Below are 57,671 nucleotides of genomic sequence, written 5' to 3'. Positions count from 1 at the left end.
TCGGTGGTGCTGATCGGCGGCGCGGTGCCGGGCAAGACCGAAGTGTCCTCCCAGTGGATACGCACGCTGATCGAGAACGACGACCGCACCGGTGCCGCTGCGATATCCATTGTGCTGCTCGCTATTTCCTTCGTCGTGCTGTTCGTCCTGCGGCTCGTGGGCGGGCGCGCGGCCAAACGCGAGGAGGTGGGTTGATGACGGCGTCGTCGACGAGGTCTCGCTACCTCATCCGATTCCTCGGGCTCGCGTACATCTTGGTGTTGCTCGTCGTTCCCGTGTCGCTGATCCTGTGGCGGACGTTTCGGCCCGGGATCGGTCAGTTCTTCGACTGGGTGAGCACGCCGGCGGCGGTGTCTGCGCTGAATCTGACGCTGCTGGTGGTGGCCATCGTGGTGCCGCTCAACGTGGTTTTCGGGATTCCGACCGCGCTGGTGCTGGCGCGCAACCGGTTTCGCGGTAAGGGCGTGCTGCAGGCGGTCATCGACCTGCCGTTCGCGGTCTCGCCCGTGATCGTCGGTGTGGCGTTGATCCTGCTGTGGGGGGCGGGCGGCGCCTTCGGGTTCGTCGAAAACAACCTCGGCCTCAAGATCATTTTCGGACTGCCGGGCATCGTACTGGCCAGCATCTTCGTCACGCTGCCGTTCGTGGTTCGCGAGGTGGAGCCGGTGCTGCACGAGTTGGGAACCGACCAGGAGGAGGCGGCGGCTACCCTGGGTTCGAGTTGGTGGCAGACGTTTTGGCGGATCACGCTGCCGTCCATCCGGTGGGGACTGACCTACGGCATCGTGCTGACCGTCGCACGCACGCTTGGCGAATTCGGCGCGGTGATCATCGTGTCGTCCAACCTGCCGGGGAAGTCGCAAACGCTGACGCTGCTGGTCGCGGACCGGTACAACCGCGGGGCCGAATACGGCGCCTACGCGCTGTCGACGTTGTTGATGGGTGTGGCCGTGTTGGTCCTGATCTTCCAGCTGGTGCTCGACGTCCGCCGGGCACGAGCGACCAAGTAAGCCGGACAAGGAGACTCGCAGATGACAGACAACCCGACCGAGCGCCGCGAGCCGGCAATCATCGTGCGGGACGCCTACAAGCGTTATGGCGATTTTGTGGCGTTGGATCATGTGGATTTCGTGGTGCCCAAGGGGTCGTTGACGGCGTTGTTGGGTCCCAGTGGGTCGGGTAAGTCGACCCTGTTGCGGGCCATCGCGGGGCTGGATCACCCGGATCGGGGCAGTGTCACGATCAACGGTCGCGATGTCACCGGGGTCTCGCCGCAGCGGCGCGGCATCGGGTTCGTGTTTCAGCATTACGCGGCGTTTAAGCACCTGACGGTTCGCGACAATGTCGCGTACGGGCTCAAGATCCGCAAGCGGCCCAAGGCGGAGATCAAACAGAAGGTGGACAACCTGTTGGAGGTGGTGGGGCTGAGTGGCTTTCAGACCCGCTATCCCAATCAGCTGTCCGGTGGTCAGCGCCAGCGCATGGCGCTGGCGCGCGCGCTGGCGGTCGATCCGCAGGTGTTGTTGCTCGACGAGCCATTCGGGGCGCTGGATGCCAAGGTGCGCGAGGATTTGCGGGCGTGGTTGCGCCGCCTGCATGACGATGTGCACGTGACCACGGTGTTGGTGACCCACGATCAGCAGGAGGCGCTGGATGTGGCCGATCGGATCGCGGTGCTCAACAAGGGGCGCATCGAGCAGGTCGGTTCGCCCACCGACGTCTATGACTCCCCGGCGAGTTCGTTCGTGATGTCCTTCCTCGGTGCGGTGTCCGAACTCAACGGCGCGCTGGTGCGCCCGCATGACATACGGGTGGGCCGCAAGCCCGACATGGCGGTGGCTACCGCCGATGCCACGGCCGAGTCCATCGGCGTGGTGCGCGCGACCGTCGATCGGGTGGTCGCGCTGGGCTTCGAAGTCCGCGTCGAACTGACCAGCGCGGCCACCGGGGGCCCGTTTACCGCCCAGATCACCCGCGGCGACGCCGAGGCACTCGCGCTACGCGACGGCGACACCGTCTACGTGCGCGCCACCCGAGTGCCACCCCTCCCGAGCGACGTGGTTCCCCGTGGCGGAGCGGGCGACACGGACGAGGACCAGAGCACGCTGACGTCGGCCTGAGTCACGCGGAGCCCGCGTCATCCGTTGTCGCCCATGACCGCACCCTCGCGGCGCGGGTCGGCGCCGCCGGTCCAGATCGATGAGCTGCGGGTGATCGCCGACAGCCCGCTGGACTGGTCGGCCAGGTTGACCTGGTGCCCCAGCGCGCGCAGGCCAGTCACCAGCGGGTCATGGTCGCCGTTGTCGGAGGTGTTGATCTCGGGGTCCTCGCCGCCGACGTTGGTCGGTGGTGAGTTCTGCGCACCGAAATCGACCAGCGAGACGGCCTGCTGCGGGTCCAGGTCCCAATCCAGCATCGCCACAAGCGTTTTCACGACGAACTGGATGATCGTCGAACCGCCGGGCGATCCCGTCACCGCGTTCAGCGCGCCGCGTCCCGCCGGCGAGGAATCGAACACCAGCGTCGGCGCCATCGAGCTTCGCGGCCGTTTGCCGGGCTGCACGCGGTTGGCGACGGGCGATCCGTCGGCCGCACGGGGGTCGGCGGCGAAATCGGTGAGCTGATTGTTCAGCACGAACCCGTCGACCAGGTGGAACGAACCGAACGTCGCCTCTACGGTCGTCGTGAAAGCGGCCGCGTTGCCGTAGGAGTCGATGACGCTGACGTGGCTGGTGCCGTGCTCGGTCCCGGGCGGTGCGACGTCGGTGGGTGTGCCGAAGTCTCCCGGTTTGGCGGTTCCCATGCTGCGCTGCGGTGAAATCAGCGCGGCGCGTCCGGCCAGATAGCCCGGGTCGATCAGCGCAGCGAGGGAACCGCCGGGCATTCCGACGAAATCGGGGTCCGCGACGTACTTGTCGCGGTCGGCGTAGGCCAGCCGCTCGGCTTCGGAGACCAGGTGAACGCCCATCACGCTCGGGCGGCCGCCGTTGAGGTCCACGTTGGTGGGCGGATACTGGCCCATCGGGAAATGCTCCAGGATTCCCAGCGTGGCGGCCACCGTGACGCCGCCGGACGACGGCGCCGGCATGCCGCAGATCTGCCGGCCGCGATACGTCACGCAGAGCGGGTCGCGCCGCTTGGCGACGTAGCCCGCCAGGTCCTCCTCGGTGATCAGGCTCGGCGTGCGGCCGTCCGAGGTGTCGCGCGCCGCCGCGACGATGTCGTGGGCGACGTCGCCGGTGTAGAAGGCGTTGGCGCCCGCGGAGGCGATGGCGGACAGGGTCTTCGAGTACGCGGGGTTGGTCAGCCGCGTCCCCGAAGCCTTGGGGACGCCGTCCGGGTTGAGCAGGTATCCGCGCGCCCGCGGGTCGACGCGCAGTGCTGCCGCCGAGTCGGCGATGGCGGCGGCCATGCGGGGGCTGATCTCGAATCCGTTGTCCGCCAACGCCGTCGCGGGGGCGAAGAGATCGCGCCAGGGCAGGTGCCCGTGGTCGTTGTGCACGAGTTCGAGCAGCCGCGGAATGCCCGGGACCCCGATCGATCGTCCGGAGGCTCGCGCGTCGGGCATGGGCGCGCCGTGGTCGGCATCGCTGACCCAGCGCAGGTAGTTCTCGCTTGCCGCCGCGGGTGCCACCTCGCGGCCGTCGTAGGCCTGAACGGAACCGGCGCGGGCGTCGTAATACAGCGCGAATCCGCCGCCGCCGAGCCCCGACGACTGCGGTTCGACCAACCCCAGCACCGCCTGGGCGGCAACGATGGCGTCGGCGGCCGTGCCGCCGTCGCGCAACACCCGGCATGCCGCCTGGGTCGACAGCGGGTTGGCGGTGGCCACGGCGTAGTGCGCCGTTCGCACGACGGTCATGTCGCGGCGGTAGCCGGTCGCGTTCTCGGGGTTCGTCGTGATGCCTGCCGAAACCGAAGGCGCCGAAGGCTTTTGGGGAACCGGCGTGCCGTTGGGCACGATCTCGCAAGGACCCGCCGTGGTGGGCGCAGCCGCGTGCCTGCCGCCGCCACACCCGGCCAGCCCCACCACCAGCGCAGCCAGCAAAGCCCCAATCGAGCGGGTGTTCAAGCCACGAAGCATACTGGACCAATTCGGCCCTCCACGATGCGCGCCGGGGCGACGCAACTGATAATAACGGAAGGCTTATTATCATTTAGCGATCTAAGTGATGATAACATGGGGTCCATGTCATCAGTTAGTTCGGGCACGGCAGTGGGATACGAAACACTTATCTGGGGTACCCCCGCCGAGGCGGGCTACCAGCGTTCCGACCTGCGCGCCGCCCAGCGCCAGTCCGGTGAGTATCAGGCCGCCATCCCTGCCGAGATTGCCAACCTCAACGTTTGCCTGCCGCCTGAGGTTCTCGCCGACGCCGAGGAGGCCGGTCAGGAGATCGCGCGGTTCGACACAGAACTCGGGGGCGAGATTGCCCCATTCGCCTCCGTGCTGCTCCGGACCGAATCAGCAGCCAGCTCTAAAATCGAGAACTTGACAGCATCCGCGCGCGCGATCGCCGAAGCCGAAACGCTGGGAAATTCCAAGCGCCGCAACGCTTCGATGATCGTCGCCAACACCAAGGCAATGCAAGCGGCCATCGACCTAGCCGATCAGATCAGCGGCGAGGCCATTCTCGCCATGCATTACGCGCTGATGCACGAGAGTGAACCGAGCATCGCCGGCAACTGGCGCACCGAGCAGGTGTGGGTCGGCGGAGGCAACTTCGGCCCGCGCGGCGCCGATTTCATTGCGCCGCACCAGGACCGTGTCCCTGGTGCCATTGATGATCTGATCCGATTTGCCAAGCGCAGTGGTATAGCGATCCTTCCGCAAATCGCAATTGCGCATGCACAATTCGAAACCATCCACCCGTTCCCCGACGGCAACGGGCGGACCGGCAGAGTCTTGGTCCAGTCGCTGTTGCGCAACAAGCGGTTAGTTCGTCAGGTCACGGTCCCGGTGTCGGCGGGCCTGCTGGTGGACACCAATGCGTACTTCCAGGCGTTAACCGCTTATCGCGGAGGCGATCCTGCCCCGATAGTCGAGAAAATGTCGGAGGCATCGATCCTGGCTGTCGTCAATGGTCGACACCTGGTGGATGATCTGCAAACGATCAGAGGGCGGTGGGAATCGAAGATCACCGCCCGCCGGAACTCGGCCGTGCACCGGGTGGCGGACCTGCTCATCAAACGCCCAGTGATCAACGCCCAACTGGTCAGCGCTCAACTGAACATCGCGATCAGCAACGTCTACCGATACTTGGACCCGCTTGCTGAGGCCAAGATAATCGTCGAGTTCACCGACCAGGCCCGTAATCGGGCCTGGCGCGCACCCGAAGTTCTCGGCGCGCTAGACGCCTTCGCGGAGCGCGCCGGCCGTCGAGCGCTGCTCTCGTGACCTTGGCGAGGCAGCGTGCCTCGTCGAGTCAAGTCTTAGGCGGCGATCCGGTCCGCCCGAGCCTTGCGGGCCTGGTCGAAGCGATCCAGCACCGTCTCGGCCACCAGCCGGTGCGTGCCCAACGGTTCCGCCAACTCGATGCCGGCATAGTCGGCGAACCTCCGCACCCGGTCCGGCAGCACCCCCGGCGCCAGGAACCACGGGGCGATGACCACCCGTCGGGCGCCCTGCCGCCGCAACCGGCCGGCGGCCTCGGCCAGCGACGGTTGCGGACGGGTCACGAACGCCGTCGTCGCCCCCGCCCAGCTCGTGCCCGCCAGCAGGCGGGGCGCCACCTGCCGAGTCCGCGCGTTGGCGATCGGGTCGGACGACCCGATCGCCGCCACAAGCACGCCGACCCGCTCGTCGTGCCGGGAGACGCCCAAGTCCGTAACCCGCTGCCGCAGCAGCGAGATCAGCCGTGGATCCTCGCCCAGCACGTCGGCCTGGGCGACGTCGACACGTGAGTCGGCGATCTGGGCCGGGATGTCGATGCGGGCGTGGTAGGCGTCGGCCAGCAGCAACGGGGTGACCACCGCCTCGCCCGGCAGGCCGCCGAGCACGTCGGCCAGGCTGGGGGCGTTCAGCTCGCAAAAGGCCAGCCGCACGTCCAGGCCGGGCCGCAGGCGCGCCACCCGGTGTGCGACGGCCCGCGCGTTGGCGGCCGAGCGTGGATCCTCGCTGCCATGCGCGGTGAGGACCAAGGTCATGGCGCCGCTTCTCCTCATCGCTTCGTCCCCCTCGCCGCTTCGCGGCTGGGGCCGCCCCCACTGCATCGTCGCCGGCGCAGGCCGGTCATGACGCGTGCAACCCGCATTCCGTCTTGGCGTGCCCCTGCCAGCGCCCGCTGCGCGGGTCGGCGCCCTCGGCCGGCTTGGCGGTGCAGGGGGCGCAACCGATCGACGGATAGCCGTCGTAGACAAGGGGATTGACCAGCACGTCATGCTCGTCGATGTAGTTCTGCATGTCGTCGTCGGTCCACGTCGCGAGCGGGTTGATCTTCACCAGCTTGTAACCCTCGTCGAAGCTGATCACCGGCGCGTTGGCCCGGGTCGGTGAGTCGCTGCGGCGCAGCCCGGTCACCCACGCCGAGTAACCGCGCAGGGCCTTACCGAGCGGCGCCACTTTGCGCAGCCGGCAGCACTCGCCCGGGTCGCGCGCGAACAGGTCCTTGCCCAGCAGCCTGTCCTGCTCGGCCACGGTGTGCTCGGGCGTGACGTTGACCACCCGGATGTCGTAGACCGACTCGATGGCGTCCCGGGTTCCGATTGTCTCCACGAAGTGGTAGCCGGTGTCCAGGAACATCACCGGCACGCCCGGGCGCACCTTGGCGGCCAGATCGATCAGCACGGCCTCCTGCATGCTGGACGCCACGACGTAGTTGCACGTCGCCCAGCCGCGCGGCCCGTTGACACCACCGAAGTTCTCGTCGGTCCAGCGCAGCAGCTCGGTGGCGCTGGCGCCCTCGAGTTCGGCGGCGCCCCGCGCCGCCAACTGCCGCAGTTGGGCTTCCGTCGGAATCGTCAGTTCTCCGTTCAACGCAAATCGCCTTCCTCGGCGCGAACGACCCACTGCGCGAATCGCTCACCGTCGCTTCGGTGCTTGATGAAGTTGCGTACCACTCGCTCGATGTAGTCGCCCAGCTCATCGCTGGTGACCTTGTGCTGACGCAGTTTTCGGCCGAAACCGCTGTCCAGGCCGAGGCTGCCGCCCAGATGCACCTGGAAGCCCTCGACCGAGTTGCCGTCACCGTCGTCGACCATCTGACCCTTGAAGCCGATGTCGGCGACTTGAATCCGCGCGCAGGAGTTGGGGCAGCCGTTGATGTTGACCGTGACCGGCACGTCCAGGGCGGCGTTGAGGTCCTCCAGCCGACGCTCTAACTCGGGAACCAAATCCTGTGCGCGGCCGCGGGTTTCGGCGAACGAGAGCTTACAGAATTCGATCCCGGTGCAGGCCATGAGGTTTCGGCGCCAGTGCGACGGGCGTGACCGAAGGCCCAGCGCCTCGACGCCGGCGATGAGCTCGTCGAGCTGGTCGTCGGGGACGTCGAGGATGATCAGCTTCTGGTAGGGGGTGAACCGGATGCGGTCCGAACCGGCCCGCTCGGCCAGGTCGGCGACCGCCGAAAGGATGGTGCCCGACACCCGCCCGGCGATCGGGGCGACCCCGACGGCGTTGAGTCCGTTCTTGAGCCGCTGCACTCCGACGTGATCGATCGGGTGCGGGACCGGCTCGAGGGCCGGGCCGTCGATCAGGGGGCGCTTGAGGTATTCGGTCTCGAGAACCTCCCTGAACTTTTCGATGCCCCAGTCCTTGATCAGGAACTTCAGCCGCGCCTTGGCCCGCAGCCGCCGGTAGCCGTAGTCGCGGAAGATCGAGGTCACCGCGGCCCACACCTCGGGCACCTGGTCCAGCGGAACCCACGCGCCGACCCGCTGGGCCAGCATCGGGTTCGTGGACAGGCCGCCGCCCACCCACAGGTCCAGGCCGGGGCCGTGCTCGGGATGGTTGACGCCGATGAACGCGATGTCGTTGATCTCGTGAGCGACATCCTGCAGGCCGGAGATGGCGGTCTTGTACTTGCGGGGCAGGTCGGCGAAGTCCGGCTTGCCGATGTAGCGGCGCACGATCTCGTCGATCGCCCAGGTCGGGTCGATCACCTCGTCGAGGGACTCGCCGGCCAGCGGCGAGCCCAGGATCACGCGCGGGCAGTCGCCACACGCCTCGGTGGTCTGCAGCCCGACCTCGTCCAGCCGGCGCCAGATCTCGGGGACGTTTTCCACCTCGATCCAGTGCAGCTGCACGTTCTGCCGGTCGGAGATGTCGGCGGTGTCCCGGCCGAATTCGGTCGAAATTTGCCCAATGGTCCGCAGGGCGGCCGCCGAAACCGCGCCCCCGTCGCAGCGCACCCGCATCATGAAGTACTTGGCTTCGAGCAACTCAGCGTTCTCGTCGCCGGTGAACGACCCGTCGTAGCCCTGCTCGCGCTGGGTGTAGAGGCCCCACCAGCGGAAGCGACCCCGCAGGTCGGTTTTCTCGATGCTGTCGAATCCGGCTTTGGCGTAGACGTTTTCGATGCGTTCGCGCACATCGAGCGGGGCGCCGGCCTGTTTCATCTCTTCGTTGGGATTGAGCGGCTCGCGATCTCCGAGCGCCCACTGGCCCTCACTCCGGGCCTTGTTCTGGGCCCTGGCGGGACGGGCTGTGGTCATCGGATCTCCTTCGCGAACATCGCAGGCTTGGACGCGCAGCACACCGCTTTTATTTCGGCTGCGCAGATCCGGCAGCCAGCTGAGTTACAGGTGGGGCGGGTCTACGGCATCAAGGCAGACAGCGACAACAACAGCTGCAAACGCGCTTGAGATCAATGTGCCGCCGAGCCACGAGGGCGATACGCAGGCTGCGGTTGGCGACGGTCACGCCAGCCATTGTGCCATGGCCTGCGTTGGGCTTTGTCATCAGGTCATATTTTTCCTCACGCTGACCCAAAGTACGGAGCGTCCCTGGACGCCCGGGCATACGCAGCCGCGAATCGCCTGGGAATGGTCGCGCCGTGATCGGTCGCCCCGTTACCCCGGGTGACCTGCCTCGATCCATCTCCCTGGCCGCCGCGGGCTGGCGCCGTGGGAAAATTCGGCATGACCCTTCGCGAGGCCACCGTGGAGCTGCCCGCACTGCGGCCCAACCCCGGGCAGCCGTTCGGGTTGTACGTGCACGTCCCGTTCTGCATAACCCGCTGCGGATATTGCGACTTCAACACCTACACCCCGGCCGAGCTGGGCGGCGTCAACCCCGACGCCTGGCTGGAGGCGCTGGGAACGGAGCTGCGGCTGGCGGCCGCGCGGCTGGGCGGACCGCCCGTGAGCACCGTGTTCGTCGGTGGCGGCACGCCTTCGCTGCTGGGTGGCGTGCGCGTCGCCAAGCTGCTGGACATGGTGCGGGACAACTTTGCTCTCGCGCCGGATGCCGAGGTCACCACCGAGGCCAACCCGGAGTCGGCCTGGCCGGACTTTTTCGCGGCGATCCGCGCGGCGGGGTTCACCCGGGTGTCGCTCGGCATGCAATCGGTGTCGCCGCGGGTGCTCGGCGTCCTCGATCGGATCCACACACCGAACCGGTCGGCCGCCGCGGCCCGCGAGGCGCTGGCCGAGGGTTTCGAGCACGTCAGCCTCGACCTGATCTACGGGACGCCGGGGGAGTCCGACGACGACCTGCTGCGCTCCGTCGACACCGCGATCGACACCGGCGTCGACCATGTGTCCGCGTACGCCCTGGTCGTCGAGGAGGGCACCGCGCTGGCGCGGCGGGTGCGGCGCGGGGAGCTGGCGGCTCCCGACGACGACGTGCTGGCGCACCGCTACGAATTGGTCGACGCCCGGCTCTCCGGGGCCGGGCTGTCGTGGTACGAGGTCTCCAACTGGTGCCGACCCGGCGGTGAGTGCCGGCACAATCTCGGTTACTGGGACGGCGGCCAGTGGTGGGGTGCGGGGCCGGGCGCCCATGGTTATGTCGGCGCGACGCGCTGGTGGAATGTCAAGCACCCCAACGCCTATGCCGAGAAGCTGGCCGCCGGCGAACTGCCGGTCTCCGGTTTCGAGCAGTTGGACACCGACGCGTTGCACACCGAGGAGGTGCTGCTGAAAACCCGGCTGCGTCAAGGGCTTCCGCTGGACCGGTTGAGCGCCGCCGAACGCGGACGCGCCGAAACCTCGGTCGCGGACGGGCTGCTGGTATCCGAGGGCGACAGGCTGGTGCTCACCCCGCGCGGCCGGCTGCTGGCCGACGCGGTGGTGCGCACCCTGCTGGGGTAGTACTCAGTCGGCCGTCAATCCGTGGCCTGAGCGACCCTCAACTCGTGTTCGGCTCGATCCATGGCGGCCACCTTCTCGAGATCGATGATGGCCACCTTGTCGATACTCGTGATGTCGAGATTCGTGACGGCCACCTTGTCGACGGTCGCTATGGCGATCCGCGTGCTCGTCTCATGGCTGGACAGGGACCGCATGTGGTCCCATCCCTCGATCACCAGCCTCGGACTCTGGTCTTCGCCGCTGAACTCCTCCAGGTAATAACGGAGGGACTCACTTGTCGTGTGATCGACCAGAGGCACCCGCGAGCTCAAGTGGAGATACACCGCCCGGGTCCCGTCCGGAAGTTGCCCCAGCTCCCGAATCACGTGGAACAGGTTGAAGCACACCAGGGGACCATCCAAGTAGAGGTGGTACGTACCTTCGTCGACTTCCCGTTCGGACACCGGATTGCGGAAGAGGCTGAGGAAACGCACGGCGAAATTCGGCTTGGCGTCTCCCGGCCCGTTGCTCAGGGTGTGCCAGAGGCCGACGTACCAGAGGTTCAAGACCAACTCCAGGGCGACGCCGACGACGATGCCGATGAGCAGGTCCGTCGTCACAGTCACCAGCAATGTGGTGGCGAAGACGACGAGCTGCTCCGTCCCGATCCGCGCGATCTTGACCCAGAGTCCGGGCTTACACAGCTTGTAGCCGATGAACACCAGGATGGCGCCCAGGACGGCCATCGGGACCATGTCGATCACGTAGCGGCCGAACAGCACGAACGTCAGCAGGAAGCAGGCGTTGTAGAAGTTGGCCCACTGCGTCCGGCCGCCGGCGAGGACGTTCGCCGTGCTCTTGACCATGCCGGGGATGATGGTCAAGCCGCCGAGCATGCTCGATGCGCCGTTGGACATGCCCATGGCCAGCAACGTCTTGTCCGGATCGGACCGGCGACGGAAGGGGTCAATGTTGTCCACGGCCGCGATCGTCGCCAGGGACTCGGTCGCGTCGATCAGGAGCAGGGTGATCACCAGGTAGGCCAGAGGCAACCATATTGCGGCATTGGTGAATGCCTCCCCGAACTGGGGGAAGACGATCCCGTGTTCGAGCGAGTCGGGAATGTTGATCAGATAGTGCTTGTCCAACTTCAGGATGAATGCGCTGACCAGCGTGCCGCCCAGGAACACCCAGACCGGGGGCGGCATGATCTTCAGGAGCCGCCAGGGCGCGACCGCGAGCGCGAACATCGCCGCCAAGCAGCCGATCCCCAGGGCGCAGATCTTGGGACTCATCGCGTGGACATGGCTGGGCACTTCGCCCAGGACCGCCCAGAATTCGTGCGCCTCGAATTTCACCCCCATGAAGAGGGGAATCTGCTTGACGATGATCATCAGACCGATCGCCGCCAGCATGCCGTGGATGGCCGCGGCCGGGAAGATGGCACTCAGGCGCGCCACCTTCAACTTGGCAAGGACCATCTGAAACACGCCCGCGATGGCGATGGCGACCAGGACTAACGGGTATCCCACGGCGAGCAACTGAGATGTGGAGCCCCCGTGGCCCAGGCGGGCATGTCCCAGCGAGATCATGCCGGCGAATAGTGCCGGCGCCAGTCCCGCGGCCGGGCCGCTGATGGTCACATACGAGCCGCCCACGAACGGCAGGATGAAACCGGCGATGATCGCCGACATGATCCCGCAGATCGGCGGCGCTCCCGAAGTCATCGCGATTCCCATAGAGAACGGCAGCGAGATCATGGCTACGGTGAAACCCGACCGAAGGTCGTAGCGCCAGTGTTTGAGACCGGCCAGGCCGTTGCGGGGCTTTTCGGCCGCGACGGTTATCGCTTGTACCACGGTGAGCGCCCTCTCAACAACGGTTCGAACATGCGTGGGTCTAATTCATATGGAACTCATGCAGTTTCCTACCCGCGGCATCTCTGGCGGCCTCAGTTAACGCGTCTTTACGAACAATTGACATCACTTTTACGAGCGGTCGACGCGCGGTGTGGTGTCTCGGAAACATCGTGGAAACATCCCGTCAACCGCGGGGTGTCTTACCATCCGGCCGGCCAAGCGTAGTTAAGGTTTTTCGTCGGTTCGCACGATCCCGGGCGGCGCAGGATTGCATCACAGCCCGGGCACCACAGGCGCGGTGATGCGGGCCCGGTCCTGCGCTCAGCCGTCGGCCCTTCCGAGATTTAGAACCAGTGCGCGATCAGGCGGTTGAGCTCGATGTAGAGCGGGATTCCGATGGTCACGTTGTAGGAAAAGGTCAGACCCAGCGATGCCGCTAGCGGCAGGGTCGGACTGGCCTCGGGGATGGCCAGCCGCTGCACGGCCGGAACGGCGATGTACGACGCCGCGCCGCAGAGCACGGCGAACAACACGTAGGTTCCCGGCTTGAAATCGGCGTGGGTGAGCGATGCGTAGGTGTGGGCGACGATAATCCCCAGCGGCGCAAAGATATTTGGTGCCAAGAGGGCGAATGCGATGAAACCGGGGCCCGCCGTTCGAAGGTCTTTCAACTTGCGGGAGGCCGTCATGCCCATCTCGAGCAGGAACAGACACAGCACGCCTTGGAATGCCATTACGAAGAATTTGTCGTCGTCCGCGACGACCTTCTGTCCCTGCAACCCACTGATAAGCCCGATCGCGATGCCACCGAAGAGGAGGACGAGCCCGGGGTTCAGGAACACCTCCTGCAGGAGTTCACGGGAGAACAGGGGCATCCTCTTGGCCTTGCCTATCGCTGGGCTCTGGTCGGGCTCCCAGTTCGGATGCTCCAGCTTTTCCATTGCGAGCTCCAGCTCCTGCTCGACGGCGCGCTCATGCTCCGCCTCGAGGCTCTGGCCGTGCGGCGGCTTTGCCGCCGTTCCGGGCCCGATGCCGACCTTGACCGGTGGGGTGTACCCGGGCTCGTCCGGCATGTTTCCCGCCGCGTCCATGCCCCGGTGGCGCAGCAGCGCCACGAAGTACAGCGCTACCAGGCAGCCGGGAATCTCCATGACGGCCAGCATGACTGGCATGTAGGGGTTGAACGCGATGCCGACGGCGGCGAGGACGGCCACGCAGGTGGCAAACGTTCCGGCCGAATCCGATCCGTAGTAACCGGCGACCGTTGCACGGTCAACCTTTCTCAGGGAGGTCAGCCAGCCCATCAACGCGTAGGCGATCGCGCCGATCAGGAAGTTCAGCACGAAGCCCAGCACCATGAATCCCACGATGACCCCGATGCTCGAGGCGTTGATCTTGGCGAGCTCCTCACCGCCGTGCCAACCGATGGCCAGCAGCAGATACATCGTCAGGCCCTGATAGATGACGTACGGGAACTCGAACCGCACCTTGAGGATCGGGATCAGGAACCCGAAGTAGAAGAACAACAGCAGCGGCTTGAACAGGTTGTGGGTGAAGTTTTGCCAAAACTCCTGCAGCATTTGGTGCCTCTCTTCAGTGATCAGGTGATCAGGGAAAGCACCGTCCGCAAGGGGGTCACCACGAACATCCCGATGATCGTGCAAAAATTTAGCCCCGCCCTTACGGGGCCCGCCACTCAGAAATCGCCGGGCATCCCGCGTTTAACGTCAGCGAAACGCAATCGCGGATTCTGCCAAAAGCCAGTGGTCACAGCGGTGCTGGTAGGGGCAGGTGTGGGCCGCTCGGCGTGAATCCTCTGTGACTTTTCTGGGGATTGACTGTGGGGATGGGCGTGGCGGCGCCGAGCGGCGCCTTTCGGCCTCCGTAGGGGAGGGGTTGCGCCGCGTTAGATAGGTTAGGCTACATTTACTAACCGTGACCGATGTCAGCGTCGAGACGAGTTCCGCCGGCACCACGTCACCGATTCCGTTGCCTCCCGACACCCACCCGGCCGACCTGGCGGCTCGGCTGGCCGCCACGCTGCCCGAGCACTCGGGCGAGGAGTACCTCCTCTATGAGCGCGACGGGCAATGGGTCCTGGCCAGCGGTGTCCGCGCGATGATCGAGCTGGACAGCGACGAGCTGCGGGTGATCCGCGACGGCACCACGCAGCGGCAACAATGGTCCGCGCGGCCGGGACCCGTGCTGGGTGAAGCCATCGACCGGCTGCTGCTGGAAACCGACCAGCTTTTCGGCTGGGTCGCCTTCGAGTTCGGCGTCTACCGCTACGGGCTGCAGCAGCGCCTGGCGCCGCACACTCCGTTGGCCCGGGTTTTTTGGCCCCGTACCCGCATCGTGGTGAACCGGGAGGCGGTTCATCTTGACGGGGCCGACGTCGCCCACGTCGACGCGGTGCGCGAACTGTTGAGCGACGGCGCCGGGAGCCTGCCGAACGCCCGCTCCATCGACCTGAGCGACGATCCGTCGGGCTACCGCACTCGAGTCGCGGCCGCCGTCCGTGAGATCGCCGAGGGCGAGTACCACAAGGTGATCTTGTCGCGCTGCGTCGAAGTGCCTTTCCCGCTTGACTTCCCGTCCACCTACCGGCTGGGCCGTCGGCACAACACGCCGGTGAGGTCCTTCTTGTTGCGGCTCGGCGGCATGCGCGCCGTGGGCTACAGCCCCGAGCTCGTTGCGGCCGTGCACCACGACGGGACGGTGGTGACCGAGCCGCTGGCCGGGACGCGCGCGCTCGGTCGTGGCGCGGCGCATGACCGTCAGGCCCGGGACGAGCTGGAGTCGAACTCCAAAGAGATTGTCGAACATGCCATCTCGGTACGCAGCTCGCTGCAGGAGGTGACCGAGATCGCCGAGCCGGGGACCTCGGTGGTCAGTGATTTCATGACGGTGCGGGAGCGAGGGAGCGTGCAGCACCTCGGCTCGACGGTCAGCGCCCGCCTGCACGCGTCGAGGGACCGGATGGATGCGCTGGAGGCGCTTTTTCCGGCCGTCACGGCGTCGGGCATCCCGAAGGCGGCCGGCGTCGAGGCCATCCTGCGCCTGGACGAAGGGCCGCGCGGCCTCTATTCCGGTGCGGTCATGATGGTTTCGGCGGACGGCGGCCTGGACGCGGCGCTGACGCTGCGCGCGGCCTACGAATGCGACGGCAGGACGTGGTTGCGCGCCGGCGCGGGCATCATCGAAGAGTCCGAGCCCGAGCGCGAGTTCGAGGAGACCTGCGAAAAGCTGTCGACGCTCGCGCCGTACCTGATCGCCCGGCAATAGCGCCCGACCTGCGGCGGTAAGGCGGATCGCCCTTGCCGCGCCGCAGTTGTGCGGCAGCTCTCCCTCCCATGGGACTTTCGGCCCTATTTCGGCTCCTCCCGGCGTGTCATCTTGGTGTAACTGGCTGACACACGTAAATTCAGTGTTACTGATCGAAACACATAACTGGGAGGGCTCCGTGTCCGATGCCTTGACCAACCTGCAGTTACTTCGCGAGCTCGAACCCGTGGTCGAGAAGCTGCTCGACCGCCACCTGTCGCTGTTCAAGGAATGGAACCCGCACGACTACATTCCGTGGTCGGACGGCAAGAACTTCTACGCGCTGGACGGCCAGGACTGGGAGCCGGGACAGAGCCGGCTGTCCGATGTGGCGCAGGTTGCGATGGTGCAAAACCTGTTGACTGAGGACAATCTGCCGTCGTATCACCGCGAGATCGCGATGAACTTCACCATGGACGGCCCCTGGGGCCAATGGGTGAACCGCTGGACCGCCGAGGAGAACAGGCACAGCACGGCGCTGCGCGACTACCTGGTCGTCACGCGCGCGGTCGACCCGGTCGAGCTGGAGAAGCTTCGCCTGGAGCAAATGACCCGAGGCTTCAGTCCCGGCCAGAACCACCAGGGCGACATGTTCGCTGAGAGCCTCTTCGACTCGGTCATGTACGTGTCGTTTCAGGAGTTGGCCACCCGCGTCTCGCACCGCAACACCGGCAAAGCCGCCAACGACACGATCGCGGAACAGTTGATGGCCCAGGTGTCGCACGACGAGAACCTGCACATGATCTTCTACCGGGACGTCAGCGCCGCCGGTCTGGACATCGCGCCCAACCAGGCGATGCGCTCGGTGCACCGGATCCTGCGCAACTTCAAGATGCCCGGGTTCACCGTGCCGGAGTTTCGGCGCAAGGCAGTGATCATCGCGGTCGGTGGCGTCTACGACCCGCGCATCCATCTCGACGAGGTGGTCATGCCGGTGTTGAAGAAATGGCGGATCTTCGAGCGCGAGGATTTCACCGGCGAGGCCGCGCGCATGCGCGACGATCTCGGGGTGCTGATCAAGGAACTCGAGGTGGCCAGCGACAAATTCGACGAATCCAAGCAGCGCTATCTCGAGCGCGAGGCCCGCAAGACCGAGCGGATCACCGCCAACAAGGTCCTCAAAACCGAAGGGACGCTGACGCTCAGCGGCCGCTGACCGCGGCCGGCGAGAGGCGCTTACTGTCCGCCGAGCTGCCGCGCGATCGCCTTCTTGTCGATCTTGCCGATCGGGGTGGTGGGCAGCGCCGCCATCCCGACCAGCATGTCGGGACGCGCGTGGGCGGCCACGCCGCGCGCGTCGAGGTGGGCGTTGAGCTCGGCGAGGGTCAACGGTTGGTGGGCGAAAACGACTGCGGCGCAGATCTTTTCACCCAGATAAGGGTCGGGCAGCGGAACCGCCGCGGCCGAACGGATCGCGGGATGGCCCAGCATGTGCTCTTCGAGGTCGGCCGCCGCGATCGTCTCCCCGGCGCGGCAGATGACGTCCTTGATCCGGCCGGTGACCACCAGGTAGCCGTCGTCCCTGCGGCGGACGAGATCGCCGCTGCGGTAGAAGCCGTCGGGATCGAAGCAGCGCTCGTTGTCGCGTTCGGCGCGGAAGTAGCCGTTGAGGGTGTACGGCCCGCGCACCAGCAGCTCGCCCTCTTCGCCCGGTGCCACCGGTTGGCCGGCCCCGTCGACGATGCGCAGTTCGTCGGCCGCGCACAGCGGCCGGCCCTGGGTGTTCTCGACGATCTCCGGCGGATCGTCCAGGCGGGTGTAGCTCAACAACCCCTCCGCCATGCCGAACACCTGCTGCACGCCCGGGGTCAGCGTGGCGCGCACCAGGCGCGCCTCGGCCGGCTCCAGTCGCGCCCCACCAATCTGCAGGAGCCGCAACGACTTCGGGGTCACCGGCTCCCACTCACAGGCCTGGGCCCACAGCTTGGCGAGCGCCGGCACCAGGGCCGTCACGGTCACGCGGTGGCGCGCGATGGCGGCAAAGGCGGCCTCCGGGCTGGGATCGGTGCCGAACACCGTCGTGGCGCCGACGGACATGGCGCCCAGCAGGCCGGGGCAGGCCAGCGGGAAGTTGTGGCCCGCGGGCAGCACCGCGAGATAGACGTCGTCCGCGGTGAGCCGGCAGACCTCGGCGCTGGCGGTCGCGTTGAACACGTAGTCGTCGTGGGTGCGGGGGATCAGCTTGGGGGTGCCGGTGGTGCCGCCCGAAACCAGCAGCAGGGCAGGCATTCCCGGGTCGGACGCCGGGGCCGGCGGATCGACGGCGTCCTGTTCGCATAGCCGCGCCCACGCCGTGAACTCCCCGGGGTCGCCGTCGACGATCACATGCCCGAGCGCCGGGTGCTGCTCGACGAGCTCGCGCGCCATCGCCGGGTAGTCGAAACCGTTTGCGGCGCTGGGTATCACGAGAGCCGTCGCCGCGCTGACCGCGGCGAAGTGGCCCAATTCGGCGGCCCGGTGGCCGGGAAGGCACATCACCGGAATCGCCCCGGCCCGCACGAGCCCGAACAGCGCCGCGGCGAACTCGCGGCCGTTCGGCAGCTGCAGCAGGACCCGGTCGCCTGGCGCTACGCCGAGCCGGCGCAGCCCGATCGCCGCGCGGTTGGCCCGCTCGTCGAGTTCGGCGTAGCTGAACCCGGCGTCCGCTCCGGCGTCGATGACGGCGGTCCGGTTCGGCCAGCGCCGCGCCGCGTCGGTGAGGATCGTGTCCAGGGTTCGTCCCGTCCAGTAGCCCGCCGCGCGATAGGCCGCGGCCCGGCCGGCCGGGAACGGCACGAATCCCTCCACGCCCGCCGCAGGCCGCGTTGTGTTCGGGACCATCTGTCTCCTCGGCTCGGGGGGTGGTAGCGGGCGGCGCAGGGATGAGGATAGGGTAACCAAACAACTTAGGGCAGCCTTTGCTAATTCCAGGGAGGATTTCGTGGTGCGTGCCCCGGCGTGCTCGGAGGACATCCGCGCGGAGGTCGCCGAGCTGCTCGGCGTCCCCGCCGACGCGATCCACCCAGCTGGCAACCTCATCGGGCAGGGCCTGGACTCCATCCGGATGATGACGCTCGCCGGTCGCTGGCGCCGCCAGGGCATCGCCGTCGATTTCGCCGCCCTGGCCGCGGCGCCGACGATCGAGGCCTGGTCCGAGCTGGTAACGGCCGGACCGCCCGTCGCCGATGAACCGGCCCCGCCCGTCGACGCCGAGCCGTCCGGAGAGGGCGAGCCCTTTCCGCTGGCCCCGATGCAGCACGCGATGTGGGTCGGCCGCCAGGACAACCAGCAGTTCGGCGGCGTGGCCGGGCACCTGTACGTCGAGTTCGACGGCGGCCCGATCGACCCCGACCGCCTGCGGGCGGCGGCCAACCGGCTGGCGCTTCGTCATCCGATGCTGCGGGTGCGCTTCCTGCCCGACGGCACGCAACGCATCGCCGCGGCCGACGAATGCGGGGACTTCCCCGTCACGGTCCAGGACCTGCGCGACCAACGGGACCCGGTCGAGCCGCGGCTGGTGGCCCTCCGCGAGGCCAAATCGCACCAGCAGCTTGACGGCGCGGTATTCGAGCTCGCGTTGACGCTGCTGCCCGGCGGGCGCTCCCGCCTGCACGTCGACCTGGACATGCAGGCAGCTGACGCGATGAGCTACCGCACCCTGATGGCCGACCTGGCCGCGCTCTACCTCGGGCGGGACCTGCCCGAATTGGGTTACACCTACCGCGAATACCGCCGGGCCGTCGCGCGCGACGAGGCGCAACCCCAGCCGCGGCGCGACGCCGACCGGGATTGGTGGGCCCAGCGGATCCCGCGGCTGCCGGACCCGCCGGCGCCGCCGTCGACCGGCGGGCGGGACTCGCGCACCAGCACCCGCCGCTGGCATTGGCTGGACCCGGCAACCCGCGACGCGCTGTTCGCCCGCGCCCGGGCCCGGGGCATTACCCCGGCGATGGCACTGGCCGCGGCCTTCGCCGACGCGCTGGCCCGCTGGTCCTCGCCGCGGTTCCTGCTGAACGTGCCGCTGTTCGGGCGCCAGGCCCTGCATCCCGATGTCGAGAAGTTGGTCGGCGACTTCACGTCGTCGCTGCTGCTCGACGTCGACCTGGCGGGCGCCGACACCCCGGCGGCGCGGGGCCGCGCGGTGCAGGAGGCGATGCGGACCGCCGCCGCCCATTCCTCCTATTCCGGGCTGTCGGTGTTGCGCGACCTCAGCCGCCACCGCGGCACCCAGGTCCTGGCGCCGGTGGTCTTCACCAGCGCGCTGGGCCTCGGCGAGCTGTTCAGCGCCGACGTCACAACGCAATTCGGCGCACCCACATGGATCATTTCCCAGGGCCCGCAGGTGCTGCTGGACGCTCAGGTCACCGAGTTCGACGGCGGGGTGCTGGTGAACTGGGACGTGCGCGACGGCGTGTTCGCGCCGGGCGTCATCGACGCGATGTTCGCCCACCACATCGACGAACTGCTGCGGCTCGCGTCCAGCGACGACGCCTGGGACGCGGCCGCGCCGGCCGCGCTGCCGGACGCGCAACGCGCGGTACGCGAGGCGGTCAACGGCCGCAGCTCCGCGCCGAGCGGGGAAGCCCTGCACGACGGATTTTTCCGGCGGGCCGAGGAACAACCCGACGCGCCCGCGGTGTTCGCGAGCTCCGGTGATCTCACGTATGCGCGGCTGCGCGAGCAGGCGCTGGCGCTGGCGGCGGCGTTGCGGGCGGCCGGAGTGGGCGCCGGCGACACCGTCGCGGTGATGGGTCCGAAGACCGCGGAACAGCTGCCGGCGCTGCTGGGCATCCTGGCCGCCGGCGCTGTGTACCTGCCGATCGGCGTCGACCAACCACGCGACCGCGCGGAGCGCATCCTGCAAACCGGTGGCGTGCGGCTGGCGCTGGTGTGCGGCGGGCGGCCGCCGTCGGTGCCGGTGCCCGCGCTGGTGATCGCGGACGTGCTGGGCGCGGCGCCGTCGGCCGCCGAATTCACTCCCGCCAGAACCGATCCCGCCGAGCTCGCCTACGTGTTGTTCACGTCGGGCTCGACCGGGGAGCCCAAGGGCGTCGAGCTGACCCACGACGCCGCCATGAACACGGTCGAATTCCTGACCCGCCACTTCGATATCGGCGCGGCGGATCGCTGCCTGGCCCTCTCGGCGCTGGAATGCGATCTGTCGGTGCTCGACATCTTCGCGACGCTGCGGGCCGGCGGCGCGATCGTCGTGGTCGACGAGGCGCAGCGACGCGATCCCGATGCGTGGGCCCGGCTCATCGACACCCACCGGGTCACGGTGCTGAACTTCCTGCCCGGCTGGCTGGAGATGCTGGTCGAGGTCGAGACGGGCAGCCTGTCGTCGCTGCGGGTGGTGGCCACCGGCGGCGACTGGGTGCGCCCCGGCCTGGCCCGCCGGCTGCAGGCCCAGGCGCCGCGCGTGCGCTTCGCCGGGCTGGGTGGCGCCACCGAGACCGCGGTCCACGCAACCATTTTCGAGGTGGACGCCGCCATGCCCGAGGACTGGACCGCGGTGCCCTACGGCACGCCGTTCCCCAACATCGCCTGCCGCGTCGTCGGCGACGGCGGCGCCGACTGCCCCGACTGGGTGGCCGGTGAGCTATGGGTGTCCGGACGCGGCATCGCCCGGGGCTATCGCGGACGCCCCGAGCTCACCGCCGAGCGCTTCGTCGTCCACGACGGCCGAACCTGGTACCGCACCGGCGATCTGGCGCGCTACTGGCCGGACGGCACCCTCGAGTTCGTCGGCCGCGCCGATCACCGGATCAAGGTCAGCGGATACCGCGTCGAGCTCGGCGAGATCGAGGCGGCGCTGCGCCGGGTGCCCGGCGTGCGCGCGGCCGTGGCCGCCCTGGTGCCCGGCTCCGGTGGCACCGACGTGCTGGCCGCGGCCGTCCGGCTCGACGAGGCCGCCTTGACCGCAGCGCGGATCCGCGAGCGGCTCGCCGATCTCGTTCCCGCACACATGGTTCCGCAACACATATCGCTGACCGACCGCATCCCCTTCACCGACGGCGGCAAGATCGACCGGCGCGCGGTCGGCCGCCAGCTGGCGGCGGCGGTCGACGCCGGCGACGCGTCCGCCCCCTACCAGGGCCCGCGGACGCAACTCGAGCGGGCGCTGCGCCACATCATCGCCGACCTCCTGGACCGTGAACACGACGCGGTGGGCGTGCACGACGACTTCTTCTCCCTCGGTGGCGATTCCGTGCTTGCCACGCAGGCCGTCGTCGGCATCCGCCAGTGGCTCGACTCGCCGAGCCTGATGGTCGCCGACGTCTTCGCCGCCCGCACCGTCGCCACGCTGGCCCAGCTGCTGACCGGCCGGGAAGCCGACGCCGAACGACTCGAGCAGGTGGCCGACGTGTACCTGGAGATCGCGGACATGTCGAGCGTCGACGTGTTGTCCGCGCTCGACACGCGGCCCGCGCGACGGGAGTTCCAGCCATGGGTGAAGCGGTTCACCACCGGCACCGCGCGGGGCTCGGTGGTCGTCTTCCCACACGCCGGCGGCGCCGCCGCGGCCTACCGGTCGCTGGCTAAAGCGTTGTCGGCCAACGATCTCGACGCCTTCGTGGTGCAGTACCCGCAGCGGGCCGACCGGCGGAATCACCCGGCCGCCGAGAGCATCGATGCGCTGGCGCTCGAGTTGTTCGAGGCCGGCGACTGGAGCTCGGCGGCTCCGTTGACCCTGTTCGGCCATTGCATGGGTGCCGTGGTCGCGTTCGAATTCGCCCGGATCGCCGAACGCAACGGGGTCCCGGTGCGCGTCCTGTGGGCCTCCGCCGGGCAGGCCCCGTCGACGGTCGAAGCGTACGGGCCGCTGCCGACCACCGCCGGCGGCGTGCTGGCGGACATGATCGATCTCGGCGGCACCGATCCGGAACTGCTGGACGACGAGGAATTCGTCGAGCTCCTGGTGCAAGCGGTGCAGGCCGACTACAAAGCCCTGAACACCTACTCGTGCGGGCCGGACGTGCGCATCGCCGCCGACATCCACGCGGTCGGTGGCGATCGCGACCACCGGATCAGCCGGGAAACCCTGGCCCACTGGGAAACCCACACGGCTGGCCGATTCACCGTGACGGAATTCGAGGGCGGCCACTTCTACCTCGACGATCACCTCGACGCGGTGGCCCGGATGGTGAGCGCCGATGACCGATAACGACCCAGTCGTCGTAGTCGGGTTCGCGCTCGAGGCGCCCGGCGGGGTCGAAACCGCGGACGATTTCTGGGCCCTGCTGTCCGAACAGCGGGAGGCGCTCGGCCCGTTCCCCACAGATCGGGGCTGGGAGCTTCGCGAGCTGTTCGACGGGTCCCGGCGGGACGGCTTCAAACCGATCCACGACCTGGGCGGCTTCCTCTCCAGCGCAACGACATTCGACCCGGAGTTCTTCGGCATCTCACGACGGGAAGCGACGGCCATGGACCCCCAGCAGCGGGTCGGGCTGCGTGTCGCGTGGCGCAGCGTGGAGAACAGCGGCATCAACCCCGACGACCTGGCCGGCCACGAGGTGGGCTGTTACGTCGGCGCCTCCGCGCTGGAATACGGCCCCGCCCTTTCCGAGTTCTCCCACCACAGCGGGCATCTGATCACCGGGACGTCGCTGGGCGTGATCTCGGGGCGCATTGCCTACACGCTCGACCTGGCCGGGCCGGCGCTCACGATAGACACCGCCTGCTCGTCGGCGCTCGCCGCGTTTCACACCGCGGTGCACGCGATCCGGGCCGGCGACTGCGACCTCGCGCTCGCCGGTGCCGTCTGCGTGATGGGCACCCCGGGCTATTTCGTCGAGTTCTCCTCGAAACACGCGCTGTCCGACGACGGGCATTGTCGTCCGTACAGCGCGCTCGCCAGCGGAACCGTCTGGGCGGAGGGCGCGGCCATGTTCGTGCTTCAGCGCCGGTCCCGCGCGGTGGCCGACGGGCGCCGCATCCTCGCGGAGGTGCGCGCCAGCTGCCTGAACTCCGACGGACGCAGCAACGGGCTGATGGCGCCCAGCGGCGACGCGCAACTGCGACTGTTTCGGCGCGCCATCGCGCAGGCCGGCGTCGAGCCCGTGGACGTCGGGATGGTCGAAGGGCACGCCACCGGGACCCGGCTCGGCGACCTGACGGAACTGCGTTCGTTGGCGGCCAGTTACGGCACCGCGCCGCCAGGGCGGGGACCGCTCCTGGGCTCGGTCAAGTCCAACATCGGTCATGCCCAAGCAGCCGCGGGCGCTTTGGGCCTCGCCAAGGTGATCCTGTCCGCCGAACACGCCGCCGTGCCTCCGACCCTGCACGTCGACGAGCCCAGTCACGAAATCGACTGGGAGGGCCAGGGTTTGCGATTGGCCGACAAGCTGACCCCGTGGCGGGCCGTCGACGGGTGGCGAACCGCGGCGGTGTCCGCGTTCGGGATGAGCGGCACCAACACGCATCTGATCGTCTCGATGCCGGATAACGGGCGCGCCTGATGCCCCTCAAACGACTGCCCGACGGGCGCGTCCCGGTGCTCCTCAGCGCGCACGCCGACGAACTCCTTTCCGCGGACGCCCGCGCGATCGCCGGCTACCTGGAGCGCCGTCCGGAAACGACCGTCGCCCAGGTGGGCCGCCAGCTGCGCGGGACCCGACGGGTGCGCCGACACCGTGCGGTGCTGCGCGCCGCGGATCGGCCGGAGCTCATCGGCGGGCTCCGTGCGCTGGCCGCGGGGCGCGAGCATCCGCTGGTCGCCCGGTCGGAGCTGGAATCGGCCCCGCGGCAGGCGTTCGTAGTTCCCGGTCAGGGTGTCCATTGGCCGGGCCTGGGTGCCGTCGCGTACCGGGAGCTCCCGGCCTACCGGGCGGCGGCCGATGTTTGCGTCGCGGCGTTCGAGGCCGCGGGGCACGCGTCGCCCCTGCGCTACCTGACGGCGGTGGACGACGCGCGGTCCTTCCCCGAAATCGAGGTGCAGGGCGCGCAATTCGTCCATGCGGTGGCGCTGGCGGAGGTCTGGCGGTCGTGCGGCGTGCTTCCCGACCTCACCATCGGCCAGAGCCTCGGCGAGGTCGCCGCGGCCTTCGTCGCCGGCACCATCACCCTGGCCGACGCCGTCGCCGTCGTCGCGGCCCGGGCCGGCGTGGTGGACCGCCTTCCGGACCGCTACGCGATGGCCACGCTGGGCGTTGGCGCCGACGCGGCCGGCACCCTGATCGCGGCGACTGACGGCTGGGTCGAGCTGTCGGTCGTGCACTCCGGTTCCACCGTGGCGGTGTCGGGCGAACGAGACGCGGTGCGGGCGATCGCCGACACGGTTCGCTCCAGCGGTCGGTTCGCCCGCGAGATCACCGCGGGCTTCCCCGGGCACACCAGTGTGCTCGAGCCGCTCCGCGACGAATTCGCGGCGCGGTTGCCCGTCGCCGAATTCGCTGACGCCCCCGTGCAATTCATCGGCGGCGCCACCGGCGACGTGGTGGCGCCCGACGAGCCCTTCGGCGATTACTGGTATGCGAACCTGCGCAACACGGTGCGACTGGACCGCGCGTTCGCGTCGGCAATCCGGTGCGGCGCCGGGTCGTTCATCGAGTTGTCGGCGCACCCGGCGCTGTTGTTCACGATTGGCCAGATCTTCGAGGCCGACCTGCCGGACGGCCCGGCGGTGCTGGTCGGCTCGGCTCACCGCGACGAGCCGGTGCTCGAGGCGCTGTCGGCGAACATCGTCACCGCGGCGGTGGCCGACCCGGGCTACACCTGGGCGGACTACCTGGACGGCCCGACCGTCGGCGACGCTGGCCTGCAGGGGTTCCCGAACGCGCCGATGCGCGCGATCCCGATGTGGGCACACCCGGCGCCGCTGCCGGCCGGGTCCGGACCGGTCCCGGCGCCCGACATCATGCTGGAGCACTGGGAGCGGGCGGCGCCGCCCGCACGGGTCGCGGGACCACCGGCGCGGCTCGCGGTGATCGAGGTCGGGGCCGAAGGCCCGCTGGCCCAACCGCTGCGCGCGGCGATCGAGTCCCACCCGGCCACCTACCTCAGCGCACCGCGGGACGCGGACATCGTCGCGGTGATCGCGCCGGTCTTCGACTCCGCGGGCGCGTACCGGGCCGCCGAGGCCCTCACCGGCCTGGCCGGGGCCGGCCTGCTCGACTACGCGAACGCGTTGGGCCCCCGCTGCCGCACGGTCTGCCTGCTCACCGTCGCCGCCGAGCGCGTCTACCCCCACGATGCGCCGCCGTCGGCCGCCCACGCGGGGCTGGCCGCGATGCATCGCAGCGCCGGATTCGACCACCCCGAACTGACTTTCACCCACCTGGACCTGCCGTCGTGGGACCTGACGCCCGCCGCCTGCTCCGCCGCCGTCGACGCGGTGCTGTCCGGCGCCGGCGAAGTCGCGCTGCGCGGGGACGCCGTGTTCGAGCGCTCGTTCCGCGTGGCACCTGCCGCCGCGCAGTGGCCGCTGGATTCCGGGGTGCTCGACGACGTCGTCATCACCGGTGGTGCCGGCGCCATCGGCCTGCACTACGCCCGCTATCTCGCCGAGCGTGGGGCGCGGCGCATCGTCCTGCTGAGTCGCCGCTCGGCGGATCCCGAGCGGCTAAGGGCGTTGGCGGCCGAATTCGGCACCGAGCTGGTGTCCGCCCGGTGCGACATCACCGATCCGGCCCAATTGACGCTCACCGCAGCGCAGTACGGCGCCGCCGGCGCGACGTTGATCGTGCACGCGGCGGGCAGCGCCGGATTCGGCGGCCCTGATGGGCTGACGGGGGCCGCGTTCGCCGACGCCGTCGCCGCCAAGGTCGGCGGCCTGGCCCACCTCGCCGAGCTGTGGCCGGTCCGCGCGAAAGCGCGAATGCTGTTGTGCTCGTCGCTATCCGGGCTGTGGGGCGGGCGCGGACACGCCGCCTACTCGGCGGCCAACCGGCTGCTGGACGTGATGGCCGCCGAGCTGCGCGCCGCGGGCCGGCACTGCGTGGCGGTCAGATGGGGCCTGTGGCAACCGTCGAACGGCGGCGAATCGGGCCGGGGCATCGTCGATGCGGCCGAGATGGAAAACATCGAGCGTTCCGGGCTGCGCCCGATGACGCCGCGCGACGCGATCCAGGCGAGCCTGCGCGACTGGCAAGACGACCCGCTGGTGTTCTCGGCCGACACGGCCCGGCTGCGGATCTTCCTGGGCGGCGGGCGGTCCGAAGCGCGCCACCGCCCCACGGAGGTCGCCGCGCCCCCCGCCGCCGGCGCGGTTCCGGTCGTCGATGCGGTGCGCAACCAATTGGCGGCCGTGCTCGGGATCGAGCGGTCGAGCGAATTGAACCTCGCGGCATCCCTTTTCGATCTCGGCATCGATTCGATGCTGGCGCTGGACCTGCGCAGGCGCCTCAACCGGACGATCGGCCGGACGGTGTCCCTGGCGACGCTGATGGGCGAGATCACCGGCGCCGAACTTGTCGAACAACTCGAGGGCGCCGACGAGCGCTCCGCACAAACACAGAAGGTGGACGTTTCGCGTGACTGACATCGCCGACCGCGGCGCCCGGCACGATGCGGCCCGCCTGGAACTGCTGCGTCGCCGTCTCGCCGCCCGCGGCCTCTCGTCCGGCGCCGGCGGTTCCGACGAGCCGGCCCCCGCCGACGACCGACTCTCCGACGGCCAGGCCCGGATGTGGTTCGTCCAGCTGGCCGACCCCGGCGGCGCGCTGCTCAACGTCTGCGTCTCCTATCGGATCACCGGCGACGTCGATCTCGCCCGGCTGCGCGACGCCGTCGACGCGGTCAGCCGCCGGCACCCGATCCTGCGGACCACCTACGCCGTCGGTGACGATGGCAGCCCCCGGCCGACGGTGCACGACGATCTGCGCCCGGGCTGGGCCCAGCACGACCTGACCGATCTGTCGGACCACGCGCGCCGCCTCCGGCTCGAGGTGCTGGCCCAGCGCGAATTCTCCACGCCCTTCGACCTTTCCACCGACGCGCCGCTGCGGATCACCGCCGTGCGCACCGCGCCCGGCGAACACGTCCTGCTGTTGGTGGCCCACCACATCGCTTGGGACGACGGCTCGTGGCGGCCGTTCTTCGCCGACCTCACCAATGCGTACCAGGGCGCCGAGTTGGCGCCCGACCGCCACACCACCCCGCCGGCGGCGCAGTCAGTGCCCGACACCACCGACGCCGACCTCGACTACTGGCGTGCCGTCATGGCCGACCCGCCGGAGCCCCTGGAGCTCCCCGGCCCGGCCGGGACGGCCATGCCGACCAACTGGCGGGCCGCCCGCGGCGAACTGCGGCTGTCCGGCGACATCGCGCAACGGGTGACCGCGATGGCCCGCGAGACCGGCTGTACCCCATACATGGTGCTGCTCGCCGCATTCGGTGCCCTCATACATCGCTACACCCACAGCGACGACTTCCTCGTGGCTGCCCCGGTGCTGAATCGCGGGGCCGGAACCGACGACACCATCGGATATTTCGGCAACACGGTGGCGATGCGCCTGCGACCGCGGCCGGCGATGACCTTCCGCGAGCTGCTGAAGTCGACGCGCGACATCGCCACCGGGGCATTCGCGCACCAACGCGTCGGCCTCGACCGCGCCGTGCGCGAACTGAACCCCGATCGCCGACACGGCGCCGAACGGATGACCCGGGTCAGCTTCGGCTTGCGCGAGCCCGACGGCGGCGGATTCCGCCCGGCCGGCGCCGAGTGCGAGCGTTACGGCCCGCGCAGCAACCTCACCCAGCTGCCACTGGGTTTCATGGTCGAATTCGAGAGCGGCGGTGTGCTGGTCGAGGCCGAACACCTGCTGGAGATCCTCGAACCCGCGCTGGCTCGCCAGATGCTGCATCACTTCGCCGTGCTGCTGGACGACGCCCTGGCCGAACCGGACAGGCCGTTGGCCGGGCTGGCGCTGCTGGACGAGGCCGACGCCGCCTGGCTGCGCGAGGTGTCGCACGGCGAGGTGTTCGAGACCACCCCCAAAACCCTCGCCGACCTGGTGTCCGAGCAGGCCGCGCGGACCCCGGACGCCATCGCCGTCGTCTACGAAGGCCGCCGGTACACCTACCGCGACATCAACGAGGCCGCAAACCGGTTGGCGCACTGGCTGATCGGCCGGGGCATAGGCAGCGAGGACCGTGTCGCCGTGCTGCTCGACAAGTCGCCGGACCTGGTCGTCACCGCGGTCGGCATCGCCAAGGCCGGTGCGGTGTACGTGCCCGTGGACCCCACCTACCCGCCGGACCGGCTGCGGTTCATCCTCGACGACTGCGACGCGAAGCTGGTGCTGCGCGAGCCGGTGGCCGACCTGGCCGCGTACGGCGCCGACGACCCCACCGACGCGGACCGGGTGCGGCCGTTGCGCCCGGAAAACACCGCGTATCTGATCTACACGTCGGGCACCACCGGACTGCCCAAAGGCGTTGCGGTGCCGCACCGCCCGGTCGCCGAATACTTCGTCTGGTTCAAGGGCGAGTACGGCGTCGACCACACCGACCGGCTGCTGCAGGTCGCCTCCCCGAGCTTCGACGTGTCGATCGCCGAGATCTTCGGCACGCTGGCCTGCGGGTCGCGCATGGTGATCCCAAGGCCCGGGGGGCTCAACGACATCGGCTATCTCACCGCACTGTTGCGCGACGAGGGAATCACCGCAATGCATTTCGTGCCCTCCCTGCTCGGCTTGTTCCTGTCGCTGCCCGGCGTCAACCAGTGGCGGACGCTGCAACGGGTGCCCATCGGCGGCGAGCCGCTGCCCGGCGAGGTGGCGGATAAGTTCCACGCCACGTTCGACGCGTTGCTGCACAACTTCTACGGCCCGACCGAGACCGTGATCAACGCCAGCCGGTTCAAGGTCGAGGGCCCGCAAGGCACCCGCATCGTGCCCATCGGCCGGCCCAAGATCAACACCACGATGCACCTGCTCGACGGTTCGCTGCGACCCGTGCCGGTCGGCGTGATCGGCGAGATCTACCTCGGTGGAACGCATCTGGCGCATGGGTACCATCGCCGTGCCCGGCTGACCGCCGAGCGGTTCGTCGCCGACCCGTTCAATCCCGGCGCGCGCATGTACCGAACCGGGGACCTGGCGCGCCGCAACGCCGACGGCGACGTCGAGTTCGTCGGTCGCGCCGACGAACAGGTCAAGATCCGCGGCTTCCGGATCGAACTGGGCGACGTCGCGGCGGCCATCTCGGTCGATCCGACGGTCGGGCAGGCGGTAGTGGTGGTCAGCGACCTGCCGGGGCTAGGCAAGAGTCTGGTTGGCTACGTGACGCCCGCCGCGGGAGCGTCCGAGGTCGACCTCGACCGCATCCGGGCCCGCGTCGCCGCGGCGCTGCCCGAGTACATGGTGCCGGCGGCATACGTTGTGCTCGACGAGATTCCGATCACCGCGCACGGCAAGATCGACCGGGCCGCGCTGCCAACCCCGGAGGTGAGTTCCGGCGCGGAGTTCCGCGAGCCGGGATCGGAGACCGAGCGGCGCGTCGCTGGACTGTTCGCCGAGCTGCTCGACCGCGACCGGGTCGGCGCCGACGATTCGTTCTTCGACCTGGGCGGACACTCGCTGCTCGCGACGAAGCTGGTGGCGGCGGTCCGCAACGCGTTCGGCGTCGACATCGGCGTGCGCGAGGTTTTCGAACTGGCAACGGTGTCGCGGCTCGCCGCGCATATCGACGCCGCGGAGCAGGCGTCGGCGCGGCCACGGCTGATGGCGCTGAACCACAGCGGGCCGGTGCGGCTGTCGTCGTCGCAGCTGCGAAGCTGGTTCACCTATCGATTCGACGGGCCCAACGCCGTCAACAACATTCCGTTCGCGGCGGCGTTGCGGGGCCCCTGCGACACCGACGCACTGGCGGCGGCCGTCACCGACGTCGTGGCGCGGCACGAGATCTTGCGCACCACTTACCGCGAGATCGACGGCGTCCCCCATCAGATCGTCCACCCGCCCGCCGAGGTTCCGGTGCGCCGCGCCGACGGGCCCGACGAGGAATGGCTTGGGGCCCAATTGGATACCGAGCGGCGCCACGTCTTCGACCTGGAGACCGACCCGCCGATCCGGGCGGCGGTGCTGAGCACGCCGGAGCGCAACGTCCTGTCGGTGGTGCTGCACCACATCGCCGGCGATCACTGGTCTGCCGGAGTGTTGTTCACCGACCTGCTCACCGCCTACCGGGCCCGCAGCGGCGGCCATGCGCCCGAGTGGGAAGCGCTGCCCTTGCAATACGCCGATTACGCCGCGTGGCAGGTGGCGCTGCTGGAGGACAGCGCCGGCATCGCCGGACCGCAGCGCGACTACTGGACCCGACAACTCGAGGGACTGGCGGGTGAAAACGGTCTGCGCCCGGACTTCCCGCGGCCGCTCGCGCCCACCGGCGCCGGTGCTGCCGTCGAATTCGGTTTCGGGGCGGCGACCCGCGCCAAGCTGACCGCCCTGACTCGTGAGCTCGGCATCACCGAGTTCATGCTCTTGCAGGCCGCCGTCGCGGTGGTGCTGCACGAGGCCGGCGGCGGCCCGGACGTCCCACTCGGCACCCCGGTCGCCGGTCGCAACGAATCCGATTTGGATCGCCTGATCGGCTTTTTCATCAACATCGTGGTGCTGCGGAATGACCTGCGCGGCAACCCCACACTGCGCGAGCTGCTGACGCGGACCAGGGACATGGCACTGGCCGCGTACGCACACCAGGACCTGCCGTTCGATCAGGTGGTGGACGCCGTCAGGCCCGCCCGGTCGCTGTCGCGCAACCCGCTTTTCGACGTGGTGGTGCACGTTCGCGAACAGTTACCACGAGATCAAGTGATCGACAGCGGACCGGACGGCGACACCACCTTCACCGCGCTGGAGCCGGAATTCGACGTGGCGCACGCCGACATGTCGGTCAACTTCTTCGCGTCCGACGACGGCTACCGAGGCCACATCATCTATCGCCCCGAGCTGTACCGGCGCGGCACCGCGGAACGGTTCGCCGGGTGGCTGGTCCGGGTCATCGAGGCGTTCGCCGAACGTCCCGATCAACGGTTGCGCGACGTCGAGATCGCCGGTGCGCAAGAACGACAGCGCATTCTGGCCCGGTCCGACGCGGGCGACGGCGCGGCGCGGGTATACCTGCTGGACGCCTGGCTGAGCCCCGTCCCGGTCGGGGTGGTGGGCGACGTCTACTACGGTGGCGGTCCGGCGGTCATCGGCCGGCTGGCGCGGGCATCGCTGACCGCGACCCGCTTCGTCGCCGATCCGTTTGCCGCCCAACCCGGTTCGAGGCTGTACCGCAGCGGCGAGCGCGGCGTGTGGACCGACGACGGTCAACTCGAATTGGTCACCGACATCGAGGGACCCGCGCCGGCGGCGGCTGTCGCCGATCCGGCCGAACCGCCCGGCACCGCGACCGAGCGCGCGCTCGCGGCGATCTTCGCCGACCTGCTCGAAGCCGGCGAAATCGGGCGCCACGACGAATTTTTCAATCTTGGTGGGGACAGCATCCTCGCCGTGCGGGCCGCCGCGCGGGCCCGCGACGGCGGAATGCCGCTGACCCCGCGGATGATCTTCGAACATCCCGTGCTTCATGAGCTCGCCGCCGCCCTGGACGACAAGTCGGCAGCCGAAATCGAACCCGAGAACGGCGGCTCCCACGCACCGATGAGCGCCTCGGGACTTTCCGCCGAGGAGCTGGCCGCACTGACCTCGTCATGGGGTGATCGGCCGTGACCCGAGCCGACCCGCGGCCGGCCATCGAGGATGTGATGGCGCTCAGCCCCCTGCAGCAGGGGCTGTTCTCGATGGCGACGCTAACCGCCGAGGAGGGGTCGGGCGCGGACCCGTATGTCATCGCGATGGCCGCCGACGTGGTGGGCCCGCTCGACGTCGCGTTGTTGCGCGAGTGCGCCGCGGCACTGCTGATCCGGCACCCTAATCTGCGGGCAAGCTTCATCCACGGCGACCTGAGCCGGCCCGTCCAGGTGGTGCCCAGCAGCGCCGAAGTGCCCTGGCGCTGCGTGCGCGCCGAGCCCGGCGGGGTCGAGGCGCTGGAAGCCGAAGAGCGCCAACGCCGTTTCGACGTGGGCCGGGGTCCGCTGATCCGGTTCCTGCTCATCGAATTGCCGGAGCAACGCTGGCATCTGGTCATCGTGGCGCACCACATCGTCATCGACGGGTGGTCGCTGCCACTTCTGGTGTCCGAACTGCTCGCCCTGTATCGCGCGGGGGGAGACGCCGCCGCGTTGCCGCCACCGCCGCGGCCGTACCGCGACTACATCGGCTGGCTGGCCACCCGAGACCAGGCGGCCAGCCGCGCCCTGTGGGCCGAGCATCTCCAAGGCACGGACGGGCCCACCCTGCTCTCCCCGGCGCTGACCGCCACCCCGCCACCGGCGGGCATACCGCGCCGCACCACGCTGCGCCTCGATCCCGAGTCCGCCGCCGCGCTGACCGAGGCCGCCCGGACCCGCGGCGTCACTCTCAACACGTTGGTCCAAATGGCTTGGGCGACAATACTGTCGGTGTTAACCGACCGCGACGATGTGACGTTCGGGGTGACGGTGTCCGGCAGGCCGGGCGAACTTCCGGGCGTCGAGACGATGGTCGGCATGTTCATCAACACCGTGCCGTTGCGGGTACGGCTGGATCCCCGCCAAGCGGCCGGGACGCAATGCCTTACGCTGCAACGCGAATCCGCCGCGCTGCGCGACCACAGCTACCTGGGGCACGCCGAACTGCGTGCGATCGCCGGTGTCGGCGAGATGTTCGACACCCTGCTGGTGTACGAAAACTTCCCACCCGGCGAGGTCGTGGGGGCGACCGAATTCGTCGCAAACGGAGCGACGTTCCGCCCGGTGGCGCTGGAGAGCGTGTCGCACTTCCCCGTAACCATCGCCGCCCACCCGAGCGCCGGCGGGCTCACGGTACTGGTCGAGGTGCTCGACGGTGCGCTGGGCGCGATGGCACCCGAAGACCTCGGCGGGCGGCTGCTGACGGTGGTGCAACGATTGGTGGACAAGTGGGACCGGCCACTGCGCGAGGTCGACGTCCTGCTCGACGGCGAACGCGATTCGGCCGCCGCGGACCTGCCGGAGGCGCCGGCGGTCGCGGTGCACGACCGGTTCGCCGAAATCGCCGCGGCGCAACCCGATTCGCCCGCGGTCAGCTGGGCCGACGGGCGGCTGACCTACCGCGAGCTCGATGCGTTCGCCGACCGGCTGGCCACCGCGCTGCAGCGGGCGGGCGTGGGCAGCGAGACCCCGGTGGCGATCCTGCTGTCGCGGGGTCCCGGCTATGTCGCCTCGATGCTGGCCGTCCTCAAGGCCGGCGGCATGATCGTGCCGCTGGACCCGGGCATGCCGGACGAGCGGGTCGCCGAGATCCTGCGCCAGACGTCGGCCCCGATCGTCGTCGACGAGGAATTCGTCGCGGATTCCGTTGCCGGGGACGCCGATTACCAGGCCGCGACCGTGCCGCCGGACCACGCGGCCTACGCGGTCTTCACCTCGGGCACCACCGGCGCACCGAAGGGCGTCATCGGTACGCACCGAGCGCTCGCGGCGTACGCCGACGACCACATCGAGCGCGTTCTTGCGCCGGCGGCCGCGCGTTTGGGGCGACCGCTGCGCATCGCGCACGCCTGGTCGTTCACCTTCGACGCGGCGTGGCAGCCGTTGGCGGCCTTGCTCGATGGCCACTCGGTGCACATCGTCGCCGACGAGCATCAGCGTGACGCCGAGACGCTGGTCGACGTGATCGACCGCTTCGGCCTGGACATGATCGACACCACGCCGTCGATGTTCGGCCAGCTGCACGATGCGGGACTGCTGCGGCGGGTGCCGCTGGCGGTTCTCGCGCTCGGCGGCGAGGCCCTCGGTGTCGCCGCGTGGCGCGCTATCCAAACCGAATGCGCCCGAACGGCGATGGTCGCCTTCAACTGCTACGGACCCACCGAGACCACGGTCGAGGCCGTAGTCGCGGCCATCGCCGAGCACGCCCGGCCGTCCATCGGCCGTCCCACCCGGACCACTCGCGCCTACATACTGGACTCCTGGCTGCGGCCGGTTCCCGACGGCGCCGCCGGCGAGTTGTACCTGGCGGGCGATCAGCTGACCCGCGGCTACCTGGGGCGGGCGGCCGAAACCGCAACGCGTTTCGTCGCCGAACCGAACGGCGGCGGCACCCGGATGTACCGCACCGGAGACGTGGTGCGCCGCATGCCCGACGGCGGCCTGGAGTTCCTCGGTCGCAGCGACGCCCAGCTGAAGATCCGCGGATTCCGCGTCGAGCCCGGCGAGATCGCGGCGGTGCTCTGCGGCCACGACGGGGTGCGGGGCGCCCACGTGATGGCTCATCACCACGCCAGTGGGCCCCGGCTCACCGCGTATGTGGCGGGCGGGCCCGACCGGCCTGCAGCGGCCGAACTGCGGAAGATGCTGCTCGACCGGCTGCCGCGCCACCTCGTTCCCCATCACATCGTCGTCCTGGACGAGCTGCCGCTGACCTCGCACGGCAAGATCGACGAAAAGGCACTGGCGGCAACCGATATCGCCGACCGTCCGGCCGTCGCGCCTGACACGCCGACCGAGGCGGCGCTGACCCAGGCGTTCGCCGACGTCTTGGGCGGCACCGACGTCGACGTCACCGCGGGTTTTCTGGACCTGGGCCTGGACAGCATCTCGGCCCTGTCGGTGGTGCAGGCCGCCCGCCGCCGCGGCCTCGCGCTGCGGGCCCGGTCGATGGTGGAGTGCGACACCATCCGCGAACTCGCCGCGGCGATCGACTCCGACGCGGCCCGCCACCCGATCTCCGACGGCGCGGCCGAGTCCGGCGAACCAATCCCGGTGTTGGCAGGCGCCCATTGGCTCTACGAGCACGGCGACGCCCGACGGCTCGCACAGACCGAAGTCATCAGGCTGCCCGACACGATCACCCGCGGCGACCTGGAGGCGCTGCTGCGCGCGGTCGTCGGCGGGCACGAGGTGTTGCGCTGCCGGCTCGACCGCGACGCGATGACGCTTGTCGCGCAACCGGAGGTCGACATCCTGCGCGAGGCGTGGGCCAGCGGCGAGCCGACCAACGACGTCGCCAAGCATGTCCTCGAGACGGTGCAGAGCCTCGACCCGCAGGCCGGTCGGCTGCTGTCCGCGGTGTGGCTGCGCCGGCCGCATCAGCCGGGGGTGCTGGTGCTGACGGCGCACGTGCTGGCGATGGACCCGGCCTCGTGGCGCATCGTGCTGGGCGAACTCGACGCCGGCCTGCACGCCCTGGCCGCGGGGCGTCAGCCCACGCCGGCGCGCGAGCACACCACCTACCGGCAGTGGTCACGGATGCTGGCGGAGCGGGCCAAAACGCTGGACACCGAAGCCTTTTGGGCCGCGGAGTTGCGGGGCGCCGATCCGCCGCTGGGCTCCCGCAGGCTGCGGCCGCGGACCGACCGCGCCGGCGACCTGTCGATCAGCGTCTCGGCCTGCGGGACCGAGCTCACCGGGCGGCTGCTCGCGGCGGGACAGCCGATGGGCGAACTGCTGATCACCGCGGCCGCGCGCACCGTGACCGCGTGGCGGCGGCGACGCGGCCAGGACACCCCGGCACCCCTGTTGGCGCTGGAGACCCACGGCCGCACGGAATTCGGGGCCGACACCGATACCGGCGACACCGTCGGGCTGCTCAGCGCGATCTACCCGTTGCGCATCCACTCCGACGGGGCCACCGACTTGGCCCGAATCCCCGGCAGCGCTGTCGATTACGGCCTGCTGCGTTACCTGCGGCCCGATACGCGACTGCGCGAGCTCCCCGAACCTCAACTGCTGCTCAATTATTTGGGCAACCTCCACGTCGGCGTCGGGGACCTCGAGCTCGACCGCGAGCTGATGGCGGAGGTCGGCCGGGTGCCCGAACCCGAACAAGCGGTGCGCCACGAACTGACCGTGGTGGCGGGCATCCTCGGCACCGGCGCCGCTCGCGTGCTGGCCACCCAGTGGCGGGCGCTGCCGAGCATTCTGGACGAGGCGGAAATCACAGAACTGCAAGAACTTTGGACCCAGACACTGCGGGAGATGGCGGAATGAGCACACTTGCGGTCCTTGGCGCCGGAGCCAAGGCGGTGGCCGTCGCGGCCAAGGCATCGGTGCTGCGCGACATGGGAGTCGATGTTCCCGACGTCGTCGCGGTCGAACGCATCGGGGTGGCGGCCAATTGGCAGGCCAGCGGCGGATGGACCGACGGCGCGCACCGGCTGGGCACCAGCCCGGAAAAAGACGTCGGGTTCCCGTACCGCTCGTCGATGGCGCCGCGGCGCAACGCCGAACTCGACGAGCGGATGACCCGCTACAGCTGGCAGTCGTATCTGATCGCCACCGCGTCGTTCGCCGAATGGATCGACCGGGGCAGACCGGCGCCGACCCATCGCCGGTGGAGCCAGTACCTGGGCTGGGTGGCCGCCCAGGTGGGCCTCGACGTGGTGCACGGCGAGGTCGAGCGGCTCGCCGTCAGCGGCGATCGCTGGGCCCTGCAGACCCACGAAACCACCGTGCACGCCGACGCCCTGATGATCACCGGCCCCGGCCAGGCCGAGAAGTCGTTGCTGCCCGGGAATCCGCGCGTGCTGTCGATCGCCCAGTTCTGGGACCGCGCCGCGGCCGACGACCGCATCAGCGCCGAGCGCGTAGCGGTGATCGGTGGCGGCGAGACGGCCGCGTCGATGCTCAACGAGCTGTTCCGGCACCGGGTTTCGAGCATCACCGTCATCTCCCCGCAGGCCACGCTGTTCACCCGCGGCGAGGGGTTCTTCGAGAACTCGCTGTTTTCCGATCCCACCGACTGGACCGACCTGACGCTCGACGAGCGCCGCGACGCGCTGGCGCGCACCGACCGTGGGGTGTTCTCGGCCAACGTGCAGGAGGCGCTGCTGGCCGACGACCGCATCCACCACCTGCGCGGCCGGGTCGCGCACGCCGTGGGCCGCGACGGGCAGATCCGGTTGACCCTGTCCACCAACCGGGGCAGCGAGAACCTCGAGACGGTACACGGATTCGATCTGGTCATCGACGGCTCCGGCGCCGACCCGCTGTGGTTCACTTCGCTGTTCGCCCAGGACGCGCTGGACCTGCTCGAACTCGGGTTGGGTGGGCCGCTGACCGCCGAGAGCCTGCAGGAAGCGATCGGCTACGACCTGGCCGTCACCGATGTCACCCCAAAGTTGTTCCTGCCCAACCTGTCCGGGCTCACCCAGGGTCCCGGCTTTCCCAACCTGAGCTGCCTCGGATTGCTGTCCGACCGGGTGCTGGGCGCCACCGTGGTTTCAGCGGGCGCCGGCACACAACGAACGACAAGGAGAAGCGATGAGCACCAACCCCTTCGATGACGACGACGGCGCCTTCTATGTGCTGATCAACGGCGAGGAGCAGCACAGCCTGTGGCCCGCGTTCGCCGAAATCCCGGCCGGCTGGCGCGCGGTGTTCGGCGAAGCGAGCCGCTCGGCGTGCCTGGATTACGTCGACGACAACTGGGCCGACCTGCGCCCCAAGACCCTTCGCGAGGCCATGGCCGGCGACTGAGCTACTGGTAACGTGCCCGTACCGTGACCCGCCCGAGACCAAGAACAGAAGGCGCCGGGGGCAGAATCACAACTCTTACTCACCAGGGGGAGGACCTGACCATGAGAACGAAATCCTTGAAGTCCTTGGCCATCGGCGCGATAGCCATGGGCGCGGCGGCCGTCGGCGCGACTCCCGCCGCAGCCGCGCCGCCGCAGGATCCGCCGCCGGCGCCGGGACTGCCGAGCCCGGACCAGTTGTCCAACCTGTGCACCCAGGCGACCGATCCCGGCGTGTCCTACACGACCAAGACCAACCTGGTGCAAAACGGCATCGCTCCGGACGAGGGCCACGTGGCCGACCACGACCTGCGCAAGGCGTACCGCAACGGAAACTTCCCGGAGACGTTCGCCGTGACGAACATCGCGCCTGCCGGTCCGAACATGGCCCAGGCCGACGTCGCCATCGGGGGTCCGAAGTTCGCCGGGCCGGTGGAAAAGCACCTCGCGTTCGTCAACGAGGGCGGCAACTGGATCCTGCAGCACGACGCCGCGATCGCCCTGATACAGGCCGCCACCGCGACGAACTAGCAACGCCGGGCAGCCTGTGCACCACACAGTGGGCGCACAGGCTACTCACATGACGTGGCCGTAACGTCTCGGTGTGCAGACACGAAACAACAGTCGAAAGACGCACACTGGCACGGTCCGTCGACGCGTGCCCACCTGAGGGGGGACCATGAGAAACGTTAAATTCTTCGCCGGCGGCGCCGCAGCGCTGGCCGTCATCGGGGGAGCGGCCGCCGGCATCACGTCCGTCGTGGCACCGGGTGAGGCGGCCTCGGTGCGGCTGATCGCGGTCGGCGCGCCGCTGCCGCAGGATCCGCCGCAGGCGGTGAATGTGCCCACGGCCGATCAGTTGACCGGCGTGCTGAACAGCCTTGCGGACCCGAGCGTTTCGTTCTCGAACAAGAGCAACCTGGTCGAAGGCGGAATCAGCGGGCTGGAAGCGCACGTCGCCGACAAGAAGCTGCAGAAGGCGGCCAAGAACGGCGACCTGCCGCTGGCGTTCGGCGTCACCAACATTCAACCGGCCGCGGCCGGTTCCGCGACAGCCGACGTGGCGGTCTCGGGTCCCAAGCTCACGTCGCCCGTGACCCAGAACGTCACGTTCGTCAACCAGGGCGGCTGGGTGCTGTCGCGCGCGTCGGCGATGGAGTTGCTGCAGGCCGCCGGTCAGTGACCGGCGCGCACGCCGCGCAGGTCTAGTTTTGCGATCCGGTCCGGGTCGGCCAGCACATCAATGGCCGCCACCAGCCCGTCGCGCACCACGAAACCCATGATGGCGGTGGGCCGCCCATCGACGAACACGACCGCGCCGGCCGCGCCGTTGACGATGGCGCGGCACACCTCGCGCTCCGGCGCCGCGTAGCCGCGGGCCAGCTTGGCCACGGATTGCGCACCCTCGGCGCGGAATACGTTGGTGGCCTTGCCGAAATCGCCGCGCAGCACGACGCCGGGGTCCAGCACCGACACCAGCCGGTCAAAGTCGCCGGCGCGGCCCGCGGCGAAGAAGGCGTCCACGGCCTCGCGTTGCGCGGCGACGCCGCCGTCGGGGGCCGGATCGGCCTCCTCGATGCGCCGGCGGGCCCGGCTGGCCAGCTTTCGCGTCGCCTCCGGCGTCCGCTCGACGATGGGCGCGATCTCGTCGAACGGGACGGCGAACACGTCGTGCAGGACGAAGGCCAGCCGCTCGGCCGGCGGCAGCGTGTCCAGCACCACGAACAGCGCCAGCCCCACCGCGTCGGCCAGCATCGCCCGGTGCTCTGGATCGAATTCGCCCTCGGCATCGACGATCGGGTCGGGCAGGTGCCCGAGGGGCTCCTCGCGGCCGCGCCCGCGCAACGCGTTCAGGCAGATGCGGGCCACCACGGTGGTCAGCCAGGCGTCGAGGTTGGCGATATCGTCTGCGCCCCGCCCGGCGCTGAGCCGCAGCCACGCCTCCTGCACGGCGTCCTGGGCGTCGTCGACCGAACCCAACATGCGGTAGGCGAGGGCGCCCAGCCTCGGCCGCGCCGCCTCGAAGCGTGCGGACAACGAAGCGTTCGCCGCCGTCACGCGCGACCGGCCTCGGGCAGGGCGCACACCCGGTTGCCGGAGAAGCCGGACGAGCCGATGCCGAGCGCGATGTTGAACCGGGCGCGCATGTTGCCCAAATTGATGACGTGGGTGAGGCCGACCAGCTGCGGCGTGTCGAAGTGGGCGCGCAGCGCGTCGAACAGCTCGTCGGTCACCTCGACCGGGGTGCGGCTCATCGCGGTGGCGTACTCCATGATCAGCTTGTCGAGCTCGGAGAAGCAGGACGCATTGCGGTAATCGGCCATCGCGAGCAACTCCTCGTCGGTGATTCCCCACCGCCGCGCGATCTGTGAACCCAGGTCGATGCAGTACTCGCAGCGCACGGTAGTCGCCGCCTTCAGTTCGGCCAGCGCGCGGTGGCGGGGGCTGAGGATGTCCAGCTTCGACTCGGCCTGCTCCAGCTTGCCGTAGGCGCTGAGCAACCGCGGGATGTGCGCGTACATGCGCAGCGGTTCCAGCATTCCCGCCGTTTCCAGGCCGGCCATCTGCGCAAGCTTGCGCTTGGTGAAGAAGAAGGCGATCTTGGCGCCCAATCCGGCGTCGTGGTCCGAGACTCCTTGCAGCCGAGCCATGGCGTCCTCCCTTGAATGTCTCCCTTTCTAGGTCGACACCCGGCGACGCCCAAACGTGACCGCCGAAGACTACGTCTGCTGGCTCAGCGGCATGTCCATGTCGAACACCCGGGCGTGCAGCACGGTGCGGTTCCGCAGCGCGGCGCGCACCGCACGGTGCAGGCCGTCCTCGAGGTAGATGATCCCCCTCCAGCGCACCGCGTGCGGGAAAAGGTCGCCGTAGAAGGTGGAGTCCTCCGACAGCAGGCGGTCCAGGGCCAGCACGGTCGTCGTCGTGACCAACTCGTCGAGCCGGATCTGCTGGGGCGGTATTTGGGACCAGTCTTTGTAGGACAGCCCGTGATCCGGATACGGCTTGCCGTCGCGCACGCCCTTGAAAATCATCGGCGGGCCTTCTGCGACGTCCGCGAGGCGTCGCTTCGGCCCGACCGGTACATGCTGGACAGGCTAGCCGGGAACTTGCCGGAGTTCGCCGCCAGACGTCTGGCAGTGGCGGTTGGCACCTCTGGCGACCCGTAAAATGGACGCGATCAAGGAGGTGGGAGCCGATGGGAAGCGCCGACGAGCGTCGCTTTGAGGTGCTGCGCGCCATCGTCGCCGACTTCGTCGCCACCAAGGAACCGATCGGTTCGAAGTCGTTGGTGGAGCGCCACAACCTGGGGGTGTCGTCCGCCACGGTCCGCAACGACATGGCGGTGCTGGAGGCCGAGGGGTACATCACCCAGCCGCACACCAGCTCCGGGCGGGTGCCCACCGAGAAGGGCTACCGCGAGTTCGTGGACCGGCTCGACGACGTCAAGCCGCTGTCGTCGGCCGAGCGCAGCGCGATCCAAAGCTTCCTGGAGTCCGGCGTCGACCTCGACGACGTGCTGCGCCGCGCGGTGCGCCTGTTGGCGCAGCTGACCCGCCAGGTGGCGGTAGTCCAGTACCCGACGTTGTCGACGTCGACCGTGCGCCATCTGGAGGTGGTCGGGCTGACCCCGGCGCGGCTGCTGATGGTGGTCATCACCGACTCCGGACGGGTGGACCAGCGCATCGTCGAGCTCGGCGACGTCATCGACGACCATCAGCTGTCCCAGTTGCGCGAGATGCTGGGCCAGGCCCTGGTCGGCAAGCGGCTTTCCGCCGCGTCGACCGCTGTCGCCGACCTGGCCGGGGAGCTGCACGGGCGCAGCGGGCTGGCCACCAACCTGAGCGACGCCGTCGGCCGCTCGGCGACCGTGTTGCTGGAGTCTCTGGTCGAGCACACCGAGGAACGCCTGCTGATGGGCGGCACCGCCAACCTGACCCGCAACGCCGCGGATTTCGGCGGTTCGTTGCGGTCCATCCTGGAGGCCCTCGAGGAGCAGGTGGTGGTGCTGCGGTTGCTGGCGGCACAGCAGGAAGCCGGCAAGGTGACGGTGCGCATAGGCCACGAGACGGCCGTCGAGCAGATGGTCGGGACCTCGATGGTGTCCACTGCGTACGGCCGCTCGGATACCGTGTACGGCGGCATGGGTGTGCTGGGCCCCACCCGGATGGACTATCCGGGAACTATCGCCAGCGTGGCTGCGGTTGCTCTGTACATCGGCGAAGTGCTGGGTGCCCGATGACCGCGCACCCGCACCAGAGTTTTTGGACGGCCGCGTAGCGCGGCTTAGGACCTTTCAGGAGAGTCAGGCGTGGCACGCGACTATTACGGGCTGCTCGGCGTGAGCAGAAACGCCAGCGATGCGGACATTAAACGCGCCTACCGCAAGTTGGCGCGCGAGCTGCATCCCGATGTCAACCCCGATGAGGCCGCGCAGGCCAAGTTCAAGGAGATCAGCGTCGCCTACGAGGTGCTGAGCGACCCGGAGAAACGCCGGATCGTGGATCTGGGCGGCGACCCGCTGGAGAACGCGGCCGCGGCCGGCGGCGGGTTCGGCGGCTTCGGCAACTTGGGCGACGTGTTCGAGGCCTTCTTCGGCGGCGGTTTCAGCGCGGGGTCGGCGTCGCGCGGGCCGATCGGGCGGGTTCGGCCCGGCTCGGACTCGCTGCTGCGGATGCGGCTGGACCTCGAAGAGTGCGCGACCGGGGTGACCAAGCAGGTCACCGTCGACACCGCGGTCCTGTGCGACCGCTGCCAGGGCAAGGGCACCAACGGCGATTCCGCGCCCGTCCCCTGCGACACCTGCGGCGGCCAGGGCGAGGTGCAAACCGTGCAGCGTTCGCTGCTGGGCCAGATGGTGACGTCGCGGCCGTGTCCGACCTGCCGCGGCGTGGGGGTGGTCATCCCCGACCCCTGCCACCAGTGCATGGGCGACGGCCGGGTGCGGGCCCGCCGCGAGATCAGCGTCAAGATCCCGGCCGGTGTCGGCGACGGCATGCGCGTGCGGCTCGCCGCCCAGGGTGAGGTCGGGCCCGGCGGGGGACCGGCCGGTGACCTGTACGTCGAGGTCCACGAGCAGGCCCACGACATCTTCGTCCGCGAGGGCGACGACCTGCACTGCACGGTCTCGGTGCCGATGGTCGACGCGGCGCTGGGCGTCACCGTCACCGTCGACGCCATCCTGGACGGCAAGAGCGAGATCAACATCCCGGCGGGCACGCAGCCCGGCGCCATCATCACGTTGCGCGGCCACGGGATGCCGCACCTGCGCTCGGGCGTCCGGGGCAACCTGCACGTCCACGTCGAGGTGGTGGTGCCGAGCCGGCTTGACCACCGCGACACCGAACTGCTGCGTGAGCTGAAGGACCGCCGCAGCCGCGATGTGGCCGAGGTCCGCTCGACGCACGCCGGCGGTGGCCTGTTCAGCCGCCTGCGCGAGACCTTCACCGGACGCTAGTTCCCAGGAGCCCGCACGTGGTGGCGACGCTGTTCTACGTTGACGCACTGCCCGACGCCGGCGAGCTGGCCGCCGTCGAGGGTCACGAGGGCTTCCACGCCGCCACCGTGCGGCGAATTCGTCCCGGCGAAGAGCTGGTGCTCGGCGACGGCGCCGGAACCCTCGGCCGGTGCGTGGTGGAGCAATCGGGTCGCGAAAGGCTGCGGGCCCGGGTCCTGGAGCGCTGGAACGTCGAGCCGCCGCATCCCGCGGTGACGGTGGTGCAGGCGCTGCCCAAGTCCGACCGCTCCGAGCTGGCGATCGAACTGGCCACCGAAGCCGGCGCCGACGCGTTCCTGGCCTGGCAGGCGGCCCGCTGCGTGGCCAGCTGGGAGGGCGCCCGGGTCGACAACGGGCTGCGCCGGTGGCGCGCCGTCGCCTGTTCGGCGGCCCGGCAGTCCCGTCGGGCGCACATCCCGCCCGTCGACGGCGTGGTGTCCACCGCGGCGCTGACGCAGCGGGTTCGCGACGAGGTGGCGGCCGGGTCCGCGGTGCTGGCGCTGCACGAATCGGCGACCGACTTGCTTGCGAATTCCCATGTGGCCCAGGCGGATTCGGTGCTACTGGTGATCGGTCCCGAAGGAGGCATCGCGCCCGACGAGATCGCCGCGCTGACCGAGGCGGGCGCGGTGGCGGTCCGGCTCGGCCCGCAGGTGCTGCGGACGTCGAGCGCGGCCGCGGTGGCGCTCGGGGCGCTGGGCGTGCTCACCCCGCGATGGGATCAACACGCGGATACACAATCGCCCGCGGACGAACCGTTGGGACACAGTCATGACCGGCGGTAGACTGCAAGCCAGGATTTCACCACGTCAGGACCCCAGAAGGCAGGCATCGGAAACCACGTGACGCCCCGCGAGACCAGCGCTGCTGACGCAGCATCGACCTCCCAGGTTCGCAGCAGCATCAACGTTCCGCCCGATCTCGTCGTGGGCCTGCTCGGTTCAGCAGACGAAAACCTGCGCGCCCTGGAACGCATCCTCAGCGCCGACCTCCACGTGCGGGGCAATGCCGTCACCGTCTCCGGCGAGCCGGCCGACGTCGCGCTGGCCGAGCGGGTGGTCTCCGAGCTGGTGGCGATCGTGGCCAGCGGCCAGCCGATGACCCCGGAGGTGGTGCGCCACAGCGTGGCGATGCTCGTCGGTACCGGAAACGAATCACCCGCCGAGGTGCTCACCCTGGACATCCTGTCGCGCCGCGGCAACACGATCCGGCCCAAGACGCTTAACCAGAAGCGCTACGTCGACGCCATCGACGCCAACACGATCGTGTTCGGGGTCGGCCCTGCCGGCACCGGCAAGACGTATCTGGCCATGGCCAAGGCCGTGCACGCGCTGCAGACCAAGCAGGTCAGCCGGATCATCTTGACCCGCCCGGCGGTGGAAGCCGGTGAGCGCCTTGGCTTTTTGCCCGGGACGCTGAGCGAAAAGATCGACCCCTATCTGCGCCCGCTGTATGACGCGCTCTACGACATGATGGACGCCGAGCTGATCCCAAAGCTGATGTCCGCCGGGGTAATTGAGGTCGCACCGCTGGCGTACATGCGTGGCCGGGCCCAACCGGTGTTCACCAAGGTATTGACGCCCAGCGGTTTCCGGCCGATCGGTGAATTGCAAGTTGGCGACTCTGTGATCGGTTCCGATGGAACGCCAACGGAAGTTCTCGGCGTCTATCCGCAGGGCTTTAAGGAGATCTACCGGGTCCACACGCAAGACGGTTGCTCGACGCTCGCGTCCGGTGACCACTTGTGGTCGGTGTCGACTCGTGATGATCGGCGTCGCGGCAAGCCTCGGCGCGTCCTTCAAACCAAGGAGATGATCGGCAATCTCCGCGCGGCGCATTACCACCGCTACGAATTGCCCTTGCTGAGCGCACCGGTGAGGTTCGAGAGTCGGGCGGTGCCTTTAGATCCGTACGCTTTGGGTCTGCTCTTGGGCGACGGGTGTCTGACATGTGCGACGACACCGAGTTTCTCGACAGCTGATCCTGAGCTTGCTGCCTCGTTGGGTCAGTTGATCCCTGGGATCAAGGTACGGCGCAGGACAGAGGTCGACTACATACTGAATCGCTTCGCTGGTCCCGGTGAGGTCAGCACCCGAGAGAACCCGGTGACCGGTGCCTTGCGTCGACTTGGGTTAGCCGGCATGCGGTCAAATATCAAGTTCGTCCCCTCGGACTACCTGTTCAATACACCCGATGTGCGGCTCGCGGTTCTTCAGGGTCTGCTCGATTCCGACGGCGGTCCGGTCACCCAGCGGGGGCGCACTTGCCGCGTCCAGTTCACGACTGTGTCCGATCGACTCCGTGACGACGTGGTGTTCCTGGTCCAGTCATTGGGCGGCGTCGTCTACTGGCGGACCAGGCCAGCGGAAGGGCGTAAGCCGGGACTCGCACGGGGCCGCGACGTGCATCACCGCTCCGATGCACACATTCTCGACATCCGTTTGCCTGAGGGCGTCGTCCCGTTCCGGCTGGCCCGCAAAGCCGCGAAGTACGGCGCAACTGGCGGTGGTCGGCCGATGCGTTACATCGACCGGATCGAGCCCGCGGGGACTGAGGAGGCGGTGTGCATACGGGTCGCGGCAGCGGATTCCCTTTATGTCACTGAAGATTTCTTGCTCACACACAACACGTTGAATGATGCCTTCATCGTGCTCGACGAGGCGCAGAACACCACCGCCGAACAGATGAAGATGTTCCTCACCCGACTCGGTTTCGGGTCGAAGGTCGTGGTCACCGGGGATATGACCCAGATCGACCTACCCGGCGGCGCGCGGTCGGGCCTGCGGTCGGCGGTCGAGATCCTCGAGAGCGTCGACGACATCTACATCGCCGAGCTGACCAGCGTGGATGTGGTGCGCCACCGGCTGGTTTCGGAGATCGTCGACGCCTACGCCCGCTACGAAGAGCCCGGCTCGGGGATGAACCGGGCGGCCCGTCGGGCCTCGGGTGGCCGAAGCCGCCGATGAGCATCGAAGTCTCCAACGAGTCGGGCATCGACGTCTCCGAAGCGGAATTGGTCAGCGTCGCGAAGTTCGTCATCGCCAGGATGGACGTCAACCCGAGCGCCGAGCTGTCCATGGTGCTGCTGGACACCGCGGCGATGGCCGACCTGCACATGCGCTGGATGGACCTGCCCGGCCCGACCGATGTGATGAGCTTCCCGATGGACGAGCTCGAGCCTGGTGGGCGCCCCGACGCGCCCGAACCCGGGCCCTCGATGCTGGGCGACATCGTGTTGTGCCCGGAATTCGCCGCCGAGCAGGCGGCCGCGGCGGGCCACACCCTGGGACATGAGTTGGCGCTGTTGACGATTCACGGCGTGCTGCATCTGCTCGGCTACGACCATGGCGAGCCGGACGAGGAAAAAGAGATGTTCGCCTTGCAGGACCGGTTGCTCGCGGAATGGGTCGCCGAACAGGTCGAGGCCTACCAGCAGGACCGCCAAGAGGAACGCGACCGCCGATTACTGGACAAGTCAAGGTATTTCGACAATTGACCGGCGTCTCGCAGCTGCTCGGCGCGATCGCGTTGATCGGTCTTGGCGGGCTTTTCGCGGCGATCGACGCCGCGGTCAGCACGGTGTCGCTGGCCCGGGTCCAAGAGCTGGTTCGCGAAGAGCGACCCGGCGCGGTGTCGCTGCTCAAGGTGATGAGCGAGCGACCCCGCTACATCAACCTGATGGTGCTGCTCCGCATCATCTGCGAGATCACCGCGACCGTCCTGCTGGTGGTCTTTCTCTACGACAACTGGGGCATCAAGTGGGGATTGGCCGGCGCGGCCGCCATCATGGTGGTGACCAGCTTCGTCGTCATCGGAGTCGGCCCGCGCACCCTGGGCCGCCAACACGCGTATTCCATCTCCCTGGTGACGGCCCTTCCGCTGCGAGCGATTTCGTGGCTGCTGATGCCGCTCAGCCGGTTGCTGGTGGTCCTGGGCAACGCGCTCACGCCGGGCCGCGGATTGCGAAACGGGCCGTTCGCCTCGGAGATCGAACTGCGCGAGGTCGTCGACCTGGCACAGCAGCGCGGCGTGGTCGCGGCCGACGAACGCCGGATGATCGAGTCGGTCTTCGAACTCGGGGACACCCCGGCCCGCGAGGTGATGGTGCCGCGCACCGAGATGATCTGGATCGAAAGCGACAAGTCCGCCAGCCAGGCGACCACCCTGGCCGTGCGCAGCGGGCACTCCCGCATCCCGGTAATCGGCGAGAACGTCGACGACGTCGTCGGCGTGGTGTACCTGAAAGACCTTGTCCAACAGACGTTCCTGTCGCCCGACGGCGGCCGCGACACCAAGGTGTCGCAGGTGATGCGCCCGGCGATCTTCGTGCCGGACTCCAAGCCGCTGGACACGCTGCTGCGTGAGATGCAACGCGACCGCAACCACATGGCCCTGCTCGTCGACGAATACGGCGCGATCGCCGGCCTGGTCAGCATCGAGGACGTGTTGGAAGAAATCGTCGGCGAGATCGCCGACGAATACGACCAGGCGGAGACGGCCCCGATAGAAGACCTGGGCGACAAGCGGTTCCGGGTTTCCGCGCGCCTTCCGATCGAGGACGTCGGGGAACTCTACGACGTGGAATTTGACGACGACCTCGACGTCGACACCGTGGGCGGCCTGGTCGCCCTGGAATTGGGGCGGGTGCCGCTGCCGGGCGCCGAGGTGGTCTCGCATGGCCTGCGGTTGCGCGCCGAGGGCGGCCCGGATCACCGCGGGCGGGTGCGGATCAACACCGTCCTGCTGAGCCCGGCGGAAGCCGACGAATCGACGGACGGGGAGGCCGATCACCGTGGCTGAGGAATTGGACGCCGAGGACGCCAAGCTGGTGGTGCTGGCGCGCGCCGCGATGGCCCGCGCCGACGCAGACAGCGGCGCCGCGGTGCGCGATGCCGACGGCCGCACGTATGCGGCCGCGCCGGTGGACTTGCCGACGCCGAAGCTGACCGGGCTGCAGGCCGCGGTCGCCGCCGCCGCATCCAGCGGGGCGACCGGGCTGGAGGCGGCCGTCCTGGTGGCGGGATCCGCCGACGATCCGGGCATCGTCGCGGTTCGCGAACTGTCTGCCACCGCCGTGATCATCGTGACCGACCGAGCCGGCAACCTGTTGTGAGCGCCGATATGACCGAATTTCGTTCGGGTTTCGTATGTTTCGTCGGCCGGCCGAATACCGGCAAGTCGACGCTGACCAACGCGCTCGTCGGCGCCAAGGTCGCGATCACGTCGACGCGCCCCCAGACCACCCGGCACACCATCCGCGGGATCGTGCACCGCGAAGACTTCCAGATCATCCTGGTCGATACCCCGGGCCTGCATCGGCCGCGCACCCTGCTGGGCAAGCGGCTCAACGACCTGGTCCGCGACACCTATGCCGAGGTCGACGTGATCGGGCTGTGCATTCCGGCCGACGAGGCCATCGGCCCGGGCGACCGCTGGATCGTCGAACAGATCCGCGCGGTCGCGCCCAAGACCACGCTCGTCGCGGTCGTCACCAAAATCGACAAGGTGCCCAAAGACCGGGTGGCCGCGCAGCTCGTCGCCGTCAGCGAATTGATCGGCGGCTCCGCCGAAATCGTGCCGGTGTCCGCGGTGACCGGCGCGCAGGTCGATGTGCTGATCGACGTGCTGGCCGCGGCGCTGCCCGTCGGCCCCGCGTACTACCCCGACGGCGAGCTGACCGATGAGCCCGAGGAGCTCCTGATGGCCGAGCTCATCCGCGAAGCCGCCCTGGAGGGGGTTCGCGACGAGCTGCCGCATTCGCTCGCGGTGGTGATCGACGAAATCGAGACGCGCCTAGACCGCGACGACCTGATCGACGTGCACGCCATCCTCTACGTCGAGCGGGACAGCCAGAAGGGCATCGTCATCGGCAAGGGCGGCGCGCGGCTGCGCGAAGTGGGGACCGCCGCGCGCGCCCAGATCGAGAAGCTGCTCGGCACCAAGGTTTACCTCGACCTGCGCGTCAAGGTGGCCAAGAACTGGCAGAGCGACCCCAAACAGCTTGGTCGGCTTGGCTTTTAACGCTCAAGTTTTTCTGCCCCGTAACGGGTAGCCGCCCAGCAGAGCCTATCTGCGCGGCGGGGCGCCGGCCGGGGGCGTGTCGGTGCCGGCATGCCACCACACCGTCGGCTGCTTGGTCGACCAGCCGCAGACGGCCTCCAGCTCGGCGGCCAGCGAGATGAGCAGCCCCTCGCTGTTTGCCGGGCCCATCAGTTGCACGCCGATTGGCAAACCATCGGAGGTAAACCCGGCCGGCACGTTGATGGACGGCCAGCCCAGCAGGTTCCACGGCCAGGTCAACGGGCACGCCGCGATCATCGTGCGGTCGGTGCCGAAGCCGCCCAACCGGTCGAAGGCGCGCGCCAGCGGCGGCGGCTGCGCCGTGGTCGGGGCGAGCACCACGTCGACGATGTCGAAGATCGAGCCCACCCGGCGCTGGTCGGCGGCCTCGTGGCGGCGCGCGCTGCGCAGGATCGCCTCGCCCATCACGTGGCCCACCCGCAGGTTGGCCAAGGTGCGGGGATCCCAGATGACGCCGTCGCCCAGTCGCTCCTCCCACTGCCGCAGCCCCGCGGTGGACCGGGCCAGGAAATTCCACGACAGCCGCAGGCCGTAGTCGGGGTTGCCGGGCACCACGGTGTGGCCCAGTAGCTGCAGTTGCTTGCCGACGGCCCGGGTCGCGGCCAGGATCTCGGGGTGCAGCTTGGCCCGGAAACCGGTGTACGGGAACCGCGTTGACAGCGCGATGTTGAGCGGACCGGGCGCCTTCCCGACATAGTCGGACGCCGTGATCGGGGGCGGCTTGTGCCGGTCGCCCTCGACATTGCCCGACGCGGCGTCCAGCACCAACGCCGCGTCGGCCACCGTGCGCGCCAACACGCCGTTGACCGTGATCCCGTTGAACGCCTCCGACAACGGCCAGGTGGAGATGCGGCCGCGCTGCGGCTTGATGCCCACCAGGTGCGTCCACGCCGCCGGGATGCGCACGCTGCCGGCGCCGTCGGAGCCGATCGCGGCGGTGACCAGGCCGGCGGCCACCGCGGCCGCGCTGCCCCCCGACGATCCGCCCGGCGTGTGCCGGCGCGACCAGGGGTTGCGGGTGTGTCCGAACCCGGGGCCGCTGGTGAACGGCCATTGGCCCAGTTCGCAGGTGTTCGTCTTGCCCACGATCACCGCGCCGGCGGCCTTGAGGCGGCGCACCACCTCGGCGTCCTGGGTGGCGGGCGCGACGTACCCTTCGGTGCCGAACGCGGTCGGCACACCCGCGATGTCGACGTCGTCTTTGACCGCGATCGGGATGCCCAGCAGCGGGGCGGTGTCGCCGGCCGCGCGTCGCCGATCGGCCTCCGCCGCGTCGGCCAGCGCCGACTCGGTCAGCACCACCCGGAAGGCGTTCAACGTCGGCTGGCTGTTGTGGATGGCGTGCAGGGACCGGCTCACCAGCGTGGTGGACGTCACAGCGCGGCTGGCCAACTGATAGAGGAGGTCAGTCAGCGTGGGCAGGCGCTGATAGCCGGATCCCGCGAGGGGCCCGGCGCCCGACCCGGAAGCGCCAATCACGGGGTACGAGACTAGACGGCGCGGATACCCGCATTGTCGCGGCGGGGTGCAAAACTATTGTGATGCGGCTATATCGAGACCGGGCTGTTGTGCTGCGCCAGCACAAGCTCGGCGAGGCCGATCGGATCGTCACCCTGCTGACCCGCGATCACGGGCTGGTTCGCGCGGTGGCCAAGGGCGTTCGCCGCACCCGCAGCAAATTCGGCGCGCGCCTTGAGCCGTTTGCTCACATCGACGCGCAACTGCACCCCGGGCGCAACCTGGACATCGTCACCCAGGTCGTCGCCATCGACGCGTTCGCAACCGACATCGTCAGCGACTACGGCCGGTACACCTGCGGGTGCGCGATGCTGGAAACCGCCGAACGCCTCGCCGGTGAGGAGCGGGCCCCGGCCCCGGCCCTGCACCGGCTCACGGTGAGCGCGCTGCGCGCGGTCGCCGACGGACGCCGGCCCCGCGACCTGCTGCTGGACGCCTATCTGCTGCGCGCCATGGGCATCGCCGGATGGGCGCCGGCGCTCACCGAGTGCGCCCGCTGCGCCACACCCGGTCCGCACCGCGCGTTTCACATCGCCGCCGGGGGCAGCGTCTGCCCGCATTGCCGCCCGGCCGGCTCGACCACCCCGCCGCCGGGTGTGCTGGACCTGATGGCCGCGCTGCACGACGGCGATTGGGAGGCCGCCGAAGCGTCGCCGCAATCCCACCGCAGCCACGTCAGCGGGTTGGTGGCCGCGCACCTGCAGTGGCATCTGGAACGTCAGCTCAAAACGTTGCCGCTGGTGGAGCGGACGTATCAGGCCGACCGCACAATCGCCGAACGGCGCGCAGCGCCGATCGGGCAGGATAAGGCCTGTGGCTGAGCGCAAGCCGAAGTCGACCGACTTCCCGCAACTGCCCCCCGCACCCGACGATTACCCGGTCTTTCCCGACACCTCGACCTGGCCGGTCGTCTTCCCGGAGCTGCCGCCGTCCGCCGACGGTGGCCCGCGCCGGCCGCCGCAGCACATTTCGAAGGCGGCCGCGCCGCGGATCCCCGCGGACCGACTGCCCAATCATGTCGCGATCGTGATGGACGGCAACGGTCGCTGGGCCACCCAACGCGGGATGAGCCGCACCGACGGCCATCGGGCGGGCGAGGCCGTCGTGATCGACATCGTCTGCGGCGCAATCGAAATCGGCATCAAGTGGCTCAGCCTCTACGCCTTTTCCACGGAGAATTGGAAGCGGTCCCCCGAGGAGGTTCGCTTCCTGATGGGGTTCAACCGCGACGTGGTGCGCATGCGCCGCGTCAACCTCAACACGATCGGGGTCAACATCCGCTGGGTCGGTTCGCGGCCCCGGCTATGGCGCAGCGTGATCAACGAGCTGGCGATTGCGGAGGAGATGACCAAGAACAATGACGTCATCACCGTCAACTACTGCGTCAACTACGGCGGGCGCGCCGAAATAGCCGACGCCACAAGGGAGATCGCGCGCCTGGCCGCCGCGGGCCGGCTCAACCCGGAACGCATCACCGAGGCCACGGTGGCCCATCACCTGCAGCGGCCCGACATTCCCGATGTGGATCTCTTCCTGCGGAGCTCGGGGGAGCAGCGCACCAGCAACTTCATGCTGTGGCAGGCGGCCTACGCCGAGTACATCTTTCAGGACAAGCTGTGGCCCGACTACGACCGCCGCGACCTGTGGGCCGCGTGCGAGGAATACGCCGAGCGCAACAGAAGATTCGGGAGCGCATAGTGCCATCACTGCAGGAGCGTCTGGCGTCGATACTGCGCGACGTCCTTCCCGTCGACGAGGAGCCCGACGGCGCACTCACGTTGCGTCACAACGGAACGTTGGCGTCGTTACGGGTGGTGAACATCGCCGAGGATCTGGACCTGGTCTCGCTGACCCAGATCTTGGCCTGGGATCTGCCGCTGACCAAGAAGATCGGCGACCAGATCGCCAAGCAGGCGCGCGACAGCAACTTCGGCAGCGTGACCCTGGTCGAGAAGCCCAACGAGCAAGCGGTGCAGCGCAACTCGGGAAAGAGCGCATCCAAGACCGGCGACGTGATGCTGCGCTACAACTTTCCCGGCGGCGGGCTGACCGACGACGCCCTACGCACCCTGATCCTGCTGGTGCTGGACACGGGCGCCGAGATACGGCGTTCGGTCACGGGCTAGGACACCGCCGACTCGGCCGGCGAACCGGGGGCGATGTCCTCGCCGGCGCCGGTCCGCAGCAGCGAGTGCATGAGGCTCGGGTCGTGCTCGGCCGGCCGGGTCGAGTCCATGAATCGTTCGACGACCTCGACGAAGCGGTCCGGGTGATCGTGATGCGGGACGTGCCCGGACTTTTCGAAGATCTCCAGGCGCGATCCGGCCATCGTCGCGTGGGCCGTCCGGGCGTGGCTCACCGGGATCACCAGGTCGTCTTCGCCCCAAATGATCTGCACGGGAATGGATTGCACCAGGTAGCTGCGATCCAGCATGGTCACGTATTGGCCGCGCCCGTCCACCACCGATCGCAAGGTGCGCGCGAATGCCGACAACGCGGCGGGATCGCGAAAACCCTCGAGCAGGCGCACCGTGTCGACGGCGTCGCGACCGAACTTGGTGGAGCCGAGCAGGGCCTGAACGGCCCGGCCGAAGACACGCATCGCGGGCAGCGCGCCCGGCACGCGCACCATCGCCAACGCCTCGCTGCCCATCGGCATCGCGGCCAATCGCAGCGCAAAGCTCACGTCCGACTCGACGCCGCCGGCGCTGACCAGCACGAGGCGTTCGACCAGATGCGGGTACTGGTAGGCGAACTGCATGGCCACGCCGCCGCCGAAAGAATGCCCGACGATGGTGACCCGCTCGAGGCCCAGCACGGCTAGCAGGTCACGCATCCCGTTGGCGAAGGCCGGCAGCGAGTAGTCGGCGCGCGGCTTGTCGGACTCGCCGTGGCCCAGCAGGTCCGGCGCGATGACGGTGAACCGCTGCGCGAGCTTGGCGTGCACCGGCCCCCACGATTCGGATTTGTCGCCGACGCCGTGGATCAGCAGCAGTGCCGGCCCGGACCCGGCGATCCGGAAGGCACGCCGGTAGCCGTGGATGGTGCGAAACTGCAGTGACGGGGCCTCGACGTCGCGTACCGCCCGCAGGTGGGGGGCTGGTTGCTTCCGCATCGTGTTCTCGCTTCCCTTGAGTTCTGGTTGCCTCGGCCCGTGGGCCACTCATGGGTAGGAGCACGCGACGGTCGCGTATCGGACACTTTTTTCAGAACTATTCCGGTCAGAAAAGAAACGGCGTCCGCGCCGGGGCGGTTCAGCCTAAGAACCGCACTCCGAGCACGTTCCGAAGATTTCGATGGTGTGGCTGACGTCGGAAAAGCCGTGCTTGGCGGCCACTTGCGCCGCCCACTCCTCGACCTCGTGGTCGCCGACCTCGATGGTGGAACCGCAGCCGCGGCATACGAGGTGGTGGTGATGATGCTCCGAGCATCTGCGGTAGACCGACTCGCCGGTGTCGGTGCGCAGCGTGTCGACCATGCCCGCCGTGGCCATCGACTGCAGCGTGCGATACACGGTGGTCAAACCGATGTTCTCGCCGCGCCGGCGCAGCTCGTCGTGCAGCTCCTGGGCGGAACGGAATTCGTCGAGCGTTTCGAGCAACGTGGAGATCGCCGCCCGCTGCCGGGTGGCACGCACACTCGTGCCGGTCACACCGTCTCCTCACTCGCGTGAGCGACCGCGTCGACGACGATGTGCGCCAGGTGGTGGTCGGCCAGCCGGTAGAGCACCTCGCGGCCGGATCGCTCCCCGGCGACCACGCCGGCCGCCTTGAGGATCTTCAGATGCTGACTGACCAGCGGCTGCGGCACGCCGAGGGCGTCGACCAGTTCGTGCACGCAGCGCTGCGATTCGCGCAACTGCAGCACGATGGCGATCCGCACAGGCGCGGCCAGCGCGCGCAGCAGCTCGCCCGCCGCGTCGAGGATTTCCCGCGACGGCGGCACCGGGTATTCGGGGAATCTCGCGTGCTCACCGGGCCCGTCGTCGCCGTGCTGGTGGGGCACCCCGCCCAGGTCGGACTGTGCGTCGCCGGCCGCGGCGGTCGGCGCCGAGGAGGACTTGGAAACGGGCACAGAGGAGGACATCGCCATCCGAGAGTCATCACCTCGAGAAGTGCCGGGTCGTTTGGAGGGGCCGCGACGGAGTCATGGTCGGCCGCTTTCCACTGTCACATGCATGATGACGCATGTCAAAGACCGGTGCGACGGTCGATACCATGGCTGATGTTTTGCGGGCGGCCTTCGCCGGCCACCTGTCTGCCCGGATCTTCGAAAGGGAGTGCACTGCCCCGTGGCGTCCGTCATCGACACCGTAGTCAACCTGGCCAAACGGCGGGGCTTCGTCTTTCCCTCGGGCGAGATCTACGGCGGGACCAAATCGGCGTGGGATTACGGCCCGCTGGGCGTGGAGCTCAAGGAGAACATCAAGCGCCAGTGGTGGCGCGCGGTCGTCACCGGCCGCGACGACGTGGTGGGGATTGATTCGTCGATCATCCTGCCGCGCCAGGTGTGGGTGGCCTCCGGCCACGTCGAGGTCTTCCACGACCCGCTGGTGGAGTGCCTGAACTGCCACCACCGGCACCGCCAGGACCACCTGCAGGAGGCCTACGCGGCGAAGAAGGGCATCGCTGATCCCGATTCGGTGCCGATGACCGAGATCGTCTGCCCGGACTGCGGCACCAAGGGCCAATGGACCGAGCCCCGCGAGTTCAACATGATGCTCAAGACCTATCTCGGGCCCATCGAAACCGAGGAGGGGCTGCACTATCTGCGGCCCGAAACCGCGCAGGGCATCTTCGTCAACTTCGCCAACGTGGTCACGACGGCCCGCCGCAAGCCGCCGTTCGGCATCGGGCAGATCGGCAAGAGCTTCCGCAACGAGATCACGCCCGGCAACTTCATCTTCCGCACCCGCGAGTTCGAACAGATGGAGATGGAATTCTTCGTCGAGCCGTCGACCGCCAAGGAATGGCATCAGTATTGGATCGACACGCGCCGGGAGTGGTATGTGGACCTCGGCATCGACCCGGAGAATTTGCGACTTTACGAGCACCCCAAGGAGAAGTTGTCGCACTACTCGGACCGCACCGTCGACATCGAGTACAAGTTCGGTTTCGCCGGCAACCCGTGGGGTGAGCTGGAAGGTGTCGCCAACCGAACCGATTTCGACTTGTCAACGCACGCAAAGCATTCCGGCGTCGACCTGTCGTTCTACGACCAGGTCAACGACACCCGATACACGCCGTACGTCATCGAACCGGCAGCCGGCCTGACGCGGTCGTTCATGGCGTTTTTGATCGACTCCTACACCGAGGACGAAGCCCCCAACGCCAAGGGCGGCATGGACAAGCGCACGGTGCTTCGGCTCGACCCGCGCCTGGCGCCGGTCAAGGCCGCGGTCCTGCCGCTGTCGCGGCACGCCGACCTGAGCCCCAAGGCCCGCGACCTGGCCGCCGAATTGCGCAAAAGCTGGAACATCGATTTCGACGACGCCGGCGCCATCGGGCGCCGCTACCGGCGCCAGGACGAGGTCGGCACGCCGTTCTGCGTGACGGTGGATTTCGACTCGCTCTCCGACGACGCCGTCACCGTGCGCGAGCGCGACAAGATGACGCAGGACCGGGTGGCGATGGGTGCCGTCTCCGACTACCTGGCGGTGCGCCTCAAGGGTTGCTAGGGCCCGGCACCGACGCTTGGGAGCGGCGTTCGTCACTGATTGCCGCAATTCTTGACGGGATATTCGGATGACTGGAATTGCATCCGATCTGAACATTTAATAAATATAATTTGCGCGGCACGTGAGACCATTCCGACCGGCACCGGGAAATTCACGCGGCTGGCGTGCCCGACGGCTGTTTCGCCAGTTGCGCCCCCGTCGGCGCTGCGGGCGACAAGCCGTTTTCGGATTGGATCAAGTTTATGTAGTTGACTCGGTCAAGTTTATGTTCTCGACCGATTCAAGTTTAGAAAAAAGATGGGGTAGTTCGGCGATTTTAGGCTTACGATCCGCAGTGGTGTGTGTTGATTTTCGAGCAGCGCCAAGACGCGTGCCGCGCCTGGGCTGAACGGGGGTCGTGATGGTTCTCGACTTTTCCTGGCTGCCGCCTGAGATCAATTCGGCGCGGATATCCGTCGGCGCCGGTTCGGGGCCGCTGTTCCTGGCGGCGTCGGCCTGGGACGCGCTGGCGTCCGACCTGTCGGCCGCGGCGTCGTCGTTCAACTCGGTGGTCACCGGATTGACCGGTGGGCCGTGGACGGGTCCGTCGTCGGCCGCCATGGCGGCGGCCGCGGCGCCGTACGTGGGGTGGCTGAGTGCGGCGGCGGGGCAGGCCGCGAACGCCGCGGGCCAGGCCCGCGTGGCGGCCACGGCGTTCGAGTCGGCGTTGGCGGCGACGGTGCCTCCCGCGGCGGTGACGGCGAACCGTGCGCAATTCAGGGCCCTGATCGCGACGAACATTCTGGGCCAGAACACCCCGGCGATCGCGATGACCGAGTTCGAGTACCTGGAGATGTGGGCGCAGGACGTCGCCGCGATGCTGGGCTACCACGGCGGGGCGTTGGGCGTGGCCGCGGCGTTGCCGTCGTTCAGCCTGCCGCCGATGGACCTGTCGGGCCTGACGGGGCTGCTGTCGGCGCCGCTGACCGGCCTGGCGGTGCGA

43 protein-coding genes and 3 pseudogenes (1 of these 46 running past the window's edge) are annotated in these 57,671 nt (G+C 68.9%); 31 read left to right on the top strand and 15 right to left on the bottom strand.

Annotated elements, in window-relative coordinates:
• The 3 genes in view from cysT to AC5Y2S_RS13125 are tightly spaced (at most 21 nt apart) and all read left to right on the top strand, a layout consistent with a single transcriptional unit that may run on beyond the window.
• Positions 1 to 195 carry the final stretch of a sulfate ABC transporter permease subunit CysT gene (gene cysT, locus AC5Y2S_RS13135; protein WP_499956578.1) on the top strand. It extends 645 nt beyond the left edge of the window, so 195 of the gene's 840 nt are visible here — the last part of the coding sequence; its start codon lies off the left edge, out of view; its stop codon occupies positions 193 to 195.
• Positions 195 to 1,010, top strand: a complete 816-nt coding sequence (gene cysW, locus AC5Y2S_RS13130) for a sulfate ABC transporter permease subunit CysW (protein ID WP_499956577.1) — start codon at positions 195 to 197, stop codon at positions 1,008 to 1,010. Before cysT ends, cysW begins: the two co-directional genes overlap by 1 nt.
• Before the next feature lie 21 nt (positions 1,011 to 1,031).
• Complete coding sequence (locus AC5Y2S_RS13125) at positions 1,032 to 2,120, top strand: sulfate/molybdate ABC transporter ATP-binding protein (protein ID WP_499956576.1); 1,089 nt, start codon at positions 1,032 to 1,034, stop codon at positions 2,118 to 2,120.
• Between the two features lie 17 nt (positions 2,121 to 2,137).
• Here the strand turns inward: AC5Y2S_RS13125 and AC5Y2S_RS13120 are convergent, their stop codons facing one another.
• On the bottom strand, positions 2,138 to 4,084 hold the full coding sequence (locus AC5Y2S_RS13120) for a gamma-glutamyltransferase family protein (RefSeq protein ID WP_499956575.1): 1,947 nt from the start codon (positions 4,082 to 4,084) through the stop codon (positions 2,138 to 2,140).
• Between the two features lie 105 nt (positions 4,085 to 4,189).
• On the opposite strand from AC5Y2S_RS13120, the gene AC5Y2S_RS13115 reads away from it, so the two are divergent.
• Positions 4,190 to 5,398, top strand: a complete 1,209-nt coding sequence (locus AC5Y2S_RS13115; RefSeq protein WP_499956574.1) for a Fic family protein — start codon at positions 4,190 to 4,192, stop codon at positions 5,396 to 5,398.
• A 35-nt stretch (positions 5,399 to 5,433) separates the two neighbouring features.
• Here AC5Y2S_RS13115 and AC5Y2S_RS13110 read toward each other — a convergent pair whose 3' ends face one another.
• The 4 genes from AC5Y2S_RS13110 to AC5Y2S_RS13095 form a co-directional block, all read right to left on the bottom strand.
• Positions 5,434 to 6,165, bottom strand: coding sequence for a sirohydrochlorin chelatase (locus tag AC5Y2S_RS13110; protein WP_499956573.1), 732 nt, complete (start codon positions 6,163 to 6,165; stop codon positions 5,434 to 5,436).
• Between the two features lie 67 nt (positions 6,166 to 6,232).
• Complete coding sequence (locus AC5Y2S_RS13105; RefSeq protein WP_499956572.1) at positions 6,233 to 6,976, bottom strand: phosphoadenylyl-sulfate reductase; 744 nt, start codon at positions 6,974 to 6,976, stop codon at positions 6,233 to 6,235.
• On the bottom strand, positions 6,973 to 8,652 hold the full coding sequence (locus tag AC5Y2S_RS13100; RefSeq protein WP_499956571.1) for a nitrite/sulfite reductase: 1,680 nt from the start codon (positions 8,650 to 8,652) through the stop codon (positions 6,973 to 6,975). Before AC5Y2S_RS13100 ends, AC5Y2S_RS13105 begins: the two co-directional genes overlap by 4 nt.
• Before the next feature lie 109 nt (positions 8,653 to 8,761).
• On the bottom strand, positions 8,762 to 8,869 hold the full coding sequence (locus tag AC5Y2S_RS13095) for an Ms4527A family Cys-rich leader peptide (protein WP_499907519.1): 108 nt from the start codon (positions 8,867 to 8,869) through the stop codon (positions 8,762 to 8,764).
• A gap of 209 nt (positions 8,870 to 9,078) precedes the next feature.
• Here AC5Y2S_RS13095 and hemW point away from each other — a divergent pair, with 209 nt between their 5' ends.
• The gene (gene hemW / locus AC5Y2S_RS13090) at positions 9,079 to 10,251 is read left to right on the top strand and encodes a radical SAM family heme chaperone HemW (protein WP_499956570.1); all 1,173 of its coding nucleotides are present in this window, start codon (positions 9,079 to 9,081) and stop codon (positions 10,249 to 10,251) included.
• A 14-nt stretch (positions 10,252 to 10,265) separates the two neighbouring features.
• Here the strand turns inward: hemW and AC5Y2S_RS13085 are convergent, their stop codons facing one another.
• Together AC5Y2S_RS13085 and AC5Y2S_RS13080 are read right to left on the bottom strand one after the other, a co-directional pair.
• Positions 10,266 to 12,089, bottom strand: a complete 1,824-nt coding sequence (locus AC5Y2S_RS13085; protein WP_499956569.1) for a SulP family inorganic anion transporter — start codon at positions 12,087 to 12,089, stop codon at positions 10,266 to 10,268.
• A 344-nt stretch (positions 12,090 to 12,433) separates the two neighbouring features.
• Entirely contained in the window at positions 12,434 to 13,669 is a 1,236-nt protein-coding gene (locus AC5Y2S_RS13080; RefSeq protein ID WP_499957037.1) for a sodium-dependent bicarbonate transport family permease, read from the bottom strand.
• Positions 13,670 to 14,024: 355 nt separating this feature from the next.
• On the opposite strand from AC5Y2S_RS13080, the gene AC5Y2S_RS13075 reads away from it, so the two are divergent.
• Positions 14,025 to 15,374, top strand: coding sequence for a salicylate synthase (locus AC5Y2S_RS13075; RefSeq protein ID WP_499956568.1), 1,350 nt, complete (start codon positions 14,025 to 14,027; stop codon positions 15,372 to 15,374).
• A gap of 178 nt (positions 15,375 to 15,552) precedes the next feature.
• On the top strand, positions 15,553 to 16,569 hold the full coding sequence (locus tag AC5Y2S_RS13070; protein WP_499956567.1) for an acyl-ACP desaturase: 1,017 nt from the start codon (positions 15,553 to 15,555) through the stop codon (positions 16,567 to 16,569).
• A gap of 20 nt (positions 16,570 to 16,589) precedes the next feature.
• On the opposite strand, the gene AC5Y2S_RS13065 is transcribed toward AC5Y2S_RS13070, so the two are convergent.
• On the bottom strand, positions 16,590 to 18,233 hold the full coding sequence (locus tag AC5Y2S_RS13065) for a (2,3-dihydroxybenzoyl)adenylate synthase (RefSeq protein ID WP_499956566.1): 1,644 nt from the start codon (positions 18,231 to 18,233) through the stop codon (positions 16,590 to 16,592).
• A 100-nt stretch (positions 18,234 to 18,333) separates the two neighbouring features.
• Here AC5Y2S_RS13065 and AC5Y2S_RS13060 point away from each other — a divergent pair, with 100 nt between their 5' ends.
• From AC5Y2S_RS13060 to AC5Y2S_RS13020, 9 genes are all read left to right on the top strand, one after another.
• Positions 18,334 to 22,557: a non-ribosomal peptide synthetase gene (locus AC5Y2S_RS13060; RefSeq protein WP_499956565.1), complete on the top strand. Its 4,224-nt coding sequence runs from the start codon at positions 18,334 to 18,336 to the stop codon at positions 22,555 to 22,557.
• Positions 22,547 to 23,851: a beta-ketoacyl [acyl carrier protein] synthase domain-containing protein gene (locus AC5Y2S_RS13055; RefSeq protein ID WP_499956564.1), complete on the top strand. Its 1,305-nt coding sequence runs from the start codon at positions 22,547 to 22,549 to the stop codon at positions 23,849 to 23,851. The genes AC5Y2S_RS13060 and AC5Y2S_RS13055 overlap by 11 nt, the downstream gene beginning before the upstream one ends.
• On the top strand, positions 23,851 to 26,871 hold the full coding sequence (mbtD, locus tag AC5Y2S_RS13050) for a mycobactin polyketide synthase MbtD (protein WP_499956563.1): 3,021 nt from the start codon (positions 23,851 to 23,853) through the stop codon (positions 26,869 to 26,871). The genes AC5Y2S_RS13055 and mbtD overlap by 1 nt, the downstream gene beginning before the upstream one ends.
• Positions 26,864 to 32,050, top strand: coding sequence for an amino acid adenylation domain-containing protein (locus tag AC5Y2S_RS13045; protein ID WP_499956562.1), 5,187 nt, complete (start codon positions 26,864 to 26,866; stop codon positions 32,048 to 32,050). Before mbtD ends, AC5Y2S_RS13045 begins: the two co-directional genes overlap by 8 nt.
• Positions 32,047 to 36,390 carry an amino acid adenylation domain-containing protein gene (locus AC5Y2S_RS13040; protein ID WP_499956561.1) on the top strand — a complete coding sequence of 1,448 codons (4,344 nt, stop codon included), beginning with the start codon at positions 32,047 to 32,049 and terminating at the stop codon, positions 36,388 to 36,390. The genes AC5Y2S_RS13045 and AC5Y2S_RS13040 overlap by 4 nt, the downstream gene beginning before the upstream one ends.
• On the top strand, positions 36,387 to 37,685 hold the full coding sequence (mbtG, locus tag AC5Y2S_RS13035; RefSeq protein WP_499956560.1) for an NADPH-dependent L-lysine N(6)-monooxygenase MbtG: 1,299 nt from the start codon (positions 36,387 to 36,389) through the stop codon (positions 37,683 to 37,685). The genes AC5Y2S_RS13040 and mbtG overlap by 4 nt, the downstream gene beginning before the upstream one ends.
• Positions 37,663 to 37,878 carry an MbtH family protein gene (locus AC5Y2S_RS13030; protein ID WP_499907286.1) on the top strand — a complete coding sequence of 72 codons (216 nt, stop codon included), beginning with the start codon at positions 37,663 to 37,665 and terminating at the stop codon, positions 37,876 to 37,878. Before mbtG ends, AC5Y2S_RS13030 begins: the two co-directional genes overlap by 23 nt.
• 101 nt (positions 37,879 to 37,979) lie before the next feature.
• On the top strand, positions 37,980 to 38,447 hold the full coding sequence (locus AC5Y2S_RS13025) for an MTB12 family secreted protein (protein WP_499956559.1): 468 nt from the start codon (positions 37,980 to 37,982) through the stop codon (positions 38,445 to 38,447).
• Between the two features lie 148 nt (positions 38,448 to 38,595).
• Positions 38,596 to 39,099, top strand: coding sequence for an MTB12 family secreted protein (locus tag AC5Y2S_RS13020; RefSeq protein WP_499956558.1), 504 nt, complete (start codon positions 38,596 to 38,598; stop codon positions 39,097 to 39,099).
• Here the strand turns inward: AC5Y2S_RS13020 and AC5Y2S_RS13015 are convergent.
• The 3 genes from AC5Y2S_RS13015 to AC5Y2S_RS13005 all read right to left on the bottom strand — a co-directional run bounded on the left by AC5Y2S_RS13015 (position 39,093) and on the right by AC5Y2S_RS13005 (position 40,951).
• Positions 39,093 to 39,974 carry a sigma-70 family RNA polymerase sigma factor gene (locus tag AC5Y2S_RS13015; RefSeq protein WP_499956557.1) on the bottom strand — a complete coding sequence of 294 codons (882 nt, stop codon included), beginning with the start codon at positions 39,972 to 39,974 and terminating at the stop codon, positions 39,093 to 39,095. The two genes, AC5Y2S_RS13020 and AC5Y2S_RS13015, sit on opposite strands and share 7 nt — an antisense overlap.
• On the bottom strand, positions 39,971 to 40,567 hold the full coding sequence (locus AC5Y2S_RS13010; protein WP_499956556.1) for a carboxymuconolactone decarboxylase family protein: 597 nt from the start codon (positions 40,565 to 40,567) through the stop codon (positions 39,971 to 39,973). Before AC5Y2S_RS13010 ends, AC5Y2S_RS13015 begins: the two co-directional genes overlap by 4 nt.
• Positions 40,568 to 40,636: 69 nt before the next feature.
• The gene (locus tag AC5Y2S_RS13005) at positions 40,637 to 40,951 is read right to left on the bottom strand and encodes a type II toxin-antitoxin system VapB family antitoxin (protein ID WP_499907277.1); all 315 of its coding nucleotides are present in this window, start codon (positions 40,949 to 40,951) and stop codon (positions 40,637 to 40,639) included.
• 164 nt (positions 40,952 to 41,115) lie between these two features.
• Between AC5Y2S_RS13005 and hrcA the strand changes: the two genes are divergently transcribed.
• From hrcA to era, 10 genes and pseudogenes are all read left to right on the top strand, one after another.
• The gene (gene hrcA, locus AC5Y2S_RS13000) at positions 41,116 to 42,159 is read left to right on the top strand and encodes a heat-inducible transcriptional repressor HrcA (protein ID WP_499956555.1); all 1,044 of its coding nucleotides are present in this window, start codon (positions 41,116 to 41,118) and stop codon (positions 42,157 to 42,159) included.
• 69 nt (positions 42,160 to 42,228) lie between these two features.
• Positions 42,229 to 43,374 carry a molecular chaperone DnaJ gene (gene dnaJ / locus AC5Y2S_RS12995; RefSeq protein WP_499907273.1) on the top strand — a complete coding sequence of 382 codons (1,146 nt, stop codon included), beginning with the start codon at positions 42,229 to 42,231 and terminating at the stop codon, positions 43,372 to 43,374.
• Between the two features lie 17 nt (positions 43,375 to 43,391).
• Positions 43,392 to 44,198 carry a 16S rRNA (uracil(1498)-N(3))-methyltransferase gene (locus AC5Y2S_RS12990; RefSeq protein ID WP_499956554.1) on the top strand — a complete coding sequence of 269 codons (807 nt, stop codon included), beginning with the start codon at positions 43,392 to 43,394 and terminating at the stop codon, positions 44,196 to 44,198.
• A 57-nt stretch (positions 44,199 to 44,255) separates the two neighbouring features.
• Positions 44,256 to 44,963, top strand: a pseudogene (locus AC5Y2S_RS12985) (PhoH family protein); the annotation flags it as partial.
• Positions 44,952 to 45,773, top strand: a pseudogene (locus tag AC5Y2S_RS12980) (LAGLIDADG family homing endonuclease); the annotation flags it as partial. The pseudogenes AC5Y2S_RS12985 and AC5Y2S_RS12980, both read left to right, overlap by 12 nt.
• 267 nt (positions 45,774 to 46,040) lie before the next feature.
• Positions 46,041 to 46,379: pseudogene (locus tag AC5Y2S_RS12975) on the top strand (PhoH family protein); the annotation flags it as partial.
• Positions 46,376 to 46,909 (top strand): rRNA maturation RNase YbeY, encoded by a 534-nt coding sequence (gene ybeY / locus AC5Y2S_RS12970; protein WP_499956553.1) that lies wholly within the window; start codon positions 46,376 to 46,378, stop codon positions 46,907 to 46,909. The pseudogene AC5Y2S_RS12975 and the gene ybeY, both read left to right, overlap by 4 nt.
• Complete coding sequence (locus tag AC5Y2S_RS12965) at positions 46,906 to 48,213, top strand: hemolysin family protein (protein WP_499956552.1); 1,308 nt, start codon at positions 46,906 to 46,908, stop codon at positions 48,211 to 48,213. Before ybeY ends, AC5Y2S_RS12965 begins: the two co-directional genes overlap by 4 nt.
• Positions 48,200 to 48,526 (top strand): cytidine deaminase-like protein, encoded by a 327-nt coding sequence (locus tag AC5Y2S_RS12960; protein ID WP_499957036.1) that lies wholly within the window; start codon positions 48,200 to 48,202, stop codon positions 48,524 to 48,526. Before AC5Y2S_RS12965 ends, AC5Y2S_RS12960 begins: the two co-directional genes overlap by 14 nt.
• 8 nt (positions 48,527 to 48,534) lie before the next feature.
• Entirely contained in the window at positions 48,535 to 49,434 is a 900-nt protein-coding gene (gene era, locus AC5Y2S_RS12955) for a GTPase Era (protein WP_499956551.1), read from the top strand.
• A 45-nt stretch (positions 49,435 to 49,479) separates the two neighbouring features.
• On the opposite strand, the gene AC5Y2S_RS12950 is transcribed toward era, so the two are convergent.
• Positions 49,480 to 50,973, bottom strand: coding sequence for an amidase (locus tag AC5Y2S_RS12950; protein WP_499956550.1), 1,494 nt, complete (start codon positions 50,971 to 50,973; stop codon positions 49,480 to 49,482).
• Between the two features lie 62 nt (positions 50,974 to 51,035).
• On the opposite strand from AC5Y2S_RS12950, the gene recO reads away from it, so the two are divergent.
• The 3 genes from recO to AC5Y2S_RS12935 are packed head-to-tail and all read left to right on the top strand — an operon-like array spanning position 51,036 to position 53,138.
• Positions 51,036 to 51,833 (top strand): DNA repair protein RecO, encoded by a 798-nt coding sequence (gene recO, locus AC5Y2S_RS12945; RefSeq protein ID WP_499907257.1) that lies wholly within the window; start codon positions 51,036 to 51,038, stop codon positions 51,831 to 51,833.
• On the top strand, positions 51,826 to 52,710 hold the full coding sequence (locus AC5Y2S_RS12940) for a decaprenyl diphosphate synthase (RefSeq protein ID WP_499956549.1): 885 nt from the start codon (positions 51,826 to 51,828) through the stop codon (positions 52,708 to 52,710). The genes recO and AC5Y2S_RS12940 overlap by 8 nt, the downstream gene beginning before the upstream one ends.
• Positions 52,710 to 53,138: a hypothetical protein gene (locus tag AC5Y2S_RS12935; protein ID WP_499956548.1), complete on the top strand. Its 429-nt coding sequence runs from the start codon at positions 52,710 to 52,712 to the stop codon at positions 53,136 to 53,138. Before AC5Y2S_RS12940 ends, AC5Y2S_RS12935 begins: the two co-directional genes overlap by 1 nt.
• Here AC5Y2S_RS12935 and AC5Y2S_RS12930 read toward each other — a convergent pair.
• From AC5Y2S_RS12930 to AC5Y2S_RS12920, 3 genes are all read right to left on the bottom strand, one after another.
• Positions 53,135 to 54,127, bottom strand: a complete 993-nt coding sequence (locus AC5Y2S_RS12930) for an alpha/beta fold hydrolase (RefSeq protein ID WP_499956547.1) — start codon at positions 54,125 to 54,127, stop codon at positions 53,135 to 53,137. The genes AC5Y2S_RS12935 and AC5Y2S_RS12930 overlap by 4 nt on opposite strands.
• Before the next feature lie 144 nt (positions 54,128 to 54,271).
• Positions 54,272 to 54,664: a Fur family transcriptional regulator gene (locus AC5Y2S_RS12925; RefSeq protein WP_499956546.1), complete on the bottom strand. Its 393-nt coding sequence runs from the start codon at positions 54,662 to 54,664 to the stop codon at positions 54,272 to 54,274.
• Positions 54,661 to 55,086, bottom strand: a complete 426-nt coding sequence (locus tag AC5Y2S_RS12920; RefSeq protein WP_499956545.1) for an ArsR/SmtB family transcription factor — start codon at positions 55,084 to 55,086, stop codon at positions 54,661 to 54,663. The genes AC5Y2S_RS12925 and AC5Y2S_RS12920 overlap by 4 nt, the downstream gene beginning before the upstream one ends.
• 205 nt (positions 55,087 to 55,291) lie before the next feature.
• Here AC5Y2S_RS12920 and AC5Y2S_RS12915 point away from each other — a divergent pair, with 205 nt between their 5' ends.
• Positions 55,292 to 56,689 carry a glycine--tRNA ligase gene (locus tag AC5Y2S_RS12915; protein ID WP_499907245.1) on the top strand — a complete coding sequence of 466 codons (1,398 nt, stop codon included), beginning with the start codon at positions 55,292 to 55,294 and terminating at the stop codon, positions 56,687 to 56,689.
• 400 nt (positions 56,690 to 57,089) lie between these two features.
• The coding region (locus AC5Y2S_RS12910) for a PPE family protein (RefSeq protein WP_499956544.1) at positions 57,090 to 57,671 on the top strand (582 nt) is incomplete at its 3' end.

This window comes from Mycobacterium sp. NGS69 (assembly GCF_059812165.1).
The sequence above is the reverse complement of the archived record's forward strand: the minus strand, read 5'-3'. Positions and strand labels throughout refer to the sequence as shown.

What these genes read in the sequence shown, in the direction of transcription:
- AC5Y2S_RS13115 (WP_499956574.1), top strand. Translation starts at nt 4,190, where the DNA reads ATGTCATCAGTTAGTTCGGGCACGGCAGTGGGATACGAAACACTTATC.
- AC5Y2S_RS13010 (WP_499956556.1), bottom strand. Translation starts at nt 40,567, where the DNA reads ATGGCTCGGCTGCAAGGAGTCTCGGACCACGACGCCGGATTGGGCGCC.
- AC5Y2S_RS13095 (WP_499907519.1), bottom strand. Translation starts at nt 8,869, where the DNA reads ATGGCTGGCGTGACCGTCGCCAACCGCAGCCTGCGTATCGCCCTCGTG.
- recO (WP_499907257.1), top strand. Translation starts at nt 51,036, where the DNA reads ATGCGGCTATATCGAGACCGGGCTGTTGTGCTGCGCCAGCACAAGCTC.
- AC5Y2S_RS13120 (WP_499956575.1), bottom strand. Translation starts at nt 4,084, where the DNA reads ATGCTTCGTGGCTTGAACACCCGCTCGATTGGGGCTTTGCTGGCTGCG.
- mbtG (WP_499956560.1), top strand. Translation starts at nt 36,387, where the DNA reads ATGAGCACACTTGCGGTCCTTGGCGCCGGAGCCAAGGCGGTGGCCGTC.
- cysW (WP_499956577.1), top strand. Translation starts at nt 195, where the DNA reads ATGACGGCGTCGTCGACGAGGTCTCGCTACCTCATCCGATTCCTCGGG.
- hemW (WP_499956570.1), top strand. Translation starts at nt 9,079, where the DNA reads ATGACCCTTCGCGAGGCCACCGTGGAGCTGCCCGCACTGCGGCCCAAC.
- era (WP_499956551.1), top strand. Translation starts at nt 48,535, where the DNA reads ATGACCGAATTTCGTTCGGGTTTCGTATGTTTCGTCGGCCGGCCGAAT.
- AC5Y2S_RS13030 (WP_499907286.1), top strand. Translation starts at nt 37,663, where the DNA reads ATGAGCACCAACCCCTTCGATGACGACGACGGCGCCTTCTATGTGCTG.
- AC5Y2S_RS13055 (WP_499956564.1), top strand. Translation starts at nt 22,547, where the DNA reads ATGACCGATAACGACCCAGTCGTCGTAGTCGGGTTCGCGCTCGAGGCG.
- hrcA (WP_499956555.1), top strand. Translation starts at nt 41,116, where the DNA reads ATGGGAAGCGCCGACGAGCGTCGCTTTGAGGTGCTGCGCGCCATCGTC.
- AC5Y2S_RS13005 (WP_499907277.1), bottom strand. Translation starts at nt 40,951, where the DNA reads ATGATTTTCAAGGGCGTGCGCGACGGCAAGCCGTATCCGGATCACGGG.
- AC5Y2S_RS13025 (WP_499956559.1), top strand. Translation starts at nt 37,980, where the DNA reads ATGAGAACGAAATCCTTGAAGTCCTTGGCCATCGGCGCGATAGCCATG.
- AC5Y2S_RS13020 (WP_499956558.1), top strand. Translation starts at nt 38,596, where the DNA reads ATGAGAAACGTTAAATTCTTCGCCGGCGGCGCCGCAGCGCTGGCCGTC.
- AC5Y2S_RS12930 (WP_499956547.1), bottom strand. Translation starts at nt 54,127, where the DNA reads ATGCGGAAGCAACCAGCCCCCCACCTGCGGGCGGTACGCGACGTCGAG.
- AC5Y2S_RS13110 (WP_499956573.1), bottom strand. Translation starts at nt 6,165, where the DNA reads ATGAGGAGAAGCGGCGCCATGACCTTGGTCCTCACCGCGCATGGCAGC.
- ybeY (WP_499956553.1), top strand. Translation starts at nt 46,376, where the DNA reads ATGAGCATCGAAGTCTCCAACGAGTCGGGCATCGACGTCTCCGAAGCG.
- AC5Y2S_RS13065 (WP_499956566.1), bottom strand. Translation starts at nt 18,233, where the DNA reads ATGGTCCCGAACACAACGCGGCCTGCGGCGGGCGTGGAGGGATTCGTG.
- AC5Y2S_RS13100 (WP_499956571.1), bottom strand. Translation starts at nt 8,652, where the DNA reads ATGACCACAGCCCGTCCCGCCAGGGCCCAGAACAAGGCCCGGAGTGAG.
- AC5Y2S_RS13125 (WP_499956576.1), top strand. Translation starts at nt 1,032, where the DNA reads ATGACAGACAACCCGACCGAGCGCCGCGAGCCGGCAATCATCGTGCGG.
- mbtD (WP_499956563.1), top strand. Translation starts at nt 23,851, where the DNA reads ATGCCCCTCAAACGACTGCCCGACGGGCGCGTCCCGGTGCTCCTCAGC.
- AC5Y2S_RS13080 (WP_499957037.1), bottom strand. Translation starts at nt 13,669, where the DNA reads ATGCTGCAGGAGTTTTGGCAAAACTTCACCCACAACCTGTTCAAGCCG.